Origin of the sequence: Periweissella beninensis, from assembly GCF_016908275.1 — a bacterium.
GTDB lineage: Bacteria > Bacillota > Bacilli > Lactobacillales > Lactobacillaceae > Periweissella > Periweissella beninensis.
Genome location: NZ_JAFBDN010000004.1, coordinates 1 through 57,671, shown reverse-complemented (window position 1 = coordinate 57,671; position 57,671 = coordinate 1). Strand labels below are relative to the sequence as shown.

55 protein-coding genes and 1 pseudogene (1 of these 56 running past the window's edge) are annotated in these 57,671 nt (G+C 34.4%); 11 read left to right on the top strand and 45 right to left on the bottom strand.

Translation table 11 applies throughout. From position 1 onward, the window contains the following. Nucleotides 1–322, top strand: the 3' portion of a protein-coding gene (gene trhA, locus JOC59_RS02535; RefSeq protein ID WP_205143229.1) for a PAQR family membrane homeostasis protein TrhA. The gene continues 317 nt to the left of window position 1, outside the view; only the last 322 of its 639 coding nucleotides appear in the window; the start codon falls outside the window, past its left edge; the stop codon is at nucleotides 320–322. Nucleotides 323–496: 174 nt separating this feature from the next. On the opposite strand, the gene JOC59_RS02530 is transcribed toward trhA, so the two are convergent. Continuing rightward, nucleotides 497–934: a flavodoxin domain-containing protein gene (locus JOC59_RS02530; RefSeq protein ID WP_205143228.1), complete on the bottom strand. Its 438-nt coding sequence runs from the start codon at nucleotides 932–934 to the stop codon at nucleotides 497–499. A 155-nt stretch (nucleotides 935–1,089) separates the two neighbouring features. Between JOC59_RS02530 and JOC59_RS02525 the strand changes: the two genes are divergently transcribed. After that, nucleotides 1,090–1,677 carry a VanZ family protein gene (locus tag JOC59_RS02525; RefSeq protein ID WP_205143227.1) on the top strand — a complete coding sequence of 196 codons (588 nt, stop codon included), beginning with the start codon at nucleotides 1,090–1,092 and terminating at the stop codon, nucleotides 1,675–1,677. 59 nt (nucleotides 1,678–1,736) lie between these two features. Here JOC59_RS02525 and JOC59_RS02520 read toward each other — a convergent pair whose 3' ends face one another. The 13 genes from JOC59_RS02520 to JOC59_RS02460 form a co-directional block, all read right to left on the bottom strand. Further along, nucleotides 1,737–2,906, bottom strand: coding sequence for a cysteine desulfurase family protein (locus JOC59_RS02520; RefSeq protein WP_205143226.1), 1,170 nt, complete (start codon nucleotides 2,904–2,906; stop codon nucleotides 1,737–1,739). A gap of 38 nt (nucleotides 2,907–2,944) precedes the next feature. Then, nucleotides 2,945–3,649, bottom strand: coding sequence for a 5'-methylthioadenosine/adenosylhomocysteine nucleosidase (locus JOC59_RS02515; RefSeq protein WP_205143225.1), 705 nt, complete (start codon nucleotides 3,647–3,649; stop codon nucleotides 2,945–2,947). Nucleotides 3,650–3,686: 37 nt separating this feature from the next. Continuing rightward, complete coding sequence (locus JOC59_RS02510) at nucleotides 3,687–4,037, bottom strand: hypothetical protein (protein WP_205143313.1); 351 nt, start codon at nucleotides 4,035–4,037, stop codon at nucleotides 3,687–3,689. Further along, the gene (locus JOC59_RS02505; RefSeq protein ID WP_205143224.1) at nucleotides 4,030–4,596 is read right to left on the bottom strand and encodes an NUDIX hydrolase; all 567 of its coding nucleotides are present in this window, start codon (nucleotides 4,594–4,596) and stop codon (nucleotides 4,030–4,032) included. The genes JOC59_RS02510 and JOC59_RS02505 overlap by 8 nt, the downstream gene beginning before the upstream one ends. A gap of 39 nt (nucleotides 4,597–4,635) precedes the next feature. Beyond that, a complete protein-coding gene (locus tag JOC59_RS02500) occupies nucleotides 4,636–4,851 on the bottom strand; it encodes a cold-shock protein (RefSeq protein WP_205143223.1) in 216 nt (71 codons plus the stop codon). Nucleotides 4,852–4,987: 136 nt separating this feature from the next. Continuing rightward, a complete protein-coding gene (gene mnmA / locus JOC59_RS02495; RefSeq protein WP_205143222.1) occupies nucleotides 4,988–6,112 on the bottom strand; it encodes a tRNA 2-thiouridine(34) synthase MnmA in 1,125 nt (374 codons plus the stop codon). A 252-nt stretch (nucleotides 6,113–6,364) separates the two neighbouring features. Next, a complete protein-coding gene (locus JOC59_RS02490; protein ID WP_205143221.1) occupies nucleotides 6,365–6,745 on the bottom strand; it encodes a hypothetical protein in 381 nt (126 codons plus the stop codon). Nucleotides 6,746–6,779: 34 nt separating this feature from the next. Further along, nucleotides 6,780–6,938: a hypothetical protein gene (locus JOC59_RS02485; RefSeq protein ID WP_205143220.1), complete on the bottom strand. Its 159-nt coding sequence runs from the start codon at nucleotides 6,936–6,938 to the stop codon at nucleotides 6,780–6,782. 125 nt (nucleotides 6,939–7,063) lie between these two features. Then, nucleotides 7,064–8,848 (bottom strand): ABC transporter ATP-binding protein, encoded by a 1,785-nt coding sequence (locus JOC59_RS02480; RefSeq protein ID WP_205143219.1) that lies wholly within the window; start codon nucleotides 8,846–8,848, stop codon nucleotides 7,064–7,066. Nucleotides 8,849–8,870: 22 nt separating this feature from the next. After that, nucleotides 8,871–10,604, bottom strand: a complete 1,734-nt coding sequence (locus tag JOC59_RS02475; RefSeq protein WP_205143218.1) for an ABC transporter ATP-binding protein — start codon at nucleotides 10,602–10,604, stop codon at nucleotides 8,871–8,873. Nucleotides 10,605–10,932: 328 nt separating this feature from the next. Further along, nucleotides 10,933–12,093, bottom strand: coding sequence for a hydroxymethylglutaryl-CoA synthase (locus JOC59_RS02470; RefSeq protein ID WP_205143217.1), 1,161 nt, complete (start codon nucleotides 12,091–12,093; stop codon nucleotides 10,933–10,935). Between the two features lie 79 nt (nucleotides 12,094–12,172). Next, nucleotides 12,173–13,045, bottom strand: a complete 873-nt coding sequence (locus JOC59_RS02465; RefSeq protein WP_205143216.1) for a DegV family protein — start codon at nucleotides 13,043–13,045, stop codon at nucleotides 12,173–12,175. A gap of 101 nt (nucleotides 13,046–13,146) precedes the next feature. Next, on the bottom strand, nucleotides 13,147–13,566 hold the full coding sequence (locus JOC59_RS02460) for a MarR family winged helix-turn-helix transcriptional regulator (RefSeq protein ID WP_205143215.1): 420 nt from the start codon (nucleotides 13,564–13,566) through the stop codon (nucleotides 13,147–13,149). Between the two features lie 150 nt (nucleotides 13,567–13,716). Here JOC59_RS02460 and JOC59_RS02455 point away from each other — a divergent pair, with 150 nt between their 5' ends. Beyond that, nucleotides 13,717–15,426 (top strand): NFACT RNA binding domain-containing protein, encoded by a 1,710-nt coding sequence (locus JOC59_RS02455; RefSeq protein ID WP_205143214.1) that lies wholly within the window; start codon nucleotides 13,717–13,719, stop codon nucleotides 15,424–15,426. Between the two features lie 143 nt (nucleotides 15,427–15,569). Here JOC59_RS02455 and JOC59_RS02450 read toward each other — a convergent pair whose 3' ends face one another. The 7 genes from JOC59_RS02450 to JOC59_RS02420 all read right to left on the bottom strand — a co-directional run bounded on the left by JOC59_RS02450 (nucleotide 15,570) and on the right by JOC59_RS02420 (nucleotide 24,057). Next, nucleotides 15,570–16,376 carry a potassium channel family protein gene (locus JOC59_RS02450; protein WP_205143213.1) on the bottom strand — a complete coding sequence of 269 codons (807 nt, stop codon included), beginning with the start codon at nucleotides 16,374–16,376 and terminating at the stop codon, nucleotides 15,570–15,572. A 168-nt stretch (nucleotides 16,377–16,544) separates the two neighbouring features. After that, the gene (locus JOC59_RS02445; protein WP_205143212.1) at nucleotides 16,545–18,056 is read right to left on the bottom strand and encodes an ABC transporter substrate-binding protein/permease; all 1,512 of its coding nucleotides are present in this window, start codon (nucleotides 18,054–18,056) and stop codon (nucleotides 16,545–16,547) included. Nucleotides 18,057–18,514: 458 nt separating this feature from the next. Then, on the bottom strand, nucleotides 18,515–19,495 hold the full coding sequence (locus JOC59_RS02440; RefSeq protein WP_205143211.1) for a Ppx/GppA family phosphatase: 981 nt from the start codon (nucleotides 19,493–19,495) through the stop codon (nucleotides 18,515–18,517). 3 nt (nucleotides 19,496–19,498) lie between these two features. Beyond that, nucleotides 19,499–21,655 (bottom strand): RNA degradosome polyphosphate kinase, encoded by a 2,157-nt coding sequence (locus JOC59_RS02435; RefSeq protein WP_205143210.1) that lies wholly within the window; start codon nucleotides 21,653–21,655, stop codon nucleotides 19,499–19,501. Continuing rightward, on the bottom strand, nucleotides 21,652–23,166 hold the full coding sequence (locus JOC59_RS02430; RefSeq protein WP_205143209.1) for an acetate and sugar kinases/Hsc70/actin family protein: 1,515 nt from the start codon (nucleotides 23,164–23,166) through the stop codon (nucleotides 21,652–21,654). Before JOC59_RS02430 ends, JOC59_RS02435 begins: the two co-directional genes overlap by 4 nt. Before the next feature lie 108 nt (nucleotides 23,167–23,274). Beyond that, complete coding sequence (locus JOC59_RS02425; RefSeq protein ID WP_205143208.1) at nucleotides 23,275–23,661, bottom strand: hypothetical protein; 387 nt, start codon at nucleotides 23,659–23,661, stop codon at nucleotides 23,275–23,277. A gap of 36 nt (nucleotides 23,662–23,697) precedes the next feature. Beyond that, a complete protein-coding gene (locus JOC59_RS02420) occupies nucleotides 23,698–24,057 on the bottom strand; it encodes a serine hydrolase (RefSeq protein WP_205143207.1) in 360 nt (119 codons plus the stop codon). Between the two features lie 335 nt (nucleotides 24,058–24,392). Here JOC59_RS02420 and JOC59_RS02415 point away from each other — a divergent pair, with 335 nt between their 5' ends. Then, nucleotides 24,393–24,827, top strand: coding sequence for a metal-dependent hydrolase (locus JOC59_RS02415; RefSeq protein ID WP_205143206.1), 435 nt, complete (start codon nucleotides 24,393–24,395; stop codon nucleotides 24,825–24,827). 65 nt (nucleotides 24,828–24,892) lie between these two features. Here JOC59_RS02415 and JOC59_RS02410 read toward each other — a convergent pair whose 3' ends face one another. Together JOC59_RS02410 and JOC59_RS02405 are read right to left on the bottom strand one after the other, a co-directional pair. Then, entirely contained in the window at nucleotides 24,893–25,426 is a 534-nt protein-coding gene (locus tag JOC59_RS02410; RefSeq protein WP_205143205.1) for a VOC family protein, read from the bottom strand. Between the two features lie 259 nt (nucleotides 25,427–25,685). After that, nucleotides 25,686–26,459 carry an acetoin reductase gene (locus JOC59_RS02405; RefSeq protein ID WP_205143204.1) on the bottom strand — a complete coding sequence of 258 codons (774 nt, stop codon included), beginning with the start codon at nucleotides 26,457–26,459 and terminating at the stop codon, nucleotides 25,686–25,688. 225 nt (nucleotides 26,460–26,684) lie between these two features. Here JOC59_RS02405 and JOC59_RS02400 point away from each other — a divergent pair, with 225 nt between their 5' ends. From JOC59_RS02400 to JOC59_RS02390, 3 genes are all read left to right on the top strand, one after another. Next, nucleotides 26,685–27,371 (top strand): beta/alpha barrel domain-containing protein, encoded by a 687-nt coding sequence (locus JOC59_RS02400; protein WP_205143203.1) that lies wholly within the window; start codon nucleotides 26,685–26,687, stop codon nucleotides 27,369–27,371. Between the two features lie 82 nt (nucleotides 27,372–27,453). Next, complete coding sequence (locus JOC59_RS02395; protein WP_205143202.1) at nucleotides 27,454–27,750, top strand: hypothetical protein; 297 nt, start codon at nucleotides 27,454–27,456, stop codon at nucleotides 27,748–27,750. Between the two features lie 379 nt (nucleotides 27,751–28,129). Then, nucleotides 28,130–28,402: a hypothetical protein gene (locus JOC59_RS02390; RefSeq protein WP_205143201.1), complete on the top strand. Its 273-nt coding sequence runs from the start codon at nucleotides 28,130–28,132 to the stop codon at nucleotides 28,400–28,402. 124 nt (nucleotides 28,403–28,526) lie between these two features. Here JOC59_RS02390 and JOC59_RS02385 read toward each other — a convergent pair whose 3' ends face one another. The 9 genes from JOC59_RS02385 to JOC59_RS02345 all read right to left on the bottom strand — a co-directional run bounded on the left by JOC59_RS02385 (nucleotide 28,527) and on the right by JOC59_RS02345 (nucleotide 37,849). Next, complete coding sequence (locus JOC59_RS02385) at nucleotides 28,527–31,451, bottom strand: DUF3427 domain-containing protein (protein ID WP_205143200.1); 2,925 nt, start codon at nucleotides 31,449–31,451, stop codon at nucleotides 28,527–28,529. Beyond that, on the bottom strand, nucleotides 31,452–31,850 hold the full coding sequence (locus JOC59_RS02380; protein ID WP_205143199.1) for a (deoxy)nucleoside triphosphate pyrophosphohydrolase: 399 nt from the start codon (nucleotides 31,848–31,850) through the stop codon (nucleotides 31,452–31,454). It lies immediately after the preceding gene. 86 nt (nucleotides 31,851–31,936) lie between these two features. Next, nucleotides 31,937–32,383: an NUDIX domain-containing protein gene (locus tag JOC59_RS02375; protein WP_205143198.1), complete on the bottom strand. Its 447-nt coding sequence runs from the start codon at nucleotides 32,381–32,383 to the stop codon at nucleotides 31,937–31,939. Nucleotides 32,384–32,516: 133 nt separating this feature from the next. Beyond that, entirely contained in the window at nucleotides 32,517–33,785 is a 1,269-nt protein-coding gene (locus JOC59_RS02370; RefSeq protein WP_239516995.1) for a glycosyltransferase family 2 protein, read from the bottom strand. 10 nt (nucleotides 33,786–33,795) lie between these two features. After that, nucleotides 33,796–34,266 carry a hypothetical protein gene (locus JOC59_RS02365; RefSeq protein ID WP_205143197.1) on the bottom strand — a complete coding sequence of 157 codons (471 nt, stop codon included), beginning with the start codon at nucleotides 34,264–34,266 and terminating at the stop codon, nucleotides 33,796–33,798. A gap of 16 nt (nucleotides 34,267–34,282) precedes the next feature. Further along, the gene (locus JOC59_RS02360; protein ID WP_205143196.1) at nucleotides 34,283–35,083 is read right to left on the bottom strand and encodes an EAL domain-containing protein; all 801 of its coding nucleotides are present in this window, start codon (nucleotides 35,081–35,083) and stop codon (nucleotides 34,283–34,285) included. Between the two features lie 167 nt (nucleotides 35,084–35,250). After that, a complete protein-coding gene (locus JOC59_RS02355) occupies nucleotides 35,251–36,180 on the bottom strand; it encodes a DpnII family type II restriction endonuclease (protein ID WP_205143195.1) in 930 nt (309 codons plus the stop codon). Between the two features lie 16 nt (nucleotides 36,181–36,196). After that, the gene (locus JOC59_RS02350) at nucleotides 36,197–36,976 is read right to left on the bottom strand and encodes a DNA-methyltransferase (RefSeq protein ID WP_205143194.1); all 780 of its coding nucleotides are present in this window, start codon (nucleotides 36,974–36,976) and stop codon (nucleotides 36,197–36,199) included. Between the two features lie 6 nt (nucleotides 36,977–36,982). After that, a complete protein-coding gene (locus JOC59_RS02345) occupies nucleotides 36,983–37,849 on the bottom strand; it encodes a DNA adenine methylase (RefSeq protein ID WP_239516994.1) in 867 nt (288 codons plus the stop codon). A 502-nt stretch (nucleotides 37,850–38,351) separates the two neighbouring features. Here JOC59_RS02345 and JOC59_RS02340 point away from each other — a divergent pair. Continuing rightward, the gene (locus tag JOC59_RS02340; protein ID WP_205143193.1) at nucleotides 38,352–39,713 is read left to right on the top strand and encodes an MFS transporter; all 1,362 of its coding nucleotides are present in this window, start codon (nucleotides 38,352–38,354) and stop codon (nucleotides 39,711–39,713) included. 215 nt (nucleotides 39,714–39,928) lie between these two features. Here the strand turns inward: JOC59_RS02340 and JOC59_RS02335 are convergent, their stop codons facing one another. The 3 genes from JOC59_RS02335 to JOC59_RS02325 form a co-directional block, all read right to left on the bottom strand. After that, nucleotides 39,929–42,862, bottom strand: coding sequence for a DEAD/DEAH box helicase (locus JOC59_RS02335; RefSeq protein WP_205143192.1), 2,934 nt, complete (start codon nucleotides 42,860–42,862; stop codon nucleotides 39,929–39,931). Nucleotide 42,863: 1 nt separating this feature from the next. Then, on the bottom strand, nucleotides 42,864–43,262 hold the full coding sequence (locus JOC59_RS02330) for a (deoxy)nucleoside triphosphate pyrophosphohydrolase (RefSeq protein ID WP_205143191.1): 399 nt from the start codon (nucleotides 43,260–43,262) through the stop codon (nucleotides 42,864–42,866). 102 nt (nucleotides 43,263–43,364) lie between these two features. Then, entirely contained in the window at nucleotides 43,365–43,820 is a 456-nt protein-coding gene (locus JOC59_RS02325) for an NUDIX domain-containing protein (RefSeq protein ID WP_205143190.1), read from the bottom strand. A gap of 158 nt (nucleotides 43,821–43,978) precedes the next feature. Here JOC59_RS02325 and JOC59_RS02320 point away from each other — a divergent pair, with 158 nt between their 5' ends. Beyond that, nucleotides 43,979–44,602, top strand: a complete 624-nt coding sequence (locus JOC59_RS02320) for an HAD family hydrolase (protein WP_205143189.1) — start codon at nucleotides 43,979–43,981, stop codon at nucleotides 44,600–44,602. A gap of 248 nt (nucleotides 44,603–44,850) precedes the next feature. On the opposite strand, the gene pnuC is transcribed toward JOC59_RS02320, so the two are convergent. The 9 genes and pseudogenes from pnuC to aroC form a co-directional block, all read right to left on the bottom strand. Next, nucleotides 44,851–45,627 (bottom strand): nicotinamide riboside transporter PnuC, encoded by a 777-nt coding sequence (gene pnuC, locus JOC59_RS02315; protein WP_205143188.1) that lies wholly within the window; start codon nucleotides 45,625–45,627, stop codon nucleotides 44,851–44,853. A 308-nt stretch (nucleotides 45,628–45,935) separates the two neighbouring features. Further along, complete coding sequence (locus JOC59_RS02310; protein ID WP_205143187.1) at nucleotides 45,936–46,223, bottom strand: hypothetical protein; 288 nt, start codon at nucleotides 46,221–46,223, stop codon at nucleotides 45,936–45,938. 9 nt (nucleotides 46,224–46,232) lie between these two features. Further along, nucleotides 46,233–46,829, bottom strand: a pseudogene (locus JOC59_RS02305) (alpha/beta hydrolase fold domain-containing protein); the annotation flags it as partial. Nucleotides 46,830–46,841: 12 nt separating this feature from the next. Further along, nucleotides 46,842–47,159 (bottom strand): hypothetical protein, encoded by a 318-nt coding sequence (locus tag JOC59_RS02300; protein ID WP_205143186.1) that lies wholly within the window; start codon nucleotides 47,157–47,159, stop codon nucleotides 46,842–46,844. A gap of 388 nt (nucleotides 47,160–47,547) precedes the next feature. Beyond that, entirely contained in the window at nucleotides 47,548–48,750 is a 1,203-nt protein-coding gene (locus JOC59_RS02295; RefSeq protein ID WP_205143185.1) for an MFS transporter, read from the bottom strand. Nucleotides 48,751–48,762: 12 nt separating this feature from the next. After that, nucleotides 48,763–49,563 carry a shikimate kinase gene (locus tag JOC59_RS02290; RefSeq protein ID WP_205143184.1) on the bottom strand — a complete coding sequence of 267 codons (801 nt, stop codon included), beginning with the start codon at nucleotides 49,561–49,563 and terminating at the stop codon, nucleotides 48,763–48,765. Then, nucleotides 49,560–50,387: a prephenate dehydrogenase gene (locus tag JOC59_RS02285; protein WP_205143183.1), complete on the bottom strand. Its 828-nt coding sequence runs from the start codon at nucleotides 50,385–50,387 to the stop codon at nucleotides 49,560–49,562. Before JOC59_RS02285 ends, JOC59_RS02290 begins: the two co-directional genes overlap by 4 nt. Beyond that, nucleotides 50,384–51,688, bottom strand: coding sequence for a 3-phosphoshikimate 1-carboxyvinyltransferase (gene aroA / locus JOC59_RS02280; protein WP_205143182.1), 1,305 nt, complete (start codon nucleotides 51,686–51,688; stop codon nucleotides 50,384–50,386). The genes JOC59_RS02285 and aroA overlap by 4 nt, the downstream gene beginning before the upstream one ends. Before the next feature lie 45 nt (nucleotides 51,689–51,733). Next, on the bottom strand, nucleotides 51,734–52,909 hold the full coding sequence (gene aroC / locus JOC59_RS02275; RefSeq protein WP_205143181.1) for a chorismate synthase: 1,176 nt from the start codon (nucleotides 52,907–52,909) through the stop codon (nucleotides 51,734–51,736). Nucleotides 52,910–53,447: 538 nt separating this feature from the next. Here aroC and JOC59_RS02270 point away from each other — a divergent pair. Next, complete coding sequence (locus JOC59_RS02270; protein ID WP_205143180.1) at nucleotides 53,448–54,923, top strand: MFS transporter; 1,476 nt, start codon at nucleotides 53,448–53,450, stop codon at nucleotides 54,921–54,923. Nucleotides 54,924–55,120: 197 nt separating this feature from the next. Here JOC59_RS02270 and JOC59_RS02265 read toward each other — a convergent pair whose 3' ends face one another. Continuing rightward, a complete protein-coding gene (locus JOC59_RS02265) occupies nucleotides 55,121–56,362 on the bottom strand; it encodes a DUF5776 domain-containing protein (protein ID WP_239516993.1) in 1,242 nt (413 codons plus the stop codon). Between the two features lie 420 nt (nucleotides 56,363–56,782). Between JOC59_RS02265 and JOC59_RS02260 the strand changes: the two genes are divergently transcribed. Then, nucleotides 56,783–57,454 carry a C40 family peptidase gene (locus JOC59_RS02260; RefSeq protein WP_205143179.1) on the top strand — a complete coding sequence of 224 codons (672 nt, stop codon included), beginning with the start codon at nucleotides 56,783–56,785 and terminating at the stop codon, nucleotides 57,452–57,454. The last annotated feature ends 217 nt before the right edge of the window (nucleotides 57,455–57,671 follow it).

Here is a 57,671-nt window from a genome sequence, read left to right as displayed (position 1 = left end):
TTCGGGCTGGACAATTTGGACGGTAATTTTAACTATGACTATTTTAGGAATTATCTACGAAATTTTTTTTGTCGGCCGTTGGTTGTGGTTATCAGTCATTATTTATATTGTGATGGGTTGGATGATCATTCTCGCAATGCCTACCCTTTGGCACACCCTTAGTCCTATTAGCTTTTGGTTTTTACTAGCCGGTGGCATTACGTATACTGTTGGTGCCGGTGTTTATTCAATTAAACGAATTCCTTTTGGCCATGTCTGGTGGCATCTATTTGTTTTAGCTGGCGCTGCCTTAATGTATTTTTCTATTTTTTTGTCAGTCTAAGCCGATTATTTTGCCGATTAAAATAAAAAAGATTGCACTTATCTAATTTTGATAGGTTCAATCTTTCTTTTTTAAGTTTTTTATATTCCTAATTAATGACTTTGGGTAGCCAATAACGGTTAATAAGAAAGCAGATTGTTTAATCATGTGCAGTTTACAGCTTGGTTACTTAGATTAATCAGCTAATAACGCATTCAATAACGCATCGATTCTTTGATAATCAGTGGCTTGTGGATCACGATCAATTTTAACCGGTGCTGCAATCACAGTGGCTTGCTTAGCCGTTAGCCGTTTAAAGTAGCGATCTAAAGCGCGGCCAAAATGTTCATGGGTTGTTGAACTAGAACCGATTAAAGCAAATTCTACGCCTGTTAAATCAACATCGTTTAGATCATCATAAAAGTCTAACGCTTCATCTGGAAGATCACCATCATGATATGTATAACTGATTAAAATTACTTTTTTATAATCGGCTAAGGTAAACGCATCACTTTGTGAAATTTCTTCATTAATTACAGGATAGCCCTTAGTTGTTAAAAAATTATTAACATACTCTGCTAGATGTTGATTACGGCCACTCATACTGGCATAGATTACTTTTATTTCTTCCATATTCATTCTCATCCTTAGTTATTAATAATAAGTAATTATACTACATTCTCGGCAAATTATTTAAAATATTATAAAACTAATGATAAATAATTGTCCTTTTTTCACATTATGCGTAAAATTACTTACTTAGAAGTAATTTATAATAAGGAGTTCTCATGCTGATTAATAATCAATATATATTTCCACGTGCAATTAATAGCTTAGCAGTATGTTATCTAATTTGGTTAATCGGTTTTGGGTGGTGGTTTTTAAAGCAAAATAAATATCGTTTTTTTGAATTACGAACAACTATGTTAGCAATCTTTACATTCTATCTAGCAAACGTTGCTAAATTAACACTTATGCCAATCTACATTTATCATTTTTGGCGGATTAAGGCATACTTTGGCCAGTTTGGCCAACAAACTGATATTATTCATCTCAATCCCACCTCAATGTTTGCCTTTTTTCCTAATAGCTTTTGGGCTTATCAATTTTTTGGCAACTTAGTCATGCTAGTCCCTTTTGGCATAATGATTAACTATGTTTGTCCTAAAATTAATACTATTTTTAAAGCTACTTTAGCAGGTTTTGGCGTATCCTTAAGTATTGAAACGTATCAATTAATTCTAAGCTATTTTTATTTAACTAATCGTTATTTTGAAACTAGTGATTTAATTTTGAACACGATAGGGGCCTTCCTAGGCTTTTTAATTTGGTTGCTTCTAAAAAAACTACCTTGGTTCAAACAACTAAGCAATTAATCTCATATTATCAACTTAAAAAGGAACCTGGCTTTAGCCCAGGTTCCTTTTTAATGTATTTATTGATGCAACCGCTTAACAATCTTAATTACTTGATCAACAAAATAATTAAGATCATCACTTGTTGTATATCTTCCAAAACTAAGACGAATAGATTCGCTAATACGAGGTGAAGTACTCCCATACATAGCTGTTAACACATGTGATGGTTCTAGTGAGCCAGCAGTACAAGCAGATCCACCTGAAATAGCAATCCCGGCTAAGTCTAAATTGGTTTGCATCACATATGTGGAAACTCCTTTAATCCAAATATTTAAAACGTGTTGCAAGCCATCAGCGGTTAAACTACCATTAACCGCTACTTCAACACCTGCTTGCTTTAGTCGATCTAAGACAAGCTTTTTAAAATCATAGTATTTTGCTTGCCGTTTGGCCTTTTCAGTGGCGGTTAATTCAGCCACCGCTTGAGCAAACCCAGCAATGGCTGGAATATTTTCGGTACCAGCCCGGCGCTTATCTTCTTGATCGCCACCTTTAAGGTAGCTAGGGAAAACAAGTCCTGTTTTACGATATAAAAAGCCTAATTGCTTTGGACCATTAATCTTATGTGCCGATGTTGATAGCATATCAATGTTAGCAACTTTAACATCAATATCTAACAAGCCGAATGCTTGCACTGCATCGGTATGAAACCAAGCTTGATGATCTTTTAGAATTTCACCGATTGCCTGAATTGGCATATGTGAACCAACCTCATTGTTACCCATCATGATGGTAACTAAAATTGTATCATCCCTCAATGCGGCTTTAAAATCAGTTAAGCTAATCACCCCATTTTCATCAACCGGTAAATAAGTTACCTCAAAGCCTTGTTTTTCTAACCATGCAAGTGGTTGCAAAATAGCCTTATGTTCAATAGCAGTGGTAATAATATGTTTCCCTAAATGCTGACGGGCAATCGCCGTACCCATAATTGCGGTATTATCAGATTCTGTCCCACCCGAAGTAAAAACAATCTCTTCTGGCAGCGCATTAATTGACTTAGCAATTGTTTGGCGCGCATTTTCTAAAATCATGTGTGCTTCCCGGCCGGCTGCATGGGTTGATGATGCATTTCCATATACATTTTGCATTTTATCAAGCATTTCATTAATAACACTTGGTACCATTGGTGTTGTTGCAGCATTGTCTAAATAGACAACATCATTATTTAACGCAACTTCTTTCATTTTTTAAATCCCTTCTGACAATTAATTTATTTACCGTATTAATTCTGAAGTGTGTTTTTACTTGCAAATAAGGCTAACAACATTTCAGCTGATTGCTTACCCGCTGTTTCAATAAATTCATCAAAAGTAACACCAGCATCCCCATCAGCATTATCAGACATTGCCCGGACAACTACATAAGGCACCTTAAAAAGCGTGGCAACTTGACCGACCGCTGCCCCTTCCATTTCAGCTGATAAGGCATCTGGAAAATGTTTTTTAATCTGGTCAGCCTTCGCTGCATCAGCAACGAATACATCCGCAGTTACAATCAAACCTTTAACAGTTTTTAAATTAGTTTGTTGTGCTGCAGCAATAATATCGGCTACTAAGGTACGATCGGCATCAAAACGAGCTGGTTGTTGCGGAACTTGCCCATATTCATAACCAAAAGCAGTTGCATCGGCATCATGATAAGCAGTTTGGGTTGCTACAACGACATCCCCAATCTTTAAATCAGCCCCCAGTGCGCCGGCTGAACCTGAATTGATAATCGCATCAACGTTAAAATTACTAATCAACAAAGCAGTAGTAATTCCGGCTCGGACCTTACCAATACCAGACTCAACGACAACTACTGCTTGATTATAAATCGTTCCTTCATGAAACTTAATTCCTTGAATATCTGTCACCGTGCTAGCCGTCATCACCTTAGTTAACGTCGCCATTTCTTCTGGCATTGCATTAATAATTCCGTATTTCATCTCTTTTGATTTCCTTTATTTTAGTTTAGTTGTTAGATTAGCCTACAAAAAATAAGATTAAGTAAGTTGTAATAATTAATAACACCAGGATAATTATCGCGATATTTAAGCGGTACTTTAACCGTTGTTGTTTCCCTAAAGGGGTTAAACGGCCTCGTGGATCCTTATCATAGCGTTGGATTTTGCGCAACTGCTGCCGATTTAATTCCTTAGTTGGTTGGGTATTATGAATTTCCCCATTTTCATCAACCTTGCGTCCGTCAGCCATTTGATGTACAAAATTGGTAGTTGACTTAGGTGCTTCTGTTGGCTTTTTTTCCTTATTTTGCTCCTTCAGTAGCCCCATATATTTACGATAGGCTTTACGATTCAGTGGATTCTTAGCCATTTACTAATTCCTTTACATAGGCAACTTTATTTTTCCAATACCAATACGCAACTTGCGTTTTACTATCATCCAACTGGCCGTGTGCTTGCAAAGCATCCAGTTGCGCGAGCGTATATGTCTGATAGGTTAAATTTTCATCAATATCTTGCGGTAGTTCATTCGTTACCGGCGTTAAACCAGTTGCTAGATATAAATGCATTAACTCATCGGAAAAGCCTGTTGATAAATAAAAACTACTAATCCGTTCAATATGCCGCGCTTGTAAGCGAGTTTCTTCATTTAATTCCCGAATAACTGTATCCAATGGACTAGTATCACGTTCATCAACTTTACCTGCGGGAATTTCTAAAGTTGTTTTGGCAGGGGCTGTCCGCCATTGTTCAATTAAAATCGCTTCATTTGCCGAGGTAATCGCTAAAATGCCAATTGCTGGAGCATGATGGACGACGTCGCGCTTAGCTAACTTACCATTAGGTAACTCAACAATTTGCTCTTCAACATCAATGATACCACCCTGATATTTAACATCTTTTTTAATTACTTTTTCTGTAAAGTCCATAAGCCACTGCCTCCATTATCAATTTATGCTACTTAGTTACTAGCCAACTGGCTGGTCAATTGCTTGAACTTGCGCAGCTTGTGGACCCCGCATACCTTCAACAACGACAAATTCGACATAGTCACCAACGACCAGTTTTTTGAAACCATCCCCAGCAATTCCTGAAAAATGGACAAATATATCGGGCTGACCAGTTACTTCAATATACCCAAAGCCTTTTTCTTCATCCCAAATTTTTACATAACCATGTTCCATCTATTTATTCCAACTTTCTTTATATTCGCTTAATCTTACCATATTTACAACTTATTCACTGACAAAGAATTAATCCTTAACGCTTTTTTTTAAAAACCGACGGATTCAATTGAATCCATCGGTGAGTTCTTACTTCCTATACATATTGCAGTAACTTAGCTTCATTATAGGCACGATCAATAATTGCTGAACCAAAACACTCAGCTCCATCATAAAATACAACGGCTTGACCAGGTGTAACAGCCTTAACTGGTTGATCAAAAATCACAGTTGCCAATGTCTTATCAGCATTTAGCTTAATTGTGACGCCGGTATCTTTTTGCCGATAACGAAACTTAGCTGTCGCATGAAATTCTAACCCACGATCTTGATTAGTAATAAAATTAACATCAGATGCTTCTAAATGCGTCGCATAGAGATGTTCATTATCTTCTCCTTGGCCAACATATAAAGTATTAGTGGCTAAGTCTTTACCAACAACAAACCAAGGTTCATCAGAGTTCTTTTGACCACCAATACCCAAGCCCTTCCGTTGACCAATCGTGTAATACATTAGCCCAGCATGTGCTCCCATATCCACACCATCATAAGTCATCATCCGTCCTTGCTTAGCGGGTAAGTAATTACCTAAAAACTCTTTAAAGTTCTTTTCACCAATAAAGCAAATGCCCGTTGAGTCCTTCTTTTTAGCAGTTGCTAAACCCTTTGCTTCAGCAATGGCCCGGACTTCTGCCTTTTGCATGTGGCCAATTGGAAACATTACCTTTTCGATTTGCGCTTGCGATAACTGTGATAAGAAATATGTTTGATCTTTATTATCATCAGCGCCCCGGAGCATATGCACCACATTATTTTCATCACGGTCAACTTGAACGTAATGACCAGTGGCCACATAATCTGCCCCTAACTCAAGGGCATAGTCTAAAAATGCTTTAAACTTAATTTCTTTGTTACACATCACATCTGGATTAGGTGTTCGGCCCTTTTTGTATTCATCTAAGAAATACGTAAAGACGCGATCCCAATATTCTTTTTCAAAGTTAACTGAGTAATAAGGAATCCCAATTGCTGAAGCAACTTTAGCTACATCCTTATAGTCTTCTGTCGCCGTACAGACTCCAAATTCATCGGTGTCATCCCAGTTTTTCATGAAGACTCCTACCACATCATAACCTTGATCTTTAAGTAGTGCTGCGACAACTGATGAATCAACTCCGCCACTCATTCCAACAACTACTCGTGTATGACTATTATCTGCCATATAACTTTACCATCATTTCTATCTAGATTCTGAGAATCGTTACGATTTGAAGGTCGTAAAATTTCAGTAATGTTCATTATACAATATTAAGCTTACTGAATACAAGTAGTAGTCTTTCACCAATCAAATGCTTTTAAATACAGTTTCACCGTTGCTTGATTTTGGATGCGCTTTTGTTTTTTTGTTTGCCGAGGACGCTGATTGGGATTGGACGCTTTTTGCTGTTGTCGTTCATATTTAGCAAAGGCTTGTCTAACTAATTGCGTATCTGCAACTGTAAACTGTAAGTGGTAAATTTGCTTGGGCATAAGCTAGAATGGTATCACTGAACTGATTAGACTTTTGTGTAGTTAACCAAGTAACAATTGCTGGTTTTAATTTAACGCCACGCCGATAACGTCGCAACGTTTCATCTAATCCAAAATTAACTTCATGAATTTTCGCTTGTAGTTGCCGCATGATTGCTGCATCAATGTCAGTATGATCAGCAAAATGATTGATTCCTAGCGCTAATTGTTCACCAGTTAGCTGATGTTTAAGAATGTATTGATGCTTTAGCCGGCGGCCACAGGCACAGTATAGTTGCTCATGCTGCTTAGGTTCATCATAATACTGATTATATCGATATGCCATAAACTGCCAATCAGTTGCCTTACCCAATAAATTATTATTTGTAAAAATTGATGCCTGCTGATAACGTAAATGTGCTAAGCTGATAACGTAAATGTGCTAATAAGACCGTTTTTTGCGGTGCTGTTAACGTTTGCCAAAGACGATTTCGCTCAGCTTTACTTAAAATTGTTTTAGTCGTTTTCCGTTTTTTCATAATAGCCATATTATACAATTGCAAACATATGTTCGCAACTCGTATTTTACGTGTCTTTTTAGCTGTAGGTGCCTTATTGTCAAATTAACTACCGCAGTTTATGAGCACACATACTTGCTCTAAAACTAGTCACTCCCCTTACCTTGTAATTTGTATAGCTTATAATATTGGCCTTGCAAAGCCATTAACTGGCGATGGGTTCCTTGCTCAACCACAACCCCTTGATCAAGTACCAAAATTAAATCAGCATCTTGAATTGTCGATAAGCGGTGCGCAATCGCAATTGTGGTCCGATTACGACGCATTTTTGCTAATGCTGCTTGAATTAAAGTCTCAGTTTCCGTATCAATATTGGCAGTTGCTTCATCTAAAATCAAAATTTTTGGTTTAGTAACGATTGTGCGTGCAAAATTCAGTAATTGTTTCTCACCCGCCGAAAATGTCGCTCCATTTTCAGTAACTGGCTCATGATATTGACCTGGTAATTTTTCAATAAATCGATTGGCTTGCACAAATTCAGCAGCTTGCCGAACTTCTTCATCACTTATTGTCTCATTGAACATACGAATATTTGACGTAATATCACCGTAAAACATGAATGACTCTTGCAAAACTAAGCCCATTTTTTGTCTTAATTCAGACATTGGAATGGTCCGAATTGGTTGACCGTCAAGCAAAATTTCTCCACTTTGAAATTCATAAAAACGCATTAACGCATTAATGGTTGAACTTTTACCGGAACCAGTATGACCCACTAACGCAATGGTTTGCCCCGGATAAGCAGTAAATGATAAATCTTTTAAAATTGGTTGCTCTTTTGTATAGCCAAATGTCACATGTTTAAATTCAATTTTACCCGCCGTAATTTTACCTTGGGCGTCTTTAGCTTGTTGTGGCGCATATTCTGTATCAGCTAAAATATTCATGACCCGCACACTTGCGACCGAACCATCTTGAAATGGTGCTAGTTGCATCATAATTTCATTAATTGGGTTATAAAATGTTTCTAAATATGAAACAAAAGCATAAATTGTCCCAGCTGCCATGACGGTTGTTTGCGCTTCAACCCCAAATAATAGTAAAACAATCGCAATTCCCAAACCATAAAACAAATCAATTAATGGGTTTAACAATAATGATTCGGTTTTTATCATCCGAACGCGGGCTGCCCGATAACTATCATTTACCACGCCAAATTCTTTTTCCATCCGCATTTCTTGCCGAAAATTCTGAATAACTTTAATACCATTAATTGATTCAGCTAATTTTGCATTTAATTGTGATAATTTTTCACGGATACTACCATAGATTCGGGTACTTAAGCGCTGATAATACATAATTGCAAGTAGCAGAATCGGCACAAAAATCAACATGATGATTGCGATTTTATGATTAGTCGCAAACATTGCGATAAAAGCTGTCAGCATCGCAAAAAATCCCATTAAAATTAACATAAATAATTGCCAAATTTGAAAAATAGCTTGAGTATCATTTGTCATCCGTGATAATAAAGAACCACTCGCATTTTGGTCAAAGTACCGCATCCCCAAACTATGCAAATGGACATATAACTTATGCCGCAGATCAATTTCGATATAATCACTGCCAACCCCATATAAATACTGCTGTAAAAATTGACTAATTGCTTTTAAAACTGTTACCCCAAAATAAATTGCCGCAAAGAAAATTAAGGTTTGCCACGTTGTCTTAGCTTGATTTAAATGATGGTTCATAAAATTCTGAATGATTCGTGGTAATAAGACATTAATTACGGAAACTAAACCAATGCAGGTAATTGCGCCGGTAAAATACCATTTATAAGGTTTAACAAACGGTAATAGCTTTTTAATAATTTGAACTTGTTCTTTAATTGTCAGGGGATTAGCCCAAATTGATTTTTCCTGGCTCATGTGCTCCTCCATTTTTTTATTTTTAATCGGTAGTTTGCTGTTGTTCAAAGATGGTGGCATACCAGCCGTTTTGTGCTAATAATTCAGGGTGCGATCCCTGTTCCACAATTGCGCCATGATCTAAAACTAAAATGTTGGCGGCATGCTTAACTGAACTTAAGCGATGCGCAGCAATAATAGTTGTTTTATGGGCCCGTTTAGCAAGTAAATTAGTCAAAATAGCGTTTTCAGTCCGCGCATCCACGGCTGAGAGAGCATCATCTAAAATTAAAACTTCTGGATCAATTAATAGTGCCCGGGCAATCGCTAATCTTTGCCGTTGGCCCCCCGATAAACTAATTCCATGTTCCCCAACTTCCGTTTGATAGCCTGCTGGCATTAAGGTAATGTCGGTATGCAATGCGGCTGTTTTAGCAGCTTGGATAACCTCAGCCTCAGTCGCTGTTGGTTTCGAAAAACGAATGTTCTCAAAAATTGAGGTACTAAATAAAAAATTTTCTTGCGGAACATACCCAATTTTGGCTAAGTAATTATCAAGGGGATATTTACGAATATCTATCCCGCCCAAGGTAATTTCGCCTGTATAAGCATCACTTTGCCGTAAAAGTAATTTCATAATTGACGTTTTACCAGCACCTACCCGGCCAACAATCCCTAGCGTTTCCCCCGCATGAACAGTCGCTTTGATCTTTGTAAGGGCCGGTTGCTGAGACTCATCTGGGTATTTAAATGCACTAATATTTAACACTAACGCCCCTTGCGGATCAGTTGGAATGGGATTAGGTGCATCAATAATACTGGTTTTCTCAGCTAATATTGCCATTACCCGATCATATGACGCATGGCCCCGTTCAATAATATTAAATAACCGTCCGATCGCAAACATCGGCCAAATTAACATCCCAATGTAGGCGATAAATGAAACAAATTGTCCAATATTAATTGTCTGATTTAAAACCATCATGCCACCGTATATAATTGTTATCACATATGCTAAAACAATTATCATCGTTGTTAATGGATCATACAATGAAGCATAAAATTCAATTTTTTTATACTTTTTTAGTAATGCTTGGTTATGGGTATCCATATCAGCAATATCAGCGGCTTCTTGGCCCAGCGTTTTAATTGCTTTCATCCCCGATAATGATTCTTGAATCTTATTATTTAGTTTTGAAAACTCCGCTTGTTGTTCGCCAAAGGCACGGTGCATCTGCCGGCCTAGTTGTAATGACATTATCGCTAATAGCGGAAATGGTAAGATGGCCACTAATGTCAAGCGCCAATTTACTACAAAAATCATTGATAAAATCGTGACACTACCACCAATAATTGAATCAGCAAAAGTTAAAATACCACTACCAGCAACCTGTTGTACTTGTGTTAAATCGTTTGTCGCCCGTGTCATTAAATCACCAGTTCGATACTTGTGGTAAAATGAGGCATCCATTTGCATAAAATGCTCATACAATTTCCGTCTTAAAATCTGTTCTAATTTAGTGGCACCACCCCAAATATGTACGGCCCAGCGATAGCGAAAATAATATAATAAAATTGTGTCAATAAGTAAACTCCCAATTATCAGTGTCAAACGACTCATCGTTAACGTCCGCGCGACAATTAAATTTACGGTATACCCAATTAAATATGGTGGTAGCATATTTAACAAGGCCGTCATCAATAAATCTAAAACACCCCGAATGTAGGTCGCTTTTTCCATTTTGAAAAACCACCCTAATTTCTTAAAAATATCCATGCTATGCCCTTTCTAATATTGATTAAGAAAAATTCATCAAATAATAATTACATTAAAAAAAATTAACCAACAATATACATATGCTATCAATAACAACCGTTGATAGCAATAATTTTATTAAAATAATCGTAGCAGATATCCTAAACGTACCGGTAATTATCTAATAAGGCGCACAAAAAAAGGGCGAATCTGGTAAAATTCGTCCTTTTACGTTTTTAGCCTAGCCAAATGTTATTTAGGTACTTGCATCATCATAAATATCAACTAAGCTTTCCTTAACAAACATGCATGCTTAGCCTTCTTATGAAGATTTTAAATTAACACCCCATTAACGTTGATGATATTGTTGTTGTTCGTCTTTAATTCCAGCGAACACAAACTGACTACTGTCATTTGTTAAGTCATAAGCCACGTCATCTGGTGCAAGTACAAAATGATCATTAAAAATTTGTTCATAAGTTGTAATTGCTAAACGTTCTCGCTTGGCAAATAACGCTTTGAAATCAGTTTTTAACCCTTTTTGGTATGTTGGTTGGACAGTCCCTGAGTAAAACTCACCTTCAGCACCTGATCCATAACTAAATAAGCCAATTCGTTCACCGCCAGTAAATGCCTGATTATCTAATAATGACATCAAACTCAAGTAAAGTGAACCGGTATACAAATTACCGATTCGCTTATTATAGACACGACTAGCTTCGAAAGCTGTTAATAAGGCCGTTTTGTGTGATTCACTTGCTGTTGGTAAAATTTCCAAAAGCCCTTTTAAGCCCATTTTCGTAAATGGTAAATGAAAGGCAAAGGCAGTAAAGTCACTAATTGCCAACGCTGTTTGCATTTGATAGCGTTGCCATAGTTCTTTAAAGAAGTCTTGATAAATATTGGCTGAAAAATGACCATCAACTAACGCTTCTGTTCGATATAATGGCCGCCAAAAATCCATAATATCGGTACTCATATACACACTATCATCATTTAAGGCTAAAACCTGTGGATTAGCTTTTACTAACATCGCCACTGCACCACCACCTTGCGTGACCTCTCCTGGCGTTTCCAAACCATAGCGCGCAACATCCGCAGCAATTATTAAAACTTGCTTAGTTGGGTGGGCTAAAACAAAGTCCCGGGCAAACATTAAGGCAGCCGTACCACCATAGCAAGCTTGTTTCACTTCAACGGTGCGGGCATAGCGGTTAATTTGTAATAACTTTTGCACATAAATAGCAGCGGCTTTGGAATTGTCAATCCCCGATTCAGTAGCAAACAAAACCATATCGATGGTATCCCGATTAGTTTCATTGATTATTTGGCTAGCAGCACTAGCGCCTAATGTTACTACGTTTTGCGTTTTGGGAATTACAGCTTGTTCAACTTGGCCAATTCCAATTAAAAACTTATTTGGTTCAACATGTCGGGCAATTGCTAGCTCTGTCATATCAATATATTTATCAGTCGTGGCAAACGCCATTTGATCAATCCCAATTTTCATTATTTACTCCAATCTATACCTTAATTTAGTAAAAAACAGACCAACATTTGCTGATCTGTCAAAATATGATGGCGATTACTTATAGTGGTGCTGTTTCATCTTTAATCCATGCCAAAGCTAATGCGCCTTGACCAAGGTGTGTGCCAATCACCGGTCCCATTTCAGCAAATTCAATTGCTAAATCAGGAAACGTTTGGCGAAGCTCATTTAACCATGTTTTACCACTTTCTAAAGCGTTAACATGATAAACTGTTAATTTTACCGGATAGGTAAAATTAGCTTTTTTCTCATTAAATAATTCCTCGACCCGCGCTTTCGCCTTTTTCATTGAACGGACTTTTTCAAATGCCACAATTTCATGGCTATGATCATCAAAAGTTAAGAGTGGTTTAATTTTTAATACAGAACCAATAAAGGCTCCTGCATTTGATAAACGGCCACCACGAACTAAGTTTTGTAAATCATCAACAACAAAAAATTCTCCAGCAGTTGCTCGCAAATCATCCAAGGCATTGAGCACCGCATCAGGGGTTATCGTTTCGTCTTTAACCATTCGTGCCGCTTGCAAGGCCATTGCCCCCATTAACCGCACGGTAATTTGACTATCATAAGGATAAATTTTAACCCCTTCAATTTGGTTGGCAACATTTACAACGCTATTGTACATCCCAGAAATGGTTGATGACAAATGAATTGAAATAATCGCCTCATAACCAGCATCACGTAAATTTTCATAAACTGTGACTAATTCACCAATCGCTGGCTGCGATGTTGATGGAAAAGTTTTCGTTTTAGCTAACATCTCATAGTATTGACTATTTGAAACATCAACCCCTTCATTGTACACTTGGCCATCAACGATAACTGGGATTGGGATAATCGTAATGTGATTATCTTCAACTTCTTTAGTAGTTAAATAGCTTGTGCTATCAGTAACCACAGCGATTTTCATTACGAAACTCCTCATTTCTTAAATTTCATAAATTCTATTTTAACATAATCTCGTAACGGGATAAAAATTAAATCTTGTTTTTTTTAAAAAACGTTAATTTACTATTCAACTACCCGCGTCATCGATTTTTCAAGACGGTTTAATAAAATTCGTAACATGTTTACCTCTTCTTTGGACCACTTATCAAATACTAGCCGTTCAAAATGCGCATATTGTTGGTTAATATCATTAACTGCTTGTAGCCCCTTCGGTAAGACTGTATAGATTAATTGCCGTTTATCACGCCCGGTCGCAATCCGATCAACATATTCTTTACTAAAGATACTCTTTAATTGTCGGGAAAGTGTTGAAGTATCAAGACCCATTTCGGCGGATAATTTATCTTGCGTATCAAAGCCCGCAATCATGGTTGTCAGCAATTGCCATTCGGCGATAGTTAACCCAAAGTGTTTTGTAATGCGCATTAACGCCCCCTTTTGAATTTTTTCACTTTCGCGTAATGCTTCTAAACTTGATTTCATAAGGCCTCTCCAATTAATAAATTATTATACAAATTTAATTATACATTAAGCTTTTTGCGTATTACAAGTATTTTCGTGATATTTATAATTTCCTTTGAAATTATGCTATAATAGAGGCTATGCAAAATTTGAACGAACGGAGGACAAATCATGAGCTTTGATGGTATGTTCACACATGCAATGGTCGGTGAATTACAACGCCTTTTAACAGGGGGGCGTATTACCAAAATCCACCAACCTTATCCTAATGAAATTGTTTTAGTAATAAGAGCCAATGGGCACAATTATCCCCTTCTATTGTCCGCCCATCCCACCTTTGCACGGGCACAAATCACTAATATTCCTTATGCAAATCCAGCAACACCACCAGCCTTTGCAATGATGTTACGTAAACATTTAGAAGGTGCCCGCTTAGAACGGATTGAACAAGTCGAAAATGATCGTATTATTAAATTATTTGTGGCAACCCATGATGAATTAGGGGACATTGAAAATATTGTTTTAATTTTAGAAATGATGGGTCGCCATTCGAATCTATTTCTAGTTAATGAACAAAGTCAAAAAATCATTGAATTAATCAAGCATGTTTCGGCTGATCAAAATCGTGTTCGCTCACTTTATCCCGGCGCTCAATACATTGCCCCACCGAAACAAAATGTGCGTAATCCATATGCATCATTAAGCGGTCTTGCTAATTTGATTTTAGATATCCCTGAGCAAGCTGCCTTAGCCAAAGCCTTACAGCAACACTTCCAAGGATTTGCGTTTGATTCTGCCAATGAACTAGCGGCAATTGTTCATCAACCTGGGGATGCGATGGCCCATGCCCAAAATTGGTTAACACAATTTGATGCCCCCAAACCACAAATTGTTATTACCAAAGATAATAAAATGAATTTCACCCCTTTTCCATGGTTAACCATAACTGGAACAACGACGGCTTTTTCAACATTGAGTGAATTATTAGATACTTACTTTGCACAAAAAGCTGAACGTGATCGCGTGCAACAACAAGCTGGTGCGATCATTCGGGTTGTTCGCAATGAAATTAAGAAGAATAAAACTAAATTAAAAAAACTGCAACAAACGCTACGCGAGTCAGCCCACGCAGATGACTTTAAGGTTAAAGGTGAATTATTAACAACTTATTTATATCAAGTTAAACGGGGGATGACGGAAATTACTCTGCCTAATTACTATGATAATGAGCAACCAATGTTGATTACTTTAAGTAACCAAATTGGCCCATCACAAAATGCACAAAAATATTTTACAAAATATAATAAACTGAAAACCGCTATCAGTTATGTTAATGAACAAATTGAGCTTACGCTAACTGAACTAGCTTATCTCGAAAATTTAATGGCGCAAATCGAAATTGCTAGTCCCAAAGATATTAACGAGATCAAACTTGAGTTAATTGCTGAAGGTTATCTTAAAAATAAAGCTAAAAATAAAAAAGCCCGAATTCAAATTTCAAAGCCCGAAAAATTTTGGGCCGCTGATGGTACGGAAATTGAAGTTGGTAAAAATAATTTGCAAAACGATAAATTAAGTCTCAAAACAGCTGCTCGTAATGATATTTGGCTTCATGTTCAAAAAATACCAGGTTCCCACGTTATTATTCATAGCGCCAACCCTAGTGAAGCAACCCTCCTGGCTGCGGCCAAACTCGCTGCTTATTTTTCAAAGGCACGTGAATCAGCTAATGTCCCAGTTGATTACTTACCTGCTAAAAAATTGCATAAACCAAATGGTGCTAAACCAGGTTTTGTCATTTTCGAAGGCCAAACTACGGTGTACGTCACGCCTGATTTTAAATTGGTTGAACAAATGCGGCAAAAACCAGCAAGCAAATAGTTAGACCAAATAAATTTAACAACAAATAACAGGGTTAGCAAACAATCATTTGAAATTGTTTGCTAACCTTGTTTGTATCATATTATTTCATTTAACAAAGATTTATGTATAGGACAAAAAGCTGATTAGAAAGCTTTTTCAGGCTATTTTTTTCGATGTTTCATTTGTTGTAATTGTAATGATTTTAGTTCATTAACACTGGCTGTTAACTGCCGAATTTCTTTATGCAGTTCCTCAATTTCTTGCATGGTTAGATTCGACTCAGCTGCAAAATCCTCTTCATGACCAAAGGTTCGTCCCATAATATTCGTAATTGCCGAAGTTAACGTACCAATTAAACCAATCCCTAAGAACATTAAAATAACAGCTAAGGCACGGCCAATCGGTGTTGTTGGTGTAATATCCCCGTAGCCAACCGTTGTAACCGTAACAATTGCCCACCATAATGAATTACCAAACGTAACGTGTTCAACTTGACTAAAAATTGCCGAACTAACAACTAATAAAATCGCGGAAATGTATAGCATGTATACTAGCCCAGTTCCATAAAAAAAACGATGCAAATTACGGGTTAGTTTACCAGATAACCCAATCACCCGGAAAATTAACGAAACCCGGACAATTTGTGTTAAACGTGCAAGCCTAAAAAAGCTAAAAATTGTACTAAATGGTAAAATTGCTAATAAATCAAAAATATTTTGATAAACAAATTGCCATCTTTTTTTGGCACGGATGAACCGTCCAAAGTAATCAACTGTAAAAATTAATAAAATAATGTTATTCAGCCAATTAAATGGAAAAACTAAAATGTTAATATTGTTTGTTAAATCTAAAAGCACCAATACAATTGAGATAACTGCTAATATCGCAATTGTAATATGATAAATTGTAATAACTTTTTCTTTTTTTAAAAAGTGCTGTCTATTTAACCATATTCTTAAATTATTCATATCAAACCTCGTTGGCACTATTGTAGTTTAATTTTTTAAATTTGAAAAGCGAAAAAATGTGATGCCTACCCAATTTAGGTACTCATCACATTTTTTAATTATATCACTTTAAGCAACGTTCTCTTAGTGGCCCCTTGCTAGCCTAAACGGAATCGTCGAGTCACTACCTTATTGACGATTACTTAGATTAAACCGTTTTTCAAGTAAACCTAACCCTCTTGAAAGGGTAAAGGTTAAAACAAAGTAGATTAAAGCAGTAATCACTAGCGGAATAAATGGACTAAACGACGCACCTTGAACCGTTGCTGTTTTAAACATCAACTCACCAACACCGATCACTGATACCACTGATGATTCTTTAATGACTGTTACAAACTCATTACCCAGTGCTGGTAAAATATTCTTAATTGCTTGGGGTAAGATAATATATCGCATTGTTTTACCGGTTGAAAAGCCTAATGATCGAGCTGCTTCCGTTTGACCATCTGCAACTGAATTAATCCCCGAACGAATAATTTCGGCCACATACGCCGCTGAATTTAAACTAACTGCAATAGCCCCAGCCACAAAAGCACTAATATTTAATGAAAATAGCCATGTCGCTCCAAAAAAGATCATATAAACCTGAACCATCAAAGGAGTTCCCCGTACAAACTCAATATAAACGTTGGAAAGCACTTTTCCTACGACTTTACCTAACTTAACAATAAATGTTGCTTGTGTTTTTAAGTTGGCCCGTTTCATTAATGCTAATACAGTTCCTAAGACAGCGCCGAAAAAGACCCCAATTGCTGCTAAAACTAATGTTAAACCGGTTCCACTTACAAAATATGAACCGTATTGACTTAAAAAACTCTTTGAAGTAAACATTTGGGAATTTGCTAACTTTTGCCATTTCGTAAATGAGCCATCTTTTTTCACCTGATCGATTACACCATTAACGCGCTTTGTTAACGCATCTGCTCCTTTAGGCATTGCAATCGCGGTAATCCCAACCGCCGTTGCAAAATTCATCTTCACAACTTTCAAGCGCTTGTCATGTTGCGCATATGCTTTCGCAACTGGGCTTTCTGCAACAATTCCTACGACTTTACTTGACTCTAATTGTAAAATTGCATCCGTAAATTTGGTTAATAAGACTGTTTTGGCGTTAGGTAATTGGCTCGTGGCAATATCTGCTTGCGTGGTCCCTTTTTGGGCCGCCACTTTTTTACCACCAAAATCCGTCACACTCTTATATTTATTAACGTCTTTTTTATTAATTAGCATTACTTGATTAACTTCTAAATATGCTTTTGAAAAATTAACTTCTTTCCGACGCTCAGCAGTTGGCGTCATCCCCGAAATAATCACATCAATTTTACCAGTTTTTAAGGCCCCTAATAGCGCATCATATGCCATTTCTTTAATTTGTAATTTAACACCTAAATTCTTGGCAATCGCTTTAGCCATTGAAATATCAAACCCAACAATTTTATCTTGCCCTTTAATTGTTTGATGAAATTCATAAGGCGCATAATCGGCTGATAAACCAACCACTAGTAACCCTTTTTGCTTAATTTTGGTGACACTATTATCATTTGCATTACTTTGGGTTGCCGCAATAATATTGGTTGTACTTGTCAAAAATAGACCAACTAACACACTAACTAGAAGCAATAATTTGTAAATTTTTTTCATAAATAATTCCTCAAATCTCTTATATTGTTAGAAACTTTTAATGTATGTTGTTCACTATAATTGCTTTTGGAGGCCTATGCAATGTTTTTTGCTATTTTTAGCATAAATATACATTTTTAACCTGAATATGCTAAATTAAATACATTAATTCGTTTTTTTAATTAAAATTACTTTACTTAATGTGCCCTCATTCATGCCTAAACTAGCAGGCCAACTGACCGTCCTTGCGCTGGCGGCTACATACCAAAACGGACCGAATTTTTAAAAATCCAGCCCGTCTATCTTATTTATAATTTAACATTAAATATTTAGTAGCCGCAATTAACATAATTTATCTGTTCTGTAATTAGGGGTGCCAATGAATTATTTCATAAATATCAAACAACCAAAAAACAATACAAAAACTTACTAGTAAATTAATTAGCTTTACATGCTTATCCATGCCATTCTTCTTTCTATTATGCTAAGTCCTCAGTATCAATGGTTAGGGTCGCTGGTTCTGGTTCAACTACATTCTTTCCAGTCACTTCTTCAATATATTCAAATAAAATGCCTTCTCGAATGCCGGCTTGAGAGAAAATAATCCGGCTACTATCGATATATCGTAATAATGAAATAATTGGTAACATCCCACCAACGATAATATCACCACGTTCCTTAGCAAGCCCGGGTACTTTTTTACGTTGTTCTAACCCTTTGTTTAGGATATCAGCATAGATATCAAACGCATCATTATGTTCAATCCGATAGCCATGTAAGGGGGTATCTTGAATTTTATTGGCTCGTCGTGAGATTTTACCTAAGGTTCGGTTCGATCCGCCTAACGCAATAATTGGTAGATTTTGCACACTTCGTAACCAGTCAATATTATTAAAAAGCATATCAATTGCTGTGAATGCTTTAAATAACGAGCTCGCTGTTACCTTATCTTTTTCTAAATAAGTTTCTGTAATATTAACAGCCCCAATTGGCACACTTACTTCGTGTAATGCTTTTTTATTATTGACCAAAATTAATTCCGAAGAGGCCCCGCCAGTATCAAGAATTAACGCATCTTTAACCTTTAACGTATTAATAACACCGATATAATCATAATGTGCCTCTTGTTCACCACTTAAGACGGTCAGTTTAATACCAACTTCCTTTTCAACTTGTTTTAAAAATATTGCTTGATTGCTTGCTTGCCGAACCGCAGCAGTTGCAACTGCACAAATTTTAACTTCAGCATACCTGGTTAAAGTATTCTTAAAGTCTTTAAGTGCTTTGATCGTTCGATCAATTTCAGCTGTTTGTAAAATTTTATCGGGGCCCATGTCTTTTGATAGTCGTACCATTGCTTGCATCCGTTCTAAAACCTTATAGGAACCATCTGCCATAATTTCACTAACGGTCATGCGTGCTGAGTTAGATCCCAGATCAATAACTGCAAATATTTTCATAAACTAGTCCTCCTCGAAATTATCATCAATCTCTTCAAATGGATTATTCAACGGAATAAACCGTTCTTTCGCTGCTTTGGCCTCAGCATTTTGCTTGCCTTGTTGGATTAATGCACTTGCTTCATTCATAAATGCTGTTTGTGCATTCAATGCGGTTAAGCTCCGTCGGTTTATCTTTTTATATGATCCATCAGCTTGTAGGACCCGTGTTTTCACATTATCGTGCCACATTGTTGTAAATATATGTTGCACCCGATCTCGTAATTTAGCAGCATGGACGGGAAATAGTAACTCCACGCGGCGATTTAAATTGCGACTCATTAAATCAGCACTCGATAAATAGACTTCTGGCTGTTGATCATTAGCGAACATATAGATGCGACTATGTTCTAAAAATTGACCCACAATTGAATGTAATTCAATATTATCACTAATTTCCGGTTGTTTAACTTTTAGAATCGCAATTCCGCGCACAATAAGTTCGACTTGCACACCAGCGTGACTTGCTTCATATAGCTTTTTAACCATTGGCGCATCAGATATTGAATTAACTTTGAATTGAATTTTTGCAAATTTACCGGCCTTGGCATGCTTAATTTCGCGCTCAATTTTAGCATTTAAAGTTGCACGAATCCCGTCTGGGGACATACTTAATTCATGAAAATAATCTGGTTCAGCATAGCCGGATAGAATATTAAAAATATTAGCTGCATCAATTCCCATATTGGTATCTGCGGTTAATAACCCTAAATCGGTATAAAAATGGGCAGTAACATCGTTATAATTACCTGTTCCAAGATGTAAATATCGCCTAATTTCATCTTCTTCTCGCCGAATCACCATGGTTAATTTGCAATGTGTTTTTAACCCCTTTAAACCATAAATAACGTGTACTCCCATCCGTTCTAGTTCTTTAGCCCAGTGTACATTGTTTTCCTCATCAAAACGTGCCTTAACTTCGACTAAAACCGTAACTTGCTTACCATTTTGTGCAGCATCACCTAAGGCTTTAATAATTGGTGAATCACCTGATACCCGATATAGGGTCATCTTAATGGCTAGCACATCTTGATCTGTGGCTGCTTGTTGAATGAAACGTACAACGGATGCAAAGGAATCATAGGGATGATGTAATAATTGATCTTGTTGCCGAATTGTATTAAATATATTGCCTACGTTTAAATTATTTGGTTGGTACGCCTCAAAATCAGGGTATTTTAAATTAGGTAAATCACTGACTTTTTTCGCTAATGTGCCCATTAAGGTTAAATTAAGAGGACCATTAACGGCATAAGTTTGTGCTGGACTTACGTTTAGCACCTGTTGCAACCGTTTAATTAAGCCCTTACTCATACTATTTTCAACTTCTAGACGAATAACAGCACCACGTTCTCGTTCTACTAATTTGGCTTGAACTTCTTTTAAAAGATTTGGTGTTTCCTCTTCAGCAACGTCTAATTCCATATCTCTTAAAATACGATAACTCGCTAAATCATTAACTTGATACCCTGGAAAAAGAGCACTAATGTAATTTTTAATAATGCTTTCTAATAAAACAAAATGGTGTGGTTCATCTGGAATAGCAATTAAGCGGCTAAAAACATTATCGGGGACTTGCAATGTCGCAAAAAGTGGCTGTTTTTTTTGTTTTTTATTAAGCTGAACGGCAATATTTAACGAATCATTGGCTAAAAATGGAAACGGCCGGGTTTCATCATCAGCCATCGGCGTGAGTACTGGTAAAACCTCACGTTTAAAAAAAGCTTCAAAATAGGCTTGTTGCTGCTCATTTAACTTATCCAAGGGGCTTATTTTGACATCAATTTCATTTAAAGCGGGTAATAAAATTCGGTTTAACGTTTGATATTGTAACTTAACCTGTTCCCCAGCTGCTTTACGAATTGTAGTTAATTGCTCTTGTGGTGTTAAACCAGCAGCATCTTGATGCTGATAATTTAACTGAACCATTTGGGTTAGTGATGCTACGCGTACCATAAACCACTCATCTAAATTACTTTGACTTATCGCTAAAAATCGAATTCGTTCAAGTAACGGATTTTGATGATCACGAGCTTCTTCAATAACCCGTTCATTAAATTTTAACCAGCTCAATTCACGATTAACAAATAATTTTGGATTGTCATATTTTTTTTCATTCATTTACGATTCACCCGTTTCTTTAAAATTGGTAACATGCCAAAAACATCTTGGAAAAATTGAGCTTTTTGCTTAAAAACCCAGTTTTCTAATAATATATTATGATTGGTATGGGCAGTAATAATAACTTTATCTTTTTTTATAGAAACTGCGATTTTTTTAATTTTTTGTTGTCTTGAGTCATCTAAGGCATCGGCCAACCGCAATAAAGCGGTTAGTTTAGCAATTAATAAGCGTTCTGGTGCATTAAAATTTTTTAAAATGTAATGCTCATTAACCGGAATTTGGGAACTATGATAGCGCGCAACCGCAGCAATTATGGCAGTTTCATTGTCGGATAATCCATAAAAGTCAATATTTTTAATTAAGTTTTCAGAGTGCAAATAGTGGGCATGACTATTAACAAAACTACCAATATCATGTACTAGACAGACAACATCTAACAATAAATAATCACGCTGGGTTAAATGATGAACAGCTTTTAATTGATCAAATAAGTGTAGCGCAAAATGTTCGACTTGTTGCCGATGGTTATTTGCCACGCGATATTGATCAGCGATGTCTTGCGCGGCCGTAATTATTTCCGTATCACCAATGCTATTTTTACCGGCATCAGCAAAAACAAGCCCGTCAACTACCGAAATATCTAACAAAATAATTTTAGGAACTTGCGCTAAATTTAACGCTCGTTCTAGAACTAAAATTTCTGGTAGGGCATATTTAATCACTTGCTCACTTAAACCATATTTTTCACCTAAAACTTGGTTGGTTTGATTATTAAAAATTTGCTGCTTGAGTTCTTCAAATTGTGCTAGCGAAATCGTTGCTGTCGTTTGACCAGCTTTAATGAATAAGGTATTTAGGACTTCGGACCCAACTAAAATCAAATGCTTAGCAGGATCTGTGATAGGTAATACGCGATTAAAGTCAGCAATTTTACTACCAATGAAATCACTTAAAAACTGTGGATAATCAACAATTTGGCCTTGAATTTCTTCAAGGGTCTCAGCTAAGCGCACTGGCCCGAGGGCGATACTACGTGAATATTTAAAAGCTTGCTTAGCGTAATAACCGATATCAAGGCGCCCCGAACTAATACCAATAATTTGCAAGCTAGCCGCTGCTAAAGTCGCAAACTGCGGATAAAACATCCGTAACGCTTGATTCCGATAAAAAACTTCTTGACTACTATTTAAACTCTCAATTGTAAATCCGGTCGCATGTAAAATTTGATCAGCGATATAGGCCGCGTTATCAGCTTGCATAAACATCTCACTAGCCCAGATATGCCTAGTTACAATACCATAATCAGCTAAAATTTGTCGAAAACCTTGCAGTGCGGTAATTAAACTTTCACTTAATTCCATCGGCACTGTATTCGAATCATAAATCTCGGCACCCACGCGCATATCTTTATGTACTTTTTCGATGACCTTAAAAGTATTGATATTACTTACTACTAATTTTACCGAAGTGGTTCCAACTAATATTTCACCTATCAAATTTTTTGCCATAAATTACCTCTCACCATTGTTTAAAAACTTTTATCTAGATTATAAGACACACTAATAAAAAGTGCGACACCCTAAATCAGTTAGTTAATTAGTAAACTACTAGGTTTCTTAGTTTTGATTCATTTTTTTATAAACAACTTGACCAACTCGATTTAACATTTTAAAACCCGCATTTTGACTAAGATCTTTATGCGATAAAATTACTAGTAAATAGTTAGCCTTATTAGTTTTAACCCGACTCAAGGAATTAATAACAGCACCTTCATTTAATGTTAACCATCCGTCTTTAACATATAGCTTCGTATTAGCACGGTAGGTTTGCGGTAACCCCCACCGTTGATACTGATTTACATAATGCATTAAGTTGCGAATATATTTTTGGTTAGCTACTGAAATATACGTACTACTAGTATAGATTTGCTTTAATAATTTAATTTGATCTAACGCCGTTGTTTTAGTCATCCCCCACCGTCGATCAGCAAATGAATAACGCATTTTTAAACGCTTAAATAACTTTTGTAAGCCTGGTGCTCAACCAATTTTTTGAAACAAAATCGTTGCAGCCGTATTATCTGAATTTTTAATCATTTTAGCAGCTAACTGGCGATAATATGGTGTTAACTTAGGCTTTTGATGCAGTAACTGTAATAAAATACTGACTTTAACAATACTAGCTGTATAGCTTGAATTAAGCGTGCCTTTTGTATAATGAATCAATTTAGCATTTTTTATATCATAAACGGCAACATCAACATTGGGTGTTTGAGAATTAACTTGGGTCTTAATTATCCTTGGTGTAATTGGTCTTGCTAAAATACTTGGTGATCCGGCATTAAATAAATTAATAAACGCACTTAAAGTAAGCAAACTTTTAAACAGCAGTAATTTCATCAGCAGTCCTCTTTTTATTTTAGTATAACATTTTTAAATTGATTGATTAATAAATTATCACTAATTTTTAATAATCAATTGGCTAAAACCTTACATAAAAATTATTCATTATGCCATAATATTACACTTAAAATAAGCTTTAATATGCTATAATATTAATATGTAAACATACGTTCGCCAGTTTTTGTTAACATATAATTACTTATATTAGTTAGCGAATATTCAGGCCCGTATGTCTCCAATACTGACCTTTGTTACATACTTAAAATTTAGGTGGCACTATCTCACTGTACATACTATTAATTAAGTACTTATTAACAAGTGAGGAGTTAAAATTGTTAAAAAAGAATCACCAAATTGTAGCACTAGCAGTTAATACAGGTGCTTTGCTTCCATTTCATCCGCAATTGCCAACGGTTATCATTGCAACTGCTATCACCATTCTAACTGCTAATATTCCTGACATTGACATTAAATTACCATTTGTTAAACATCGCGGTTTCACCCATACTATTTGGAGTTGGCTCCTTGTTAGTCTCTTAATTTACAGTCTGACCCAAAGTAAGTTATGCGCTAGTATGGTATCGCTTAGTTATTTAATGCATTTAATAACGGATAGTTTTTCCGTTGCTGGGATCAAATGGTTTGCACCATTAACTACCAAAAGCCATACCCTATTTAAGGGCTATAAAGTTGGTGGGCCTACTGAAGCTGTCTTTGCCAGTCTATGTCTTGGTTGTTACATTATTTTTATCATTCAAATTCTTTAATTATCTGAAAAAAGTCTGGTATTGCACAAACTGCATGTACCAGACTTTTTTTAATATAAATTTGTTTAACCATCTTTTTTAGGCACCCAAACGTTAGTTTCACTGTTTGCAGGATAATAGTGGCCATGTGGAATTATTTGTAATTCAACTAGACTGCCCCACGGCGTTAAAACGTAGACACTTCCATTGCCTGGGGTATCTTCATATCTTGAATTACCATGCACACCGGATAAAGCCTGCCCACCAGCTTTGACTGCTTGTGCTAATGCTTTATCGATATCAGTTACATACAATGATAAATGATTCCATCCATAATCTGCCAACTTAATTGGTTCACGCTGCGGGGTCGCCTCAATTTCAAACATTTCAATTTCCGGTCCATTACCAATTACAAGCATCCGTTGCCTAATAATTTTGCCCCCTTTAGGTAATCCTAGCTGTTGCTCAACTACTTGTCCGGCTCGTGGCTCATCTACATTAGTTAATCCATCGTAGGCAATTTTAGCCCCAAATGCAGATTTAAAATATTCAGTTGCCTCATCAATATCAGGCACCGTCAACCCCAAATGATTAATCCCAATCAAATACTCAAATGCCATCAGTTACCCCTCTTATGTTCGCTACTCGCTAATTAATTACCCACCATTTTCGGGATTAGCGTTTTCAATTAATGTGTCCTTCATTGTAAATCACAATTCATTTTATCATCTAATTATAATCTTTTTTTACCAAATTACGCACAATTTTTGTTCACGGATTAGCGCTTATTTTCTTGTTACCGTTTTGCCATAAATTAAAAAAGCACCTAACTCGAATTACGAATTAGATGCTTAAATATTAACTATTTAAATTTAGTGCTTAGACGTACTTAATTCCACCATCAACTAAGATTGCTTGACCAGTAATGTAATTTGCTTTATCACTAGCTAAGAATGAAACTAAATTAGCCACATCAGCTGGTTCTTCACCACGTCCTAAGGCAATGCCATCGACATATTGCTTCAATGATGCTCCCAATGGCACATCATGTAATTTACTCATCGCAGCATCAATTTCATCCCACATTGGCGTAAGGACAATCCCTGGACAATATGCGTTAACAGTAATTTTGTCTTGGGCTAATTCCTTAGCTGCTGCTTGCGTTAAAGCCCGAATCGCAAATTTCGTTGCTGAGTAGGCACCAAGTAATTCAAAGCCTTCATGACCAGCAATTGAAGAAGCGTTAATAATTTTACCAGGGGTCTTTTGCTTCTTAAATTGCTTAGCTGCTGCTTGTATACCATACATTGTTCCCTTAACGTTGATATCAAGTAGGCGTGCAAAGTCCTCTTCTGTAGTATCAACAATTGGTGCTACATGGGCAATTCCGGCATTATTTACAAAAACATCTAGTTGACCGAAGTGTTCAACGGTTTTTTCAACAGCTTCAAAGATTTGCGCCCGATATTGAACATCGGCTTCAATTGCAAAAGCTTCGCCACCTTTACCATTAATTTCATCCGCAACTTTTTGAACCTTTTCCAAGTGACGACCAGCTAGAGAAACCACAAAACCATCATCAGCTAATTGATATGCTATTCCGGCACCAATTCCTTGACCAGCACCAGTGATTAAAGCAATTTTCTTTGTCATAATAATTACGACTCCTTTGTGATTTTATGAACATTTTATAAGTATTATTATGCCACAAGTTTTTTAAAAAGCTACTATATTTTAAAAAAATAAAATATTTAGTATTTTGATAATTTTTTTCTAATATTTATATTTTTTAAAAAAGCAATTAAAATTTGTAAACTTACATTTTTTCCGTAAAAAGCTTATAATTGTGATAAATAAACATAAGAAAAGAGGTCTAATATGGCTGAAAAAGAAACAATTCCTAGTTTGACGTCTGAATTGCGTTCCGACATTGTTGAGGCACCTAAAGCAATTCGTAAGGCAAGTGGCATTACCCTATTTGGAAAACGAATTAAAAGTATTATCTATACCATGGATGTTGCTGTCATTGCTAATAGTGATGCTGATGCTGTTTTAGCAGTGTACCCTTGGACACCTAATACTAAAATTTTAGAAGCTGTTTCGACAGTTGCTAATAAACCAATTTTAGCTGGGATTGGTGGTGGTTTAACAAAGGGTTTACGTTCAGCAACAATTGGCTTTTTTGCTGAAGAAAGTGGTGCCCAAGCAGTTGTGTTAAATGCCCCTACTACAATTGAAACGATTAAGAGTGTTAAAGATGTTGTTGATATTCCAATCATTTACACAGTTGTTAATGACCATATTGATTTAAATGAACGAATTGATGCTGGCGTTAAAGCGTTTAACATCGCTGGTGGTAAAGACACTGCAAAACTAGTTGCCTGGGCGCGTAATGCGATTAAAGATCAGCATCCTAATTTTCCAATTATTGCCTCTGGTGGGAAAACTGAAGAGCAAATTCTGGAAACAATTGCTGCAGGAGCAAATGCGGTCACCTTCACAGCTTATGGCATTACCGAAAAAACATTCCAAAGCAAAATGGAAAAATACCGACTTGAACATTAATAAAATAATTTAAATAAAATTGACATTATTTTTTATGTTAGTGATATAATTATCTTATACTTAAAATAATGATGGTGATATAATGAAATTATTTAATGTTTATGAGAACGATAAAAATAAATTATTTAGATTAGAAGGTTTACTTGACCAAATCAATACAATTTGGCCACAAAAGGAAATTGATAAAATTATGTTTGTGCGGGCAATTGATAATGATACCGGTAAAGTTTATGGTTTTAAAAAGGTTGACGAGTCGGTTATTGCCTATCTACTTCCCGAAGAATTATACGCTGGAATTATTGATATTAATAAGCTATCTCACGAAAAAACATTTGATAAGATCAAACAACAAATTGTAAAGAAGCGCTTTGCATACTAAAATACATCTGATTCATCAAGTAAGCTAACGCTTGAATCAGTGATCAATTGAATAGTTTTGCTTGGTGAGTTATATTACTTAATTTAGGTAACGTAACTCGCCTTTTTTACGCGTGTAAATTTTATAAATTCCTTAAAGAATTTAAAAAAATATTTATTAATTTATTATGGTATATTGAATCAACATTTTGTTTCAATTAAAATATTTTTTTCTAATTTTTAGTTTATATTGTATAAAAACAAATTATTATTCATTTTTGTGGATTTCCAAAGCAATAACTTTATTTGCTATAATGCCCACAAATAGCTTTATCGCTATTTTAACAAACTGTATAAATTTTAAATTTATACAGTGGCTAAAATTTGGAGGTTTATTTATTATGGAGATTCATGAGGTTTATCCATCGTCCTATTCAAATCAATTATCAATTGCAAAGCTGGTTACTCACATCAATGCTCGTTGGCCCGATGAGTACGAGGAAATTCAGTTTGCCCGCGCAATTGACGTTATCAATCATCGTGTTTATGGTTTTAGGCAACGAAATTATAAAATTGAAGCTTATCGCCTTTCCGATGATTTATATCTTGGTATTCTCGATATTCTGAATTTGGAAACTTTAGAAAAAACTAGTAATATCTCATCAGCAAATTAAAATCCCTAGTCCCCCACATTTGACTAGAGATTGAAAAATAACTAATAAGTTATTTACATAAAAAAACCTGACTACTTGAAGTTAGTCAGGTTTTACTGTTTGTATTTAAGCTATTGAGACTATTTTAAAGATCAATATTTAATGCTGTATATAGATCATAATCCAATGGCCTTTGTAGTTTAAGTTCAAATTTAATTAGATTAATGTCATTATTATCTTTATCCTTATGGATTGCTGGTGTTGCTGCGGTAACTTTAGCACTACCTAAATAATAAAAAGTAATTCCATCTTTAGTTATTTCATTAGATTTTTTCACAAACACTTGAATAAAGCCATATTCATCTGCATCGGCAATCACATTTTCCGTATAACTTTTTAAACTTCTTTTACTTTTTGAGTACCATATCATAGTATCGCGACTAGTAAAATGATCTTCATACGCTACCGCATTTTGAAAATTATCTTTTTTAAGAGTAACAAACATAGGTAAGAACCGCTGGTTTTTTCGCATAATGTAGCCACCTACATTTTGCGCATTTTGCTCTTTTTCCCAATTTAATATTCTGATTACATCTTTTCTTAAATATTTTTCGTTAATTGTTAATAAATTATCATTATCATAAATACTGCTTACGTAATTTAAACCTGATTCTAAAGCATCTTTTAAATACCTCATAAAAGCCTCGTTTTCTAAACATGCTTTAAATTCAGCTGATAGTAGCCAATCGTTTTGATTTGGTATAATAATTCCAATATCACCACATTTTTCATCTTTTAATGTTTTTTTAGCAAAATAATCAAAAGTCAAAATCCGACGAATACTTTCAAGTGTCTCCTCATCATAGTAGTAATTATTTTCTTTAAATGCTTTCAATAATTGTGCTGAAGTTTTGATATTTTCTCCAAATATTAACTCATACACGGTAAAAATTTCTGTAATCCGTTTGCTACAAACAAGTTCATTATAAATAAAATTCAAATAATATTGTTCTTGTTGATTAAAGGTAGGCCAAGTAATGGTTAAATCATCTTCCGCATATTGCTGGTATTCCAGCAAATTTTTACATTTTAAAATTTTAAAAATATCAGTGATGTTAATTGTACCGAATTTCAAAAAATCTGCTAGATAAGGGACTTGATTACCATTTTTTTGCTTCACACTCTTATATGCTTCTTTGAATAATTTTTTTGAATTAAATTTAACATTTTTTACTGAATCCAAAATTTTCTTTGCCGCAATTTCTTCAAAATGAATTGTTGAAACGCCAGCTATTTTAGGTGAAATAACATTTTTCACAATCTTTTCCTTGTCTGACTGCCGTGATTTATCAAAAGCCATTGGTATCATATAATTATTTTGGTAATTTCCTATAAAATCAAGTACCGTAACATATTCTTTGTTTTTATATTTTCTAAGTCCACGTCCTAATTGTTGTAAAAAGATAATACTTGATTGTGTTGGCCGCATTAAAATAACTTGATTTACACTTGGAATATCAATTCCTTCGTTAAAAACATCAACCGTGACTAAATATTCAAGTTCACCACATTCAAGCTTTTTAATGTAAGTTTCACGTAATTCTTGACTATCCTCTCCGCTAATAGCAACTGTTTTATAACCTCTTAAATTAAGTTCACTTGCTAGTGTCTCAGCTTCTTTAAGCCTACTTACAAAGATAAGGCCTTTAAGCTGCTCCCCAGCATAGCCGTAATAATTAGTTTTTTCAATTAAATAATCAACACGTTCTTTTGAAACTAAATACTTTAATTGCGTATTATCATCAATCGTTTCACCATTATACTCAAAATCAGTTACACCAATATAATGAAATGGTGCCAGCAGTTCTTCTGCTAATGCATCCTCTAATGATATTTCATACACAACATTATAATCAAAATACTGGTAAACATTAACACCATCCGTTCTTTGTGGTGTAGCTGTCATTCCCAATAAAAATTGAGGCTGAAAATATTCTAGAACTTTTTCATACATTGTTTGCGTATTGTATTGATTATGGCCAATTCTGTGAGCCTCATCTATGATGATATAATCAAAATAATTTTTTGTATATTTAGTTTTAAATGATTCTTTTGAAGCCATATTAATTGTTGCAAAAATATATTTAGCACTGTCTGGTGCCTGACTAGTTCCTGATATTAAACCATAATCATCATCTTCACCACCTAGTACTCTTTTAAAACTCTGTAGAGCTTTTTTTAAAATGCCTTCTCTATGAACAATAAATAGTAATTTCTTAGTATTAAATTGCTTAACATCCATTGCAGCTAAATATGTTTTTCCTGTTCCAGTAGCAGCAACAACTAACCCTTTTTTGGCATTATTTTTTCTTGAATTGGTTAGCTCTCTCAATGCAGTAGCTTGCATTTTATTTGGAACAACTAATTTGGAAACATCAATTGTATTACTTACTTGTAATTTACTAATATCATTTGGAATATAATTTTTTTGATACTCATCGATCCAATCTATGGTTAATAAGGCTGATCTAGTCCATAGATCCTCAAAATTATTCTTTAATTGTTGTGTTATATCACCCTGTTTTAATGAAGTTATTTTCAAATTCCATTCAACGTTTTTCTTCAATGCATTTTGCGTTAGATTGGAACTACCAACAATTACAGACATATAATCGGCATGTTCAAAAATATATGTTTTTGTATGAAAACCATCAATATTTGCAATTTTCACTTCAATATTTTTAATTTTTAAAAGCTCACGATAAACTTTAGGATTATTAAATTGTAGATAATCAGATGTTATCAATCGCCCATTAATCCCACGCTTTGCTAAATCCGCAAAAGTACTTTTTAAATCTATCAAGCCACTTTCTGTTATAAAAGCAACGGCAAACATAAACGTGTCAGCAGTTTTTAATTCTTGTAATAAATAGTATAAAACGGTTTCACTATCTTTATTAGTGACTAGTTGTGGCTGTAATTCAGTTGCTAATTCATCAACTTTAATGTTTTCACTATTAACATAAGCAAATTGGTTTACTTTTATAATATCTTCTACATTTTTAGTCATTTAAAACCCCTTACTAATTAATTCAGCAATTGCTGGAATATCAGTTGGGGCCCAATTCAATTGCTGGGCTTCGGTTTCACTAACCCATTTTAGCTCATCATGTTCAATTGTTTTAATAATTTCTGAATCCAATTCAGCATATATAACTTCGAGCATAACTGTACCAAAATCATACTCCTTAGAAAAAATTTGATCTAGTTTTTTCAGTATAGTTGATTTAGCTCCAAATTCTTCAAATATTTCTCTCTTTAGTGCTGCTTCAGCAGTTTCATCTTTTTCAATTTTACCACCTGGAAATTCCCAATATCCACCCAAAGACCTGCCAACTGATCTTTTAGCCGCTAAAAGCTTATGATCTTTAATAATTGCCGCTCCAACCACTGAAATTTCCTTTTTCATCTTATTCACCTCATATAAAATAATTACTTAAAGTATATCAGATTTAAGTAAATAACAATTAATTTGTTGTAATATCATAATTTTAACTATAAATAGTAAGCTAAAGCTACTGAAACAGCGTAACTTTGATGTTCATGAAATAAAAGCCGTTGGTAATCATTGACATCAACCCATTCAAAATGATTATCATTTTCACTGGGTAATTGTTTTTTATCTGCTAATTGAGCTAGATAAAAATAGCCATCACTAAGCATTGCCTGCTTGATGGGAATTGTTGCAATAAAGTATTTTTGTGCCCGACATAACCATTTAATATTTTTTAGAGTATAGCCCGATTCTTCTAACATTTCTCTTTGCAACGTTACTTGCGGGGTTTCATTTTGCTCGATGCCCCCACCCGGTAAAAAGTATTGATCACCATGGGCTCTAATGAGACCAATTTTAGTTCGGGTTACGTCTTTAAAGATTATTGCGTATGCGCCTTTTCTAACTAAGTAATTTTTATTTAAGTGGTGCTCACCAAATATTTCCATATTATCCTCCTATCGATAGCTTGTATTTTAAAATATGAATAGCAAAAGACCGCGTACGTTTAAATTAGTACCCGGTTTTTAATATTTATCTCCTAATTTTTTTCAATGTTACCTTAAGCAAAAAAATTTAATCTTAGTATTTTCGTAATGGGCTTTCCCAAGTTCCAGATCCTTGTTTTTGCATAATATTTGTTATTCCTGGAATAAATGTAGCTACTATTGAAATTGGATTAATCATCCAAAAAAGTAAAATATATAATGGAGCAAATAATAAATATTTAATTTTATCTTGCTGCTTATCCAAGATAACCCCTGCAATGATTTGTAACATTCCAATCAAAAATTCAAAACATACAAAAACACATGAAATTGCAAAAGTATTCATTATATTTTGATAATCACCCTTAATTATAAAATATAAGAAAGCTAAACTATAAGCAATTGTACTTATTACAAAAAAAATCGACCATAAAATAGAAATTGTGGCATCAAAATACATTGTCCAATAATATCTATTTTTTACTGGATGCATTATAAAGTCTTTGGTATTACTAGCCCAGACTTCAATCCCACCTTTGGCCCATCTTTTTCTTTGTTTATATAAATCTTTTATATTTTCAGGCACATTCATATGAAATGATATATCTGGAGAAAATGTTGGTATCCCACCAATTTGTTGATGATCCCATGCAACACTAATATCTTCAGTAGCACGATTTTGCCGTAAACCTCCGACCGCGATTAAAAAACTTTTTTTATATAAAGTACTTGCCCCACTATAGGCATATAAAGAGTTATTAATGGCACTTTGACTTCTTTTTATAACACCTACAATACTAGAAAACTCAATAACTTGAGATTTACCGAGCAATGTATCCCTATTTTGAACATCCATATTAGCTGTAATAGCCGAGATATTCATATTTTTTTCTTTAACAACAATGTTGGCATATTTCATTAATGAATCAGGTTCGGGAATTGTATCTGCATCATTACTTAAAATATATTGGCTCTTAGCAAAACACATTCCAATATTTAATGCATGCGCTTTACCCATATTTTTTCTGACTTTTATAACTCTTAAAAAAGAATATTTACCTTGTAAATCAGCTAAAATTTCTGGTGTTTTATCAGTTGATGCATCATCAATAACTAAAATTTCATAATTTGAGTAATTTAGATCATTAACTAAATATTCAATTGTTTTTTTGATAACTTTATCTTCATTGTGTGCAGCAATTAATATTGAAATTAATGGTTGTTCATTAATTTTAAGGATTTGCCAGGTATCTTCTTTATCTTTTTTTAAGAAGGCGTAACATAAAGAACCAGCAAACCATGCCCCTGCACCAATCACTGGATATAAACAAAATAAAAGAATTAAAGCACTGTATATTGTCAAAACTATCTACCTACTTCTCTTTTTTCAATGTATAAAATAATTCATCGACTTCGAAATTTTGCGATTCATCGACTTCATAATAATTTATATTTTCTCTGAATTCCTTTGTTCCAAATCTTTTATCAACAATTTTTGCAAAAATTAGTTCTTTCTCTTGTTGGTCAATTGGATTAAACATTGGCCAATGATCAGAAGTATTGGTTTTTCTGGTATTTTGAATAAAAGTAAGACTTACACAAAAAATTATAACTATAATAAAAGTGAAAATTAATATAATCGTTACTAACTCAAATTGTTTTAAAACATCTGCGTAATTACTTATTTTGAAAAATTCTATATTATTTTTAGTCGTTATGAGCTTATAGACTAAATAAATAGGTAGAAAAATACATCCCCAGCCAATAATCATTACAATTGTTTGCCATATTTTAGTCAAGATATTTCCTTTTTCAAAATATAAATCAGTGTATTTTTTTTTCATTTTTTCACTCACAAATTCATATATTATTTAAATCATAAACATCAATTGGTTTTCCAAAAAAATATCCTTGTCGCAAATTTATTCTTAATTTTTCAGCTAAATCTTTATCTTCGGCAGTTTCAATTCCTACTAATATCAATCTAATATTTTTTTGTTTTGCAAATTTTGTCCAGAAACCTAAATTTAAATCTAACCAATCATCTTCATTAGCTTTTTTAAAATATTTAATTGAAACCTTTAAAATATCAATTTCAGGTAAAAGCCACTCAATTTTAGCTAATGAACCATATGATGAATTTAAATTATTGATAGCTAGTTGCATACCGTATTCTTTACCAAGCTTTATATTTCTTTCTAGCTTTATGTTTTTCACTAATTCATCAACTGAACATTCTATTATTAAATTTCTAGTACTTACTTTAGCAATTGCCCAACGAATAAAATATCTAAAATTAGCACTTATTAATTGTGAATACTGTAAATTTATTGAAATATTGACAGCATTGTTAGGTAATTTATCTAAAATATCTTCCAGTAAAATAATACTTTTTTTTAAAGATAAATGATTAAAATCTATTGGTAATTTCCATTCATTTTTATCATTTTTTTCTCTTATTAGACATTCATAACCTATCAGATCACCAAAATTATTGAATTGTGGTTGTACAAAGTATCTCAGTAGAATATTTTCATCATCAATGATATCGACTTTTGTTATTCTCTTGCGCCAATAATAGAGCATGCTTCCACTGCATGCAATAACAAAAATTATGCCTAGTATTACCATTAATATATTTATTACATTGCCAATAAACATATTTCCTCCTAAAAATATTAATTTTATATCTTATTATTAAATAATAATATAGAGTTATGTTGTAATTATATATCTTTACGTGTTTAAAATAAATATTTTTTATATTTTAATTAGTTTATTTTTCAAAAAAACGCCTAACTATTTCAAGTTAGGCGTTTACTTGGTGCTTAAGTATTGGAAATTTTTGAAATTAGTTCGTCAATATAACCCTCTTGAATCATATTAAAATTAAAAACATATTTTATTGATCTCAAAATTGCTTTTAAATGACTAGCATCTGAATCCCATCCTTGTCCATCAGTTATATAGATAAACTCACAGTTAGATTTATTGAATATTTGCTGGCGTAAACTAAATTCACCACCACTAGCTTTTAGTTTAGAACCTTGTGATGAAAAATTATTTATTTCAAATAAATATAATTTACCATTATGTCTATCATACAAACTACCATCAAACCTAACATTTTCTAACCTAACATCAAGCTTGGTGTTATATACTTTTTCTATATGTGTGTAGTTGGTTTGACCTTTCCACTCAAAATGATACTTATTAGCTAATTCTTTTAAAAGAGTTTCGATAAAAAGTTCACCTCTTTGGCCACTTCGATTTTTACGACCATTACTATCCATACCTGCTTCAACACCCGTTGAATAGTCTTTGATTGATTTTGATGTTCCCTTTAGCAATAGCCAACCTAGACCAGACTCACGAATAAATTTCAAATAAAAGTCTATATTCTTTTCATCAATTGTTTTGAAATTTAATAAATATTCACCTTCAAGTCCTTCTACTTTTAATATTTTTTCTGAATTAGGTTTTTCAAACTTATTATCTCTTATTCCTAATAGTTGTGGAACCAACTTTAACAAATTAGGACGGCTCCGAAAAAAGTAATCTAGTTCACTATCATTTTTACCAATTAAATAATCTAGTGTAAATATATCAGGACCATACTTTTCACTATTGTTCCTAACTGTTTCAAAATTTATCCAGTAATTTGCAGGTAGAGCTAGGTTCTGTCTTGTTTTAAAAAAATAATCGAATTTTTCTTCATCATTTAGTGCTAAATAGGATTGCAGTGTTATATTCTTCATAATATTTTACTAAAAATTAAGTAATTTTCCCTTCATACGCTTGGCTTATATTAGTTATTCTTGCTTTTGCAATAGTCATATATTCCGATTCAATATCAATGCCTACTAATTTTCTTTTTAATAATTTTGCTGCTACTGCTGTCGTTCCACTACCAAGAAAAGGATCAAGAATTAAATCATTTTCAGAAGTTGAGGCTAGGATAATTCTTTTTAATAAAGCAAGTGGTTTTTGAGTTGGATGCTTCCCAAATTTTTTTTCTAAGCTAGAAGTAGTACTAGTCATCCAAACATCCTTCATCTGTTTACCATCATTTAGTTCACGCAAATTATCATAGTTAAACTTTTGGCGTCCTTCTTGCTTTTTTACCCATAAAATAGTTTCTGTTGAATGTGTAAACATTCGTCTACTTAAATTAGGCGCTGGATTTGTTTTTTGCCAAGTAATATTATTTAATATTTTCCAATTATTTTTTTGCAATAAATAACCTAATAAGTATATATTATGCATTGTTCCAAAAATCCACAAGGTGCCATTATTTTTGAGGACTCTATTTGCTTGAATTAAAAATTCAGTATAAAAGGCCTCAGGATTATCATTTTTATCCCAATCTCCCTTATTTACAGATACTCTTTTCCCACCACTATTACTAAATCCATTGTTACTTAGAAAGTAAGGTGGGTCTGCTATAATTAAGTCGAAAGTTTCATTTGGAACATTCTTTAAAATTTTTACTGAATTTCCAATAATTAGTTTTGTATCTTCATCATGATATTCAATTGAATAATTTTTTGTCATTACCTATTAAACCTCAATATTTGTAATAAGTACTTCTCCAACCTTGTGGCGACTCGAACTATTCGCGCCAACACTTCTATTTGCTACAACTTTGTTTATGGTTATTCCTTCAATATTTGAATACAGATCATATATCAATGGTACGTCTGAATTAGACAGTAATACACTTACATTTTTTTCATGTAATTTTTTAAACATATCCCTTAATTCAACTTGTTCCTTATAACCAAATTCAGCAGAATATGACGTAAAGGAACTAGTCTTAGTTAAAGGTATATATGGCGGATCAAAATAAACAAAATCACCTGTGTCGGCTTCATCTAAAACACTTTTATAATCACCACTAAAAAAATTTATGTCATTTCCATTTAGATAATTAGAAACTTTAAAAACTGTTTCTCGATCTGCTATTAACGGATTTTTATATTTTCCATAAGGAATATTATTTTGTCCCTGCTTATTAACACGCCACATTCCATTAAAGCCAGTTTTTATCATATAAATGAATCTGGCTGCGCGTTCAACGTCTGTCATTTTTTCAAGTGTCCCATTACGATCTGTTTGTCTCAAATCAAGGTAGTACTCTTTGGAGTTATTTTTTTGGTGTATTTCCAATAATTGTAGTAATTCTTCCGGTTTCTCTTTAACTATCTTCCAAGTAATAATTAATTCTTCGTTATAATCATTAACTATTGCTTTTTTAGGTTGTAGGTTCAGTAAAAATGCCCCACCCCCTAAAAATGGTTCATAATAATTTTTAAAATTTACTGGTATATATTTATTTAACTCCGGAAGTAATTGCCTTTTTCCACCAACCCATTTTATAAATGGATTGATAACCAAACGATTAGTTCTATTATCACTTTTAATCAAAATCTGTTATTCTCCCTCTGTCATATACCTAATACACATTAAATATAGTAATCAAATAATCTATATTTTAGTCTCACCTAATTATAAAGTAGAATGTATCCAACAACAAATAAATAATAAATTTTAACTAGGTAAATTTAAAATATTAGTACTTAGACTATATTAAATATTAGTATTAGTTTTTATACTAACTAATATACATACCCATTTTTGCTGAATAATTTTATAATCAACTACCCTTTTAAGTTACACTATAGTAAAATATACGGATTTTTTTATTAAAATAGCTTACATCAACGATTAAATTATCGTTAAAATGCCAGAGGTTAATAGTACCTCATATAAAACCTAATACCTATAGGTGTAGTGCACTAAAATTTCACTAATTTAACACACTTGCATAACCTGTATATTTTGCATACTTTAGTAGATTTAATGCTTAAAAAAGTGTTAAAATGTTTTTGTAAACGTTTACAAAAACATTTTAAGATAGGAGACTAATATGATTTCTTTTTTAAAACCTGCACCCGATGCAGTTGAAAAAGTCCCGGAAAAAGATATTGCCAAAACCTTTAAAATCTGGCAGTTACGTGTCATTATATCCACATCAGTTGTCTATATTGGCTATTATATTATTCGGTTAATCTTTACCGTTCAACAAAATGATATTGCCAAAGCATATGGCTTTTCAATGGGCCAAATTGGAACCATTTTATCAATGTTTGGTATTGGTTATGGAATCTCTAAGTTGATTATGGGGACCCTTGCTGATCGTGCTAACCCTAATCGTTACGTTGCAACTGGTTTAATTGTATCGGCTATTATTAATGCCTTTTATGGCACAACCAAAAATTTTTATGTCATTGTCGTGTTAATGTTACTTAATTCAATTATGCAAGGTATGGGTGCTGCCGCTTGTCAACGTTTGGTAGCTCTCTGGTTTGGTCGTATTGGCAAAGGATCTTTGATGGCTCGTGGGACAGCATACTCAATTTGGTCATCTGCGCACAATGCGGGAGCCTTTATGTGTGTCGCGGTAATTAATCTTTCAGCTTTATTATTTGGTGCTTCCTTGCAGTGGAGTTTTTGGACAGCATCCATCGTTTCTATTATTATTGGTTTAATCGTCTGGTTTTTAGGCTCTGATCGACCAACAACGCAAGGCTTACCCACAATCGAAGACTATTCAGGCGATAAAGTTATTATCAAAGATGGTGAAGAAGTCAGCGGGGATGTTAATAGCGATTCTATTTTCAAAATTTTTGTTGATTATATTTTGAAAAATAAATTGGTCTGGGCTGTTATCATTGCGTCGGTTGCCATTTATGTCGTTCGCTATGGTATCATGTCGTGGATTCCTAATTATTTAGTGAACGTGAAAGGATTTGATAATGCCACAGCTAAATGGTTAACCGGTATCTTTGAATTAGCAGCAGTCCCAGGCGTCATTATTATTGGTTATATCACCGATTTATTAAAGGGACGCCGTGCAATAATGGTTTTATTTTCTTTAATTGCGATGTTAATTTGCTTGATTACCTATTTTGTAGCAACCGATCATAAAGTCATTATTGTTGTATTGATTTTAATGGGGACATTTATCTATGCGCCAGCAACAATTGTTGGCTTAATGGTCAATGAAGCCGTCCCTAAATTTGCCGTTGGCATGTCAACTGGAACGATGGGCTTTTGTCAATATATTATTGGTGAGGTTACAGCAACCTTGATTATTGGCTGGGTTGTTCAAGTTTATGGTTGGACAGCAGGTAACTTTATTGTCTATGGGGCAGCGGCTATTGCTATCTTAGCTTCAATCTATATCTTAATTGACCAAAATCGTATATATAAAAAATTAGATGCATAAATTTTAAGGCAACTAATCAAAATACTAAGTACTAAAAAACACCTCTGATTTACTTACGAATACGCGCAAATTGTATTCGATAAATATTAATCATAGGTGTTTTATTGTACGTAATTTTGGTCTAAACTACTATTTTAGTTTAGCCTAGTCATGCATTATGTAACTTTTCAGCTGCCAATGTCACATTCCAATTAATCGTGTGTTAATAGAGATAATTATATATCTATTGTTAATGCTGTGTACAAATCATAATCAACTGGCTTTTGCAGCTTTATTTCGAATTTAATCAAATTTATATCTTTATTATCCTTATTTTTATGCGTTGCTAAAGTTGCAGCCGTAACTTTAGCGCTTCCTAAATAATAAAAACTATTTCCATCCTTAGTAATCTCATCAGATTTTTTCACAAAAACTTGAATAAATCCGTACTCATCAGTATGCGCAATTACTTTTTCAGTAGGACTATCTAAATTTCGTTTACTTTTTGAATACCATATCATTGTATCTCTACTTGTAAAATGGTCTTCATATGCAACTAAATTTTTTACATTACCTTTTTTTAGTGTAACAAACATGGGTAAAAAACGCTTATTTTTTCGCATAATATAACCACCTACGTTTTGCGCATTTTGTTCTTTTTCCCAGTTTAAAATTCTGATAACATCTTTACGTAAATATTTTTCATTTATGGTAAGAAGCTGATCATTCCTGTAAATGTTTTGCAGATATTGCATTCCTGTAATTAATGCATCTTTCACATATTGCACAAATACTTTGTTATCTAAGCAACTTATAAATTCAGGCTTTAAAAACCAATTGTTTTGATTAACCGTAACTATCCCAATGCTACCACAGTCATTATTTTTCAAAGTTGTTGGTAAAAAATAGTCAAATGTTAACACTCTTTGAATGCTACTAAGTGTTTCTTTGTCATAGTAGTAACTATTTTCCTTAAAGGTCTTAAGTAATTGTGCAGACGTTTTAATATCCTCTTTGAAAATTAAATTATACAAAGTAAAAACTTCGGTAATTCTTTTGCTACATAATATTTCATTATAAATAAAATTTAAATACTGTCTTTCTTGCGCATTAAAGTTAGGCCAGTTAATTGATTCATCGTCATCAGCATATTTTTGATAGTCTAGTAAATTTTTAAATTTTAGTTTTTTAATACTAAAAATATCTGTAATATTTATCGTCCCAAATTTTAAAAAATCCATTAGGAATGGAATATTATTTCCATTTTTTTGCTTAATATCTAGATAGGCTTCTTTAAACACTATTTTTGAATCAAATTTAATGTTTTTAACTGAATTTAATATTTTTTCAACTGCAATCTCTTCAAAGTTTATAGTTGAAACACCTTCCATTTTAGGTGAAATAATATTTTTTACGATTTTCTCTTTATCAGCTTGGCGTGCTTTATCAAAAGCCATTGGAATCATATAATTATTTTTATAATTACCAATAAAATCAATTACTGTAACATATTCTTTATTTTTATATTTGCGTAAACCGCGTCCCAACTGTTGTAAAAATATAATACTTGATTGTGTTGGCCGCATTAAAACAACTTGATTTATACATGGAATATCAATTCCTTCATTAAAAACATCAACAGTTATTAAGTAGTCAAACTCTCCTACCTCAAGCTTTTTAATTTTGCTTTCCCGTATTTCTTGATTATCTGTGCCACTAACTGTTGTCGTTTTATATCCACGTCGATTAAGTTCTTGTGACAAGCTCTCAGCTTCTTTAATCCTACTAACAAAAATTAATCCTTTTAATTGTTCACCCGCAAAACCATAATAATCAGTTTTTTCGATTAAATAATCAACTCGTTCTTGAGATACCAGATACTTTAGTTGTGTGTTGTCGTCAATAATCGTTCCATTATGTTCAAAATCAGTTACACCAATATAATGAAATGGGGTAAGCAATTCTACGGCTAGTGCATCGCTAAGTGATATTTCATAAACCACATTATAATCAAAATATTCATAAACATTCATCCCATCAGTTCTTCTTGGTGTTGCTGTCATCCCCAATAAAAATTGCGGTTTAAAATAAGAAAGTATTTTTTCATACATTGTTAAAGAACCATTTTGACCATGCCCAATTCGGTGTGCCTCATCAATGATAATGTAATCGAAAAAATCAGGGGTATATGTATGCTTAAAGTCCTCTTTTGAAGCCATGTTTATTGTAGCAAAAATATATTTTGCATTAGAATTAGCTCGACTAGTTCCTGATATTAGCCCATAGTCTTCCTCATTCCCACCTAAAACCCGTTTAAAACTCATTAATGATTTTTTTAAAATGCCTTCTCTATGAACAACAAATAATAATCTTTTAGCATTAACTTGCTTAACATCCATTGCTGCTAAATATGTTTTTCCTGTCCCAGTAGCAGCAACAATTAAACCTTTTTTTGCATTATGCTTTCTGGCGTTTTTCAATTCCTTTAAAGCGATATTTTGCATTTTATTAGGAACAATTAATTTTGAAATATCGATATTATTAGTTGACAGCATGCCTCGATCAGTTGTGTTTTGAATAAACTGCCGTTGATAATTATCAATCCATAATGTCGTTAAAATAGCAGCTTGGTCCCATAATTCTTCAAAATTATTTTTGATTTGTTGGGTTATATCTCCTTGTTTGAGGGATGTTACTTTTAAATTCCATTCAACATTTTTTTTCAAAGCATTTTGCGTTAAATTAGAACTTCCGACAATTACAGAAATATAGTCTACATGTTCAAAAATATATGTTTTAGTATGGAATCCATCAATATTAGCAATTTTAACATCAATATTTTTAATCTTTAAAAGCTCACGATATACCTTTGGATTATTAAATTGTAAATAATTAGATGTAATTAGTCTACCGCGAATCCCTCTTTTTGCTAAGTCTGCAAAGGTACTTTTTAGACCAATCAGACCACTTTCAGTTATAAACGCGACAGCAAACATAAACGTATCAGCTGTTTTTAATTCTTGTAATAAATATTCAAGCACTGTTTCACTATCTTTATTCGTAACTAGCTGTGGTTGTAATTCACTTGCCAATTCATCAACGTTAATATTCTCGTTATTTATATATGCAAACTGATTTACCTTTACGATTTCTTCTGAGCTATTTACCATATTAAAAACCCTTCGCTACCAATGCATTAATTGCTGGAATATCTGTGGGGGCCCAATTTAAATGAACAGCCTCTTCTTCACTAACCCAACGTAATTCATCATGCTCAATGGTCTTGATAATTTGTGAATCTAAATCAGCATATAGGACCTTTAATGTAACAATACCAAAATCATATTCTTGAAGAAAGGTTCCTGCTAGTTTTTCATAAACTGTCGATTTTGCCCCAAACTCTTCAAATATTTCGCGCTTTAAAGCTTGTTCTGGATTTTCATTTTTTTCAATTTTACCGCCTGGAAATTCCCAATAACCACCCAAGGATCTATTAGCTGATCTTTTTGCTGCTAAAAGTTTATGGTCTTTAATTATTGCTGCTCCAACTACAAAAATTTCCTTTTTCATCTCATTCACCTCATTAAAATAAACACTTAAAGTATATCAAAAATTTAATAAATTAATTATTATTATTTAAATTTAGTACATTTTATTTTAATATTTTTATTCTTATTTCAAGGCATTAGTTATCGTTAGCGCCTGTTGAACTGCATATAATTGATGAATATGGAATAATAGCTTTTCACATTTTTCGACTTTAACCCACTCAAAATGATTATCTTTTTCGGTAGGTGTTTGTACTTTTTTAGCCAGTTGGCCCGTATAAAAAAATCCATCACTCGTCATTGGCTGCTTTACCGGTAATGTGGCCATAAAATTATTTTGTGCTCGACAAAGGTATTGGACATTTTTTAGCAGATAGCCTGTTTCTTCTAGCATTTCCCGTTTTAATGTATTGATCTTACTTTCATTTGCTCTAATACCGCCACCTGGTAGAAAATATTGGTTACCATGTGCTCTGATTAAACCTATTTCTTTTTTGTCATCATTTTTAAAAATTATCACATACGCACCTTTACGAACTAAGTAGCTTGTTTGCGCTTGTTTTGTGCCAAATACTTGCATATGTCCTTCCTCCTATTTAAATCAAATATTCTAGTTTCAACCTTATTATGTCCTTGTCTAAATTGATAATCACTAGGTTAGACATTAACTAATATGTGCTTAGTGAATCTGCTTTTCATGATATACTGTAAGCAAAAAATAATTGGAGAATATGCATCATGAAAACTGCTTTTATCTTTGATATTGATGGTACACTACTAAATACCGAGCAAATGTACATGAAATCACTACAATTAACGTTAGCCAATCATGGTATTAATAAAACATATGATGAGGTTTACGCTGTCTTTGGATTACCTTCTTTTGAATCTTTACAATATCTCGGCGTTAATAATCCTAAAGCAATGCAAGCTGAATGGCAAGGTCACTACCATGAATTTTGGCATGAAGTCAACTTATTTGATGGTGTCAGTGCTATGCTCCAACTTTTACGAACAAATCAACAAAATGCACTAGCTGTTGTTACCTCAAATACAGCTACTGAGTTTAAGGACCATGTAACTCCATTTGGTATTACACAGTACTTTGATAGTTTTACTTTTGCTGGTGATACTCCGCGGATGAAACCTTTCCCTGATCCAATTATTCACGCCTTAGCTGATTTAGATGTTGATAGCAGTAAAGCGATTTATATAGGTGACTCAGTGCATGACATGCAAGCCGCCCACACTGCTGGTATTGATTTTGGTCTTGCTACTTGGGGGGTCAAAGATATTGCTAAATTTGGTGATGAACCTGATTATTTATTCAAACATCCCCTTGATATCACCAAAAATATTTAGGTAATGTAACTACCTAATTGTTTCACCCTTCTTGCGCATAAATCGTATGCTAAGCGACAAAACTGAGCATAAAACAATAAGACGAAGTGAACCCCCGTTATTGGCTTTTGGTCCAATAGCGGGGGGTTCACTTCAAATCCAGTCTTTTACAGGCTATAATACGCAGCGCAGTCCTTTTGCTTTTAACCTAGCCTATGTCTATACAAAAAGTCTCCAATTCCAGCGTTAAAATTGAAGACTACTTATCACTATATTTTCATTTTTGTGTGCACAACCTGTGGTTTAAACCATAAATAGGCACCATATAAAGAATTAATTAAAATAATAATTTGTAAGGCAAACATCGACTCAGTCCCAACATTTCCTGTGGCTAATTGCCTATACCAAATTATGATATTTACACTATCAAGTAAAATCCATATAATCCATTGACTTCGATAACCATAAGTCATTAAGATTTGTCCCACGATTCCTAATGGTAATAAGGTGGCATCAAGATAAATTTGAGCCCCATGTAATTGCCGGCTCGTTAATAAGACAAGGCCATAAATTAAAAATAATAAACCAAGCAACATACTTAATTGGCCCCAACTCACTTTTTTAGGTGGCAATTCATTTTGTTTTGTATTATCAAGTTGACGGCCCCAGACACTTAGACCCACAAATTGCATCACAAAATAAAATAATTGGGCTGCAATATCACCAATTAAATGGTTATGGCAGGCGATCACTAACCACACTACACAACTTAAAATTCCCCAACTATAATTAGTTAACCGCCCTTGATCAACCAAAATTAAGTTAAGCACCGTTGCAAGAGTGGTTAAAAAACTAATCCAGGCTAATATTGAAAAGTTTCCAACTAACCCAAAAACTAAACAGTTAACAATGAGCATAACGAGCATAAAAATCTTCGTTAGTGGTCGTAAAGTTAACAGTTCGGTTAGGTTACGTTGCACATTAAAAACCTCTTGTAATTGATGAAAAAAATTGCGCCAGATTGAATAAATAAAAGTATTTAGCATGTCGTTCTCCTTTTGTTTTTAGACAGCCGTACGTTATAACGCTTGCGGAAGCAACGCTGTGGTAAATCAAGATATTTGTCGTTTAACTAATATAAAATATTATGCTATCACAAAATATCACATTCATTACTAAACTTTAATATACCATACTTTGTTTAGCTAGTAAGTCTTTTTTTAAAGCACTGGGATCTTTAACCTTCTACAAAACATAGTAACTCGATGCAAAAAGAGCCTATCATACACCACATTGACTAAATTGGCTTCTGATAAACTCTTTTTATTTTTAAACTATTTATATTACCAAATTATTAGCCTAAGTTTAAAACACCAGTCATCGCAGTCTGTGCAATCATAAACGCATCCCCACGATCAAAATTAAATTTCTTAAATAATGGTAAAAGAATAGGAAAAGTAATTAAGTACGCTGCGGCAAACTGTTGTAAAACAAAATCACTCGTCTGTAACAAACTATGTCCTAACAGTAATGAAAAAATAAATGGAACAAGCAATAACACGAAATTTAATGGTACTTTATCGGTTACAACTGTAAATACAACGATTGCAATTAACAATATCGCCATTAACGTGACATTCATAATTTTTTCCTACTTCCTTAAGTTTTGCCGAACAAATGCTATTACTCGTGCTAGATTGTCATCAGTATAGTAAGCCACATCTCCATGCTTAGCCCCTTCAATGATATACAGGGTGGCGTCTTTTTTAGTTTCAACTAACTTTTTATATAACCGAATACTTTGATGATAGGACACAGTATCATCTGCCGTGCCATGCATCAATAAAACTGGTGGAATTTGTAAATTTTCATGTACATAATTAGCACACGTAAGTTGCTTAGCTCGTGCTAAATTCTCGTACACATCTTGATGGCCAATTTCCATTCCTTCTGGTGAATCAGCCTGACCTTGATTAGCTGTTGTCGGAAAATCAGGCTGACATATATCAGTCACCGGATTAAAGGCAATGACCGCATTTACTGTAGTCGCATAATCTGCATATAAATCAGTATCCAAAAGGCCTTTTTGGTTAGCAGTGAAAGCCGTTAGTAACGCTGTATGCCCACCACTAGAATCACCTAAAATAAAGATATTATCTACATCTACTTTGTACTCCGTTGCATGTGCTCGTAAAAATCTGATACCCGCCTTTGCATCTTCAACTGGGGCTGGAAAAGGGGCAATCGCACTTTCGCGATATTATAAAATTCCAGTTACAAGACCTTTTTGTGCTAATCTAGCCATTACTGTCAACTGCTTATAATTATCTTGCTTCAACCAAGCTGATCCTTGAACCCACAGTAACACCGGATACTTATGTTTTACTGTCGGTTTCGTTTCGGGTACTACTAATTGTAACGTGCGCTTAACACCATCAATTTCTTCATAAACTACATCATGTTTATATAATCCATACATCTCTTGACCAGTTGCTTTTATGTGGTGAACACCGGTTTGTTGGGCCAATCTTGCTTTAAATTCTAAAAAATTCATGTCTTTAACCTGTTTTGCTTGCATAATTTAAATGCCCCTTACATTTATATGTCCATATTTAAATTATTCTTCACGAGATAAAGAACCTTTATTTAAGGTAGCTGTAGTAAGTTAATTGTTAATTTGTGACAAATTAAACAAACTCTACCCTTAAAATATATAATTTTTTGCTTATTAAGTCCAATTTAGATTTTGTATAAAAGCTATAATTTTTTCCTATTTTTAATATTAAAGCACACAAAAAAGAACAAGCCCCACGCTTGTTCTTTCTTGTAATCATTATCATGATTTAAATTTGGAAGAAAATATGCAAATTAATATGGTTAATTACTTGGGGACAAGCAATCTTGAACCATGAATTAAGCTTATCCTTCAAATATTAAATCAATATTAACTTCAATAAAGTTACTACTTATATTTTAAATGTGTTGGCTTGTTTATAGATAATAAAGGCTAACCCCAAATTAAGCACGGCGATAATAATATCGCTACCTAGTGTTTGACTTAACCCAATCATAACTAATTTACCTGTGATAATTGGCATTAAAAAGGCTGCCAGACTACTTCCAAAAAAATAAATTCCAGTAACGCGTCCCTTAGTAGCACTAAATTGATTTAAAAATAGATTAAGCCCCAATTGGAGCATACCACCTGCCGCGGTCATACCAAACAAAAAGCTCATACTATTCATCAAGAAGACATTCGTCGTCACCCAAACACTAACTAGGGCAATTAAGGCGCCACTAGTTGCTAAAATTAGTAACGTACTATCTTTAAACCAACTTGTTTTACTCAAAATGTAAATTACTGTAACCCCACAAAGGGAGCCCAAGCTATATGAACTCATCAACAAATGGGCGCTAACCGCTGAAAGTTGCCGCACACTTTGACCAAAAACCGTAATCCATTGGGTAAAGTGAATCATTAGCCACATTGCCGTAAAACCAAATAAACAGTAAGGAATTGCTTGCAACCAATCCTTGCGACCTAATCTTTGCCTAACAGTCCCTTGTTTTAATTTTTCGTGCTCAATATAAAATTGTTTGGGCGCAAGTGTACCTATGTTTAAACCATTTAAACTTAAAATAATTAATGTTAACCAATATGACCAACCAAACCAAATTTGATGAATTGCTAAATAACTCACTAGTAACGGTAAAAGCCCTTCACCAATTGACATCATTGCTTTGACTAGAATATTACTGCTTGCTTGCCCATTTGATAGTTCTGATAAGGTAGCATATGTCACTGTGTCTAACGCTGAATTAGCTAAACCGGCAAAAATGGTAATAAAATAAGCTTGCCATACATTTTGGGTCAAAGGAATTCCTAGAAAGAAAATGAAATAAGCGAACATCCCAAATTGCAGAATCCGTTTCCGAGCAAAACGATCACTCAATTCACCCAAAATTAAATATGAAAAAATTTTGCCCGTGCCTAACGCCGATAACACATACGCTACATTAGTTAACGATACTTGCCATAATCCGGTTAAATTAGTCATGGTTTGGGCCAAAATGATTAACCCTACGCCATGCACAATGTAATTAATATATAAGCCGGCTTTTAATCTTAATTTAAATGCAATTTTATTCGTGGTACCAACTAGCTCCATAACTCATCTCTCCTATCTATCCGGTGCAATTAATTGTTCTTCATGTTTAATCGCGCGTTTTGTTACCACCTCTAAAACCTGTTTTATAAAGCTTGCCGGCATTTCCAAACTAGCAAATTCATTTATTAAACGTTCTTGCATTCCTAACATTCTTTCAGGTTGCACAATTGCCAAACCAGTTTGTGCTTTATATGCTGCTAATTGCTTTACTAAAGTAAAGCGTTTTTTCAATAAATAAAATAATTCATTATCAACCGCATCAATGGCACTCCGCTCTTCAAATAATTGCGTTTGGGCTTCTAAAGCCTGCTTAATTTCATCAACCAACGTCATCGGTTGTTTATAATCAGTTACCACCTTTAATTTAGCTAAAGCCGCATACTTAGGTTTACGCATCATCCATAAATCATAAAATTCACTAACTGATAAATTATCCATTAATGGTCGTCCTTCAGCAGTTTTAGGTGCTGATAATAAACGATCAAGAACTGTACTAAATTGACTATCCAAATAGATAACTTCGAAGTCTGACTGTGCGATTAATGTACTATTTGCTGGTAGCATCACTACCCCACCACCGGTACTAATTACTACATTATCTTTTTGTAAACTGGTGGCCAAAATATCATATTCCAGTTCTCGAAAGGCTTGCTCGGTATGCGCTGGATTTTGCAAAAACTCACTAGGCCCGACCCCATTTTTCGTCTTAAAAGCAACATCTAAATCGATAAATTGATGATTTAATTTTGTGGCCAATTGACGGCCAACTGTTGTTTTACCAACACCCATGAAACCAATTAGTAATATTTTCATGCTAAACTCCTCCTGATCCTATTTGCTTGCTCAATCATAGCTGTTAATTGTGTACTATTATTTGTTTCCAAAACAGTTTTAAACGTTACTAATTCTGTAATTAAGGCTTCGATTTGGGGGACCGTTGCTTGTTGATTTGCGATTAAAATTTCCGTCCACAACTGACTATTAGCTTGCGCAATGCGGGTTGTATCTTTAAAGCCACCAGCTGTTACCGTTTGCCAACCCGTTGGTGTTTGCTGATCAATTGTATTAACTAGCGCAAAAGCCATTACATGGGGTAAATCACTAATTCCGGCTACAATTTGATCATGCTTTTTTGCAGTAATACTCTGCCAATTGGCCTGTAACGGTGCTAATAATGTTTTAACTGCGTGCTGATCGGCAGCCGCCCCACATAAAAAGAATGGGCGACCATCATATAAATTAGCTTGGCGTGCACCAATTCCGGTTTTATCAGAGCCAGTCATTGGATGACCACCTACAAAGTGCCATAATTTGGCTCCAGCTTGCATAATCGTGCTTTTTGTTGAGCCTAAATCCATAACTAGTGGTTGTTTAGCTAGGCCGAAAAATTGCGTTGCTAAATGATTGATTGTTGTAATAATACCTTTTGGTGGCATCCCCAAAATAACTAAATCAACTTGCCGATAATCAAAGTCAGTTATTGCAATTGCTTCATCAATCACGCCATTTGCTATGGCAACTGCTAAGGTTTCACGATCACGATCATAGCCCAAAATCCGATATTCACCTAATTGTGCTAAATGACTAGCTAATGAAGCACCCATTAATCCTAACCCATTTATCAAAATTGTCTTCATTTGGTCAACCGCCTTAAATCTTGAAAGAATGTTGGGTAGGAAACTGCCACATTATCAGTATCTGCTAAAGTAACGACCCCCTTATTAATTAAGCCCGCAATCGCTAACATCATTGTTAGACGATGATCGCCATGCCCATTTAACGTAACTGGTTCATTTACTTGTAACTTAGTTGGCCCCTTGATAATAAATCCATCAGTCGTAGCCGTAATATCAGCTCCTAATTTTGTTAGTTCTGTCGTCACTAAATCAATCCGATTACTTTCCTTAACTCGTAATTCACTTGCACCAGTAATAATCGTTGTTCCAGTTGCCTGCGTAGCCGCTAACACAATTATTGGTAATTCATCAATTAATGATGGCACCTCTTGGGCGCTAATTGTGGTTGCTTGTAAGTGTTTAGTAGTTTTAACAGTAATATCTGCAACTGGTTCTTTGCCAATTGCACTGATTTTAAAACTTAAATTAGCCCCCATACGCTCTAACACCGCTAAAATTCCAGCCCGTGTTGGATTAACATTGACCGATGTTAACGTAACCTCACTGTTATCAACTAGACTCGCTGCCACTAACCAAAAGGCAGCCGCTGAAATATCGCCTGGCACATCAACCGTCGTACCAACTAAATTTTGGTCTGCTGGTAATGTAATACGATCATCATTAATCGTAATTTCACCGCCAAATGCGGGTAGCATTCTTTCCGTATGATCACGTGTTTTAAACTTATCGCTAATTTCCACGGCTTTACCACTAGCCAAACCCGCTAATAATACGGCATTTTTAACTTGTGCTGATCCCAATGGTAGCTCAAAAAGTAATTTATCAGCAGTTATGGGCGTGTTAATTATCAACGGTAAATGGTTATTATTACTGTCAATCTGCGCACCAAATGTTGTTAGTGGCTTAATTACTCGTTGCATTGGCCGCGTTGATAGGCTAGTATCACCAGTAATTTTAGCTTTAATCCCGGTACCTGCTAACACACCCGTTAGTAATCGCGTTGTGGTTCCTGAATTTGCAAAATCAAAAGCCACCAAAGCTTGGCTTTTATTGATCAGCATTGTACGTCCTTCACTCACCACCTTCGTGATGGTATGATCATCATTTTCAATAACGTTTGCACCTAGTTTTTGGATCGCGGTCATGGTGGCAGTAACATCAGCAGATATTAAACGATGATTAATCGTTGTGGTACCCTTAGCGAGTAATGCTAAAATCAATGCCCGGTGGCTAATACTTTTATCACTGGGGACACGGATTGTGCCAGCCAAACCGGTCGTATTTTGTCTAATTTCTTGCATAAGATCCATTCCATTCTTTCTATAAAAGTTAGTCTTACCTAATGATTAAAATGTTTTAACCTCTTGCCGGTATGCTGCAATTTGTTCTTTTAACCGATCCATATTATCTGCATCAAATTTATCTAAAATTGCTTTAGCTAATTCTATTGCTACCATATGCTCAGCAATAACCGCAGCAGCTGTAACGGCGGTGGTATCAGAACGCTCAATGCTTGCTTTATGTTCCTCATGCGTGTCGATATCTACTGACCGCATTGGTTGGTATAAAGTTGGAATTGGTTTTACCACCCCCCGAATCATAAGCATACCGCCCGTGGTCATGCCACCTTCAAAACCGCCTAAATGATTACTACTTCGATAAAAACCTTGTTCCTCGTCCCAAAGAATTTCATCCATAATTTGACTACCGTATAGCGTTGCATTGTCAAAAGCATTGCCAAAGTCAACGGCTTTAAAAGCATTAATGCCTACAATTGCGCGGGCAATTTTTGCATCTAATTTTTTATCAGCACTAACATATGACCCCAGGCCAGCGGGAACGCCCGTTGCTAATACCTGAACCATACCGCCTACTGTATCACGATTACGTTTGGTTTCATCAATCACTTTACGAATTGCTTCATCATTTTCCACAGTTAATGCGCGTGTTGGTAAACCTTCTGTTACTGTTCTTAAATCAGCTAAACTGTGATATTTAGTAATTTCATTGATGTCCCCCTTGGCTGTGCCAACACTAAGCACAAAGCCATGAACATCAATCCCTAACTCTTTTAACATTTTTTTAGCGACCGCTCCCACCGCTACACGCATTACCGTTTCACGGGCGGAAGAGCGTTCTAAAACATTCCGTAAGTCATGATGCCGGTACTTGATGCCACCCACCAAATCAGCATGCCCTGGCCGGGGTCTAACTACCTTACGTAACGTGTTTTCTGGTGTTGCCTTTTTAGTGGGATCCATAATATCATGCCAATTATTATGATCATCATTATGTACATTTAATGCAATTGGTGATCCTAGCGTCATTTGATGCCGAATACCTGCCATAATGGTTACTGTATCCGTTTCAATTAATTGCCGATTTCCTCGCCCATAACCATGTTGCCGGCGGGCTAATTCAAAATTTATATCTGCTGGGGTAATCTCTAATCCTGCTGGTATTCCTTCAATAATGGCGACTTCTTCTGGTCCGTGACTTTCACCGGCTGTTACATATTTCATTTGTTACATCCTCCAATATAGTTATTTATAATTGCTTACTTTTAATCCTTCGTGCTAATTTGTGAGCACATGCTTTTTAAAACAAAAATAGCCAAGCGTGATTTACGCTTAGCTAAAGTAATTTACTATTTACTAAAATTAGTTTAGTAAGCTAGTAGCCAAGCGATTTTTATCACTCGGTTACTAGCTCATCAAAAGCTTCTATACCGAGTGTGCCATGAACGACACACTCGTGTGTTACATGGCTAGACAGTATAGAAGTAAAACCAGTTATTAAGGTTAATTGTCATATTATTAATATTCATCTTTTGCATAATTGCGCTCCTTAAAAACTTAATGTTTGTATCTTACACCCAACTTAATTACCTTGTCAATCCTAATTCGACTAAAAATTAAAAAATTACCCATTTGATATTAATGTTTAATTAATCAACGGGGCCTTATTTCATGTTTTTTTAATCTTTTCTGCTATACTAATTAAGTACAATATTTTAGTCTTATTAATTTTTATTTATTAGTTATAAAGGGGGCATAGCTAATGAAACAACGTTTTTATCAACCACGTGCCGTTAATTTTAAAACTGCGCTTGGTTTTGGCGCTACTGATCTATTAGGGGGAAGCGCTTATGCCATTGTCGCAGCATGGCTTTTATTTTTCTTTACACAATATACTGACTTATCAGCTACGGAAGCTGCAGGTATTTTAGTTATTGCTAAATTTTTTGATGCTGTGTTTAGCATCTTCATTGGTTATTTAAGTGATAACCTTTTTAAGTTTAAAATTGGTAAAAAATTTGGGCGCCGGCATTTTTTGATGCTCTTGGGAATCCCTTTAGTACTTGAATATGTCGCTATTTGGCAACCCAATCACAATTATTGGTATTACTTAATTACCTATGTTTTTTTTGAATTAGTGGTCTCTTTAGTATTAATTCCGTGGGAAACATTGCCCACGGAAATGACTACTGATTATCATAAGCGCAGTCTTTTATCAACAGTACGCTTAATCATTTCAGAATTAGCAACCTTCTTAGCAACCATGGTGCCGCGTGAACTTTTTAGGATATTCGGTGATAATAGTCCTATGCCGTTCATTCTTAATAGTATTATTTTTAGCTTTATCTTTGCACTAGCAATCTTTATTTCATGGCGTACCACTTGGGAAAGTAAGCCAACTACAGAAACGATTAACTTACAACGTTTTTCGCTTAAAAGCCTCTTACTTGAATACCGTGATGCGTTTAAAATAAGAGTTTTCCGTCAACATCTGATGATTTACTTGGCGTCTTACTCCTCCATGGATGTTTGGAATGCCGTTTTTGTCTATTTTATTACGATTAATCTTGGTCTTCCTACCGCTGTTGCTGCCGAAATTCAATCAATTAATATTATCTCCATTCCTATGACTGCCCTTTTTGGTTTATTAATTGTCAAGAAAGGGCCTAAATGGATTTATCATATCTCATACATTTTAATCTCAATATCATCATTAGGTTGGTTAGCAATTTGGCTGTATCATCCTAACCATCTCTGGTGGTTTTTAATTAGCGTTGGTTTTATCTATCAAATTGGTCGTGCAGGTATGGTGTACACACCTTGGAATGTTTTTTCATTTATTCCTGATGTTGACGAAATAATTAGTGGCAAAAAGCGCGCCGGGTCATTTACCTCCCTAATGACGTTTATTCGCAAATCAACATCTTCAATTGGGACCCTGTTAGTTGGTGTTATTCTGGATAAATTTGGCTACATTAATAAAACAACTAATCAACCACATTCAGTACATATTGCAATTGTCGGCCTCTTAGTTGGTGGTGTTATCACTTTAATTATTTTAGCCTGGCTTTTTGTCCGGCAATTCAAGTTAACGTTTGATGCTGATCGCCTTATTCAACTTGAAATTGCACGAGTTCAAAATGGTGGTCATCCAGCAGATGTAGCACCACAGGTTGGTAAACTTATTGAAGACTTAAGTGGCCAAAGCTATCCACCTACCAATGCACCGTTAAATTAAACACGTTAGTTAATGCTAAAATTAGTATAAAAAACTAGTAAAAGATGTAGTAAACCTGCTTTAAATGGTTAATACATCTTTTTATTTTGATTGAAAAAAACAAAAAAAAGATAAATTCACTGAAGGAAAATATCTCTGTAAATAATCTTAAATTTTTACGACAGTTACTAAGTCTTAAATCACCCCTAGCGGATCACCTAATCAACTAATGCATGTAAATTATACGTCTTAATTAGTTGAATTAATTTAGCAGCGTAATTAGGATCAGTAGCATAAGTTCCAGTCAAAGCATTCGCTGCATCTACATAGGTTTTGGCATTTTTACGCCAAGTCCCCGCATAATAATTGCTATTAAATCCTGGTCCATTCACCAATAGCTCAGCGTTATCCGTAAATGAAGCGGTGGCATTTGGATACTTTCTAAACGCAGCCTTAATCGTAATCCATTTACCATTTTCATATTCTTTTGTAGCGACAACTACTGACTCACCATTATAGTCACCTTTAACACCAAAAAAGTTTAACGCACTGGTTGTCAAACTAGAACGTCCCCAGCTACTTTCAAGTGCCGCTTGTGCTAATTGAACGGAACCATATAAACCATATTTCTTTGATACCGTTCTAACCGCTGCTGCATACTTATTAATAAAGTTACTTGTTACGGTATCATCACCAAAAATACTATGCCGATTTGTTGTAATATACGTGCCATTACTTAGCTTAAAGCGGGGTGTCCCACCATTTGACCAAGCAAGACCACTAATTTTTAAAGCAGTTTTGCCACGATAAGTCTTAACACGCCTAGTAAAATTGGTATCACTATATACACCCACTTTAGTCAAAGTGTTAATCACACCGGTACTATTAATAAAGGTATAGTAACTTTCAATATTTTTATTTGCCGCCACTACAATTTGCTTATTAGCAGATACATAGTACCCTTCGGTTGTATACAAACGAGGCGTCCCACCATTTGACCACTTAATTGAACTAATATGGATTACTGATCCTGCCGGTAACGTTTGCTTAATTGTCTTAAAACTCGTATCAGTATAGGCATACGTCTTCTTTAGTGTCCCAGCCATCATCGCGGTCGGTTCACTAGTCACGTAATTAGCAATATTTTTATTAACTGCTAACACATTGGTCTTATTTGCCGTAATATATGTATGTGCACTTGTAATTAAGCGTGGTGTTTTTGTTGTAGTATCAACGCCGATTATGTTTATAATACTACCTGGGTTGTATGTCGCTTGGCGCTCTGTCTTTTTAAACTTAGCATTAGCATAACTATAAATTTTAGTCTTATTCGTTATTTTGGCGCTGCTTGGTACACTAGTATAGTAACTAGCACTACTTGCGGCATTAATTGAAGAAACACTTAAGGCGGTTAAAGTTACAGCCGTCGTTAATGCTAAGATTCCTAATCTAACTTGCAATATATTATTCCTTCCTTATTTAGCAAAATTTATTCTCTTAATTAAGGATACCATGTTAAGATTTATTTAAAATTACTATTTCACGACAATCGCTTACAATCTATCGCTTTTTATTAACATAATATTTCATAATTTTACATTTATGTAGTGCTAACTAAGCTATTATTTTAAATTTTTACTAAAATTTAAATTAAATTATTAATTTTATTAACTTACTTTTAAGTATTAATCAATATCACTGCTAATTATTATAAAAGTATAATTACAAACGTGTTAAATTGATAGCCGTTTGCAACATTTGTTAAAGCTTTCTAATCTAATTAACCTGTTGTAGTAATCTTACTAGTTTATATTATTTGTTGTGATATATAGCCGTAAATGGCATACACGTTAATAATCAAGGGAGATATTACCTATTCTATGAAAAAAATTGTCAAACGTACTTTAATTACCTCATTTTCAACAGCTGTCGCTTTTGGGGCATCTGCTGTTGTAGCACATGCTGATACTGTTACCGTTAAAGCTGGTGATACCTTATATAAAATTGCTAAAAAGTATCACACAAGTATTGCCAATTTAGCGCAACGTAATAACATTAGTAATCCAAACCGCATTTACATCGGCCAAAAAATTAAAACTAGTGGCTCAACAATAACTGCCACAACTACTAACACGATACATACTACTACAACTGCAAATAACGGTACTACTATTAACGTTAGTACCAATACAACGAGCTCAAGCACGGCCACCAAAGCAGCTAACTTAGCGCAAAAATTTATTGGTAGTCGCTATGTATGGGCTGGTACGACTCCTAGTGGTTTTGATTGCTCTGGTTTGGTCGCATACGTCTATGCTCAATACGGTGTTAGCTTACCACATCAATCAGCAGTACTTGCTAGTACCACGACACGTATCTCAACTTCTCAAGCCAAGGCGGGTGATTTATTATTTTGGACCAATGCTTCTGGCCGTGTTTATCATGTGGCAATATCACTTGGAAATGGTACTTATGTCAACGCCCTTGATGAAAATCATGGTGTGGTGATTGGCGGTATGGCAGCTAGTGCTAACTTTGCCGGTCGCGTCTAGGCATTTTCCTTAAGTACTACTTACTACTCTTGACCCCATATTCAAGACTAAAAAGATGGTCACCGTTAGTTTATTATAATTATGCATTATCAAAATACACACTATATGTACAAAAAGGCTTATGAACTGACCCCCATAAATTGGAGTGATGTTTTAAGCGATTAATTGGATGGCATGTTTCCGGAATTCAACCGGAGTCATGCCGTCCAATTTTTGT

Excerpts from the sequence above, each read along its gene's own strand:
- JOC59_RS02510 (WP_205143313.1), bottom strand. The coding sequence starts at position 4,037 with ATGGCTAAGAATCCACTGAATCGTAAAGCCTATCGTAAATATATGGGG.
- JOC59_RS02330 (WP_205143191.1), bottom strand. The coding sequence starts at position 43,262 with ATGAAAAAGGAAATTTTTGTAGTTGGAGCAGCAATAATTAAAGACCAT.
- JOC59_RS02335 (WP_205143192.1), bottom strand. The coding sequence starts at position 42,862 with ATGGTAAATAGCTCAGAAGAAATCGTAAAGGTAAATCAGTTTGCATAT.
- JOC59_RS02425 (WP_205143208.1), bottom strand. The coding sequence starts at position 23,661 with ATGCGTTATTCATTTGCTGATCGACGGTGGGGGATGACTAAAACAACG.
- JOC59_RS02290 (WP_205143184.1), bottom strand. The coding sequence starts at position 49,563 with ATGAAAATATTACTAATTGGTTTCATGGGTGTTGGTAAAACAACAGTT.
- mnmA (WP_205143222.1), bottom strand. The coding sequence starts at position 6,112 with ATGGCAGATAATAGTCATACACGAGTAGTTGTTGGAATGAGTGGCGGA.
- JOC59_RS02355 (WP_205143195.1), bottom strand. The coding sequence starts at position 36,180 with ATGAAGAATATAACACTGCAATCCTATTTAGCACTAAATGATGAAGAA.
- JOC59_RS02525 (WP_205143227.1), top strand. The coding sequence starts at position 1,090 with ATGCTGATTAATAATCAATATATATTTCCACGTGCAATTAATAGCTTA.
- JOC59_RS02300 (WP_205143186.1), bottom strand. The coding sequence starts at position 47,159 with ATGCAAGCAAAACAGGTTAAAGACATGAATTTTTTAGAATTTAAAGCA.
- JOC59_RS02350 (WP_205143194.1), bottom strand. The coding sequence starts at position 36,976 with ATGACAAAAAATTATTCAATTGAATATCATGATGAAGATACAAAACTA.
- JOC59_RS02380 (WP_205143199.1), bottom strand. The coding sequence starts at position 31,850 with ATGAAAAAGGAAATTTCAGTGGTTGGAGCGGCAATTATTAAAGATCAT.
- JOC59_RS02445 (WP_205143212.1), bottom strand. The coding sequence starts at position 18,056 with ATGAAAAAAATTTACAAATTATTGCTTCTAGTTAGTGTGTTAGTTGGT.
- JOC59_RS02285 (WP_205143183.1), bottom strand. The coding sequence starts at position 50,387 with ATGAAGACAATTTTGATAAATGGGTTAGGATTAATGGGTGCTTCATTA.
- JOC59_RS02360 (WP_205143196.1), bottom strand. The coding sequence starts at position 35,083 with ATGTTTATTGGCAATGTAATAAATATATTAATGGTAATACTAGGCATA.
- JOC59_RS02385 (WP_205143200.1), bottom strand. The coding sequence starts at position 31,451 with ATGACTAAAAATGTAGAAGATATTATAAAAGTAAACCAATTTGCTTAT.
- JOC59_RS02390 (WP_205143201.1), top strand. The coding sequence starts at position 28,130 with ATGGAGATTCATGAGGTTTATCCATCGTCCTATTCAAATCAATTATCA.
- JOC59_RS02270 (WP_205143180.1), top strand. The coding sequence starts at position 53,448 with ATGAAACAACGTTTTTATCAACCACGTGCCGTTAATTTTAAAACTGCG.
- JOC59_RS02260 (WP_205143179.1), top strand. The coding sequence starts at position 56,783 with ATGAAAAAAATTGTCAAACGTACTTTAATTACCTCATTTTCAACAGCT.
- JOC59_RS02400 (WP_205143203.1), top strand. The coding sequence starts at position 26,685 with ATGGCTGAAAAAGAAACAATTCCTAGTTTGACGTCTGAATTGCGTTCC.
- JOC59_RS02365 (WP_205143197.1), bottom strand. The coding sequence starts at position 34,266 with ATGAAAAAAAAATACACTGATTTATATTTTGAAAAAGGAAATATCTTG.
- JOC59_RS02295 (WP_205143185.1), bottom strand. The coding sequence starts at position 48,750 with ATGGAGCTAGTTGGTACCACGAATAAAATTGCATTTAAATTAAGATTA.
- pnuC (WP_205143188.1), bottom strand. The coding sequence starts at position 45,627 with ATGCTAAATACTTTTATTTATTCAATCTGGCGCAATTTTTTTCATCAA.
- aroA (WP_205143182.1), bottom strand. The coding sequence starts at position 51,688 with ATGCAAGAAATTAGACAAAATACGACCGGTTTGGCTGGCACAATCCGT.
- JOC59_RS02440 (WP_205143211.1), bottom strand. The coding sequence starts at position 19,495 with ATGAAAATATTTGCAGTTATTGATCTGGGATCTAACTCAGCACGCATG.
- JOC59_RS02310 (WP_205143187.1), bottom strand. The coding sequence starts at position 46,223 with ATGAATGTCACGTTAATGGCGATATTGTTAATTGCAATCGTTGTATTT.
- JOC59_RS02430 (WP_205143209.1), bottom strand. The coding sequence starts at position 23,166 with ATGGCAAAAAATTTGATAGGTGAAATATTAGTTGGAACCACTTCGGTA.
- JOC59_RS02410 (WP_205143205.1), bottom strand. The coding sequence starts at position 25,426 with ATGGCATTTGAGTATTTGATTGGGATTAATCATTTGGGGTTGACGGTG.
- JOC59_RS02505 (WP_205143224.1), bottom strand. The coding sequence starts at position 4,596 with ATGGACTTTACAGAAAAAGTAATTAAAAAAGATGTTAAATATCAGGGT.
- JOC59_RS02435 (WP_205143210.1), bottom strand. The coding sequence starts at position 21,655 with ATGAATGAAAAAAAATATGACAATCCAAAATTATTTGTTAATCGTGAA.
- JOC59_RS02460 (WP_205143215.1), bottom strand. The coding sequence starts at position 13,566 with ATGAAATCAAGTTTAGAAGCATTACGCGAAAGTGAAAAAATTCAAAAG.
- JOC59_RS02530 (WP_205143228.1), bottom strand. The coding sequence starts at position 934 with ATGGAAGAAATAAAAGTAATCTATGCCAGTATGAGTGGCCGTAATCAA.
- JOC59_RS02470 (WP_205143217.1), bottom strand. The coding sequence starts at position 12,093 with ATGAAAATTGGGATTGATCAAATGGCGTTTGCCACGACTGATAAATAT.
- JOC59_RS02500 (WP_205143223.1), bottom strand. The coding sequence starts at position 4,851 with ATGGAACATGGTTATGTAAAAATTTGGGATGAAGAAAAAGGCTTTGGG.
- JOC59_RS02490 (WP_205143221.1), bottom strand. The coding sequence starts at position 6,745 with ATGGCATATCGATATAATCAGTATTATGATGAACCTAAGCAGCATGAG.
- JOC59_RS02450 (WP_205143213.1), bottom strand. The coding sequence starts at position 16,376 with ATGAATAATTTAAGAATATGGTTAAATAGACAGCACTTTTTAAAAAAA.
- JOC59_RS02485 (WP_205143220.1), bottom strand. The coding sequence starts at position 6,938 with ATGAAAAAACGGAAAACGACTAAAACAATTTTAAGTAAAGCTGAGCGA.
- JOC59_RS02405 (WP_205143204.1), bottom strand. The coding sequence starts at position 26,459 with ATGACAAAGAAAATTGCTTTAATCACTGGTGCTGGTCAAGGAATTGGT.
- JOC59_RS02340 (WP_205143193.1), top strand. The coding sequence starts at position 38,352 with ATGATTTCTTTTTTAAAACCTGCACCCGATGCAGTTGAAAAAGTCCCG.
- JOC59_RS02375 (WP_205143198.1), bottom strand. The coding sequence starts at position 32,383 with ATGGAAATATTTGGTGAGCACCACTTAAATAAAAATTACTTAGTTAGA.
- JOC59_RS02465 (WP_205143216.1), bottom strand. The coding sequence starts at position 13,045 with ATGAAAATCGCTGTGGTTACTGATAGCACAAGCTATTTAACTACTAAA.
- JOC59_RS02480 (WP_205143219.1), bottom strand. The coding sequence starts at position 8,848 with ATGAGCCAGGAAAAATCAATTTGGGCTAATCCCCTGACAATTAAAGAA.
- JOC59_RS02475 (WP_205143218.1), bottom strand. The coding sequence starts at position 10,604 with ATGGATATTTTTAAGAAATTAGGGTGGTTTTTCAAAATGGAAAAAGCG.
- JOC59_RS02320 (WP_205143189.1), top strand. The coding sequence starts at position 43,979 with ATGAAAACTGCTTTTATCTTTGATATTGATGGTACACTACTAAATACC.
- aroC (WP_205143181.1), bottom strand. The coding sequence starts at position 52,909 with ATGAAATATGTAACAGCCGGTGAAAGTCACGGACCAGAAGAAGTCGCC.
- JOC59_RS02395 (WP_205143202.1), top strand. The coding sequence starts at position 27,454 with ATGAAATTATTTAATGTTTATGAGAACGATAAAAATAAATTATTTAGA.
- JOC59_RS02520 (WP_205143226.1), bottom strand. The coding sequence starts at position 2,906 with ATGAAAGAAGTTGCGTTAAATAATGATGTTGTCTATTTAGACAATGCT.
- JOC59_RS02420 (WP_205143207.1), bottom strand. The coding sequence starts at position 24,057 with ATGAAATTACTGCTGTTTAAAAGTTTGCTTACTTTAAGTGCGTTTATT.
- JOC59_RS02455 (WP_205143214.1), top strand. The coding sequence starts at position 13,717 with ATGAGCTTTGATGGTATGTTCACACATGCAATGGTCGGTGAATTACAA.
- JOC59_RS02325 (WP_205143190.1), bottom strand. The coding sequence starts at position 43,820 with ATGCAAGTATTTGGCACAAAACAAGCGCAAACAAGCTACTTAGTTCGT.
- JOC59_RS02515 (WP_205143225.1), bottom strand. The coding sequence starts at position 3,649 with ATGAAATACGGAATTATTAATGCAATGCCAGAAGAAATGGCGACGTTA.